Raw genomic sequence first — 52,664 nt, 5'->3', positions numbered from 1 at the left:
GTCGGTGAAGGGGTGTCTAGAGCCACTCTCAAAGAGTCGCAACCCCCTTTTTCAAAGAAAATCACAGATTTGAGAAACTTCCAATAAAACCTCATGAAAACAGAAAGATGACAAACAACACCAAGCAACAAATCACCCCAGGACAAACCCAAAACCAACCGAACCCAGACAACAAAAGGTACCGCTATACCCAATGACCAAAGGGCAGGTCGGAAGATCGGCGCGACGCAACACAACAGTAGGGCGAGTCACGGGGATTCTATCCTTGCCCGGACCCCCGGCAGGCACCACCCGCCCGCAGACGGCCCCCGGTCCGCAGCGCCCCGTCCTCCGCGACACCAGCCGGAAAAGCGGCCCATCGTCATGCTGACGTCAAACTCCCCTGAAAGGATTTGACGGCTGGAAACGCGGGGGCCAAGGTGTCTCCCACGTAAAAATCAGAAAAACCAACGGGGTTCCCTATGACTACTCGCTGCCTTGCCACCTGTTCCGCCGCAGCCATGGCTGCCGTGCTGACCGTGGCACCCGTCTCTGCCGACACGCTGCGCCTTCTGACCTGGAACGGTTACGCGCCCGAGGATGTGATCGAGATGTTCGAGGCCGAAACCGGCCATACGGTCGAGGTCACCAGTTCCAACAACGAGGAAATGATCGCCAAGCTGCGCGCCACGGGCGGCGGCGGCTTCGACCTGGCCCAGCCCAGCCAGGACCGCATTGCCGGACCGCAGCAGGAATTCGGCATCTACAAGCCCATCGACCTGTCCAAGATCGACACCGCGCTGTTCATCCCCTCGATGCTGGAGGCCACCAAGGCCAACACCACTGTGGACGGCGAGGTCTACGGCCTGCCGCACATCTGGGGCACCAGCGGGCTGGTGCTGGACACCGTCAAGGCCGGATCGGTTCAGGACTATACCGACCTGTGCAACGACGATGTGGCCGGCAAGGTCTCTTACCGTCTGAAGCGGCCGACGCTGATCGGCTTTGCCTACGCCATGGGGATGGATCCCTTCGCGGCCTATGGCGACGAGGCGGCCTATACCGAGATCATGGAAAAGGTCGAAGCCAAGCTGATCGAGTGCAAGCCCAATGTGAAGACCTACTGGGGCGGCGGCGACGAGCTGATCGGCCTGGTGAACTCGGGCGAGGTCGTGGCCTCGATGGCCTGGGACACCGGCGGCTGGAAGCTGAATGCCGAAAACCCGGACATCACCTTCGTGGCGCCGGCCTCGGGCGCGCTTGGCTGGATCGACACCTTTGTGCTGCCCGCCAAGGGCAAGGCCGATGACGCCGCCTATGCCTGGATCAACTTCGTGATGCAGCCCGAGATCGCCGCCATGATCACGGCCGCTGCGGGCAACTTCACCGCGTCGCTGGGCGCCGATGCTTTCGCCGACGACACCCTGAAGGCGCAATTCCAGGACAGCTTCCCGCCGGAGGCCATCGACAACATCAAGTGGTATCCGCCGGTGCCCGCCGGTCTGGAAACCATCGAAGGCGGCGTGCTGGACCGCGTCAAGGCCGCCAACTGAACCTGACCTTCGCGGTGCCTGCCTTGTGCGGGCACCGCCCCTCTTGTACCGGCTCCCCATGACCCCTGATCTTGAATGCCTGACCCTGACCAAGCGGTTCGGCGATACTCTGGCCGTGGACGAAGTGTCGTTCGACGTGCCGCGCGGTTCGTTCTTTTCCATCCTCGGGCCATCGGGCTGCGGCAAGACCACGGTCATGCGGATGATCGCGGGGTTTCTCGAACCGACCTCGGGCGATATTCGTATCCGTGGCCGCTCGGTTCTGGACACGCCGCCCAACAAGCGCCCGGTGAACATGGTGTTCCAGCATCTGGCGCTGTTCCCGATGATGAACATCGCCGACAACATCGGCTACGGGTTGCGCCGCGCCGGCCTGCCGCGCGACCAGATCGCCCGCAAGGTGGACGAGGCTCTGGACCGCATCGGCCTGCCCGGCATCGGTCAGCGCAAGGTCGATGAACTCTCTGGCGGCCAGAAACAGCGCGTCGCCATCGCCCGCTGCATGGTGCTGGAGCCCGAGGTGCTGTTGCTTGACGAACCGCTGGGCGCGCTGGACCTGAAACTGCGCGAACGCATGAAGGTCGAGCTGAAATCCCTGCAGGCCGCCTTTGACACCACCTTCGTCTACATCACCCACGACCAGTCCGAGGCGCTGGTGATGTCCGATCATATCGCGGTGATGAACGAAGGCCGCTTCGAACAGGTGGGCAGCGGGCAGGATCTGTACTACCGCCCCGCCACCGCTTTCGTGGCGGGCTTCGTGGGCGACAGCAACCGCTGGCCCGGACAGGTCGAGCGGGTCGAGGGCGACGCCCTGATCCTGCGCACCGACAGCGGGTTGATCCTGCGCGGCGACCGCCATGACCGCGCCCTTTCCCCCGGCGACCGGGCCGAAATCTTCGTCCGTCCCGAGGCCATCCGCATCGCCCCGTCCGCCGAGGATCTGGCCGGGTTCGACAATCGCCTGTCCGGCACCGTCACCTCGCTGCTGTTCAACGGCGCCGACAGCCGGATCCTGGTCAAGGACGCCGGCAGCACCGAAGAGATCGCCGTCAACCTGCCGCAATCGGGCGAATTCGCCCATCTGGCGCGCGGCGCGCAGGTCCATATCGGCTGGGCCGCCGCACAGGGCAATTGCTTTGCGGCGGGGGCCGCCTGATGCGGGCCGAGGCAAAGCTGGGCCTGATCCTGCTGCTGACGCCGCTGCTGCTCTGGCTCAGCCTGCTGATCATCATCCCGCATGTCGACATGGCACTGGTGTCGCTGCGCGAGCGCGTGGGCGTCGGCGAATACCGCTTCAGCTTTGCCAACTACTGGACCTTCCTCAGCGAGCCGCTGTACCTGCGCACCTTCCTGCGCACGGCGGTGATGTCGATCCTGGCCACGGTGCTGACCCTGCTGATCGGCTTTCCGGTGGCCTATTACATCGCCAAGATGGCGCGCGGGCGGATGCGCTCGGCGCTGTTCCTGCTGTGCCTTGTGCCGTTCTGGGTCTCGGAACTGGTGCGCACCTTCGGCTGGATGATCCTGCTGCGCGAAACCGGGCTGATCTCGAACCTGCTGCAATACCTCGGCCTCGTCGATGGCCCGGTCGAGATGCTGTACAACGACGCCGCCATCATGGTCGGGCTGATCTACACCTCGATGCTGTTCATGGTGGTGCCGCTGGTCACCACGCTGGAAACCCTGCCCGACGAGGTGGTCGAGGCGGGCTATGATCTGGGCGGCAACGGCCTGAGTGTCCTGCGCGAGATCATCATTCCCCACGCCACCCCCGGCATCGTCTCGGGCTGCATCGTGGTCTTCATGCTTTCCCTGGGCAACTACCTGACCCCGATCATGCTGGGCGGCAAGGACAGCCTGTGGTTCACCGAGCTGATCTATTCGCAGTTCATCGTCCGCTTCAACTGGGAGCTTGGCGCCGCCTTCGGCTTCCTGCTGCTGGGGCTGTCCTCGCTGATCGTCTGGGGCATGCTCAAGCTGACCGGCCAGTCCCTCGAAAAGACCATGGGATAGGAGGCACGCCATGATCCCTTCCATCCCGCAACCGCGGTTCCTGATCGCCGCCTATACCGCCTATGTGGTGGTTTTCTTCCTGTTCCTCGCGCTGCCGCTGGTGGTTGTGGCGGGGTTTGCCTTCAACGACAGCCAGTTTCCCTCGCTGCCGTGGCGGGGCTTCACCTGGAACTGGTTCTTCGGCGCCGAACGGCCACAGATCGGGGTGTTCCACGAACGCCCGATCCTGCGCGCCATCGGCACCTCGGCCTTCGTGGCGGTCTGCGTGTCGGTGCTGTCGGTGGCGGTGGGGCTGTCCAACGCCTTCCTGTTCAACCGCTACCGCTTTCGCGGCCAGGGGTTTCTCTATGTGCTGATGCTGCTGCCGCTGGTGGTGCCGGGCATCGTGCTGGGCATCTCGATCCTGGTGTTTTCCAGCCGCGTCGCCAACGGGCTGTGGGACGCCGCGCAGTGGGATCTCGAAGCCCTGCGCCCCGGCCTGACGCTGGTGATCCTGGGACAGTTCTCCTTCATCGCCACCATCGCCACGCTGGTCATCGGGGCCCGGCTGCAAAAGTTCGACCGCACGCTGGAAGAAGCGGCGCTGAACCTGGGCGCCACCCGGTTGACGGCGGTGCGCACCATCACCCTGCCCTTCCTGATGCCCGCGCTGATCGGCGCCTTCGTGGTCGCCTTCCTGATGAGCTTCGAGAATTTCAACACCACGCTGATGCTGGTGGGCTCGGACGCGCCGCTGACCATTGCCATGTTCGACCGCCTCAAGGAAGGCTCGACGCCGCTGCTGAACGCGGTGTCGCTGCTGCTGATGCTGGGCTCGTCGCTGCTGGCGCTGGTGATGATCGCCTTCCAGAAACGCGGCTGACGGGGCGTCCTACTTTGGGCGCGCGGCCCAGAAGGTGGCGCGCCATTTCTGCACGAAGATCTCGCGCCGGTGCCGGTCCATGGCCACCAGCAGCGTCGGATCGATGGGAATGTCACGCCGGGCGCTGGCCGGCAGGCTGGTCTCGTCGAAATCGGGCCGCCACATAAGGTTGCTCTCGGCCAGAATGCCCTGCCCGCGCGGCGACAGCAGGAAATCCAGAAGCAGGGCTGCCTCATCGGCCTGTGCCGCGCCGCGCGGGATCATCAGGGCGCGCGACAGGAACAGCGTGTAATCCTCGGGATAGATCACCCCCAGATCCGGGCGCGGCGCGCTGTCCACATAGGACCCCAGCACATTATAGGCGATGGCATAGCGGCCCTCGGACACGCCTTCGATGATCTCCGCCGAACAGCAGGTCGCCACCGCCTCGACGCGGGAAAACCCTTCCATCAGGCCGCCAAAGGTGGTGGCCTCCTGGCTGTCCATGAAGGCAAACAGGAACCCCAGCCCCGAAGCCTCGATGTCATAGGTGGCGATCTTGCCGTGATACTGGGGCGCGTCGCGGCGCATCAGGTCCAGCAGGGCAAAGCGGGTGCGCGGCACCTCTGCCGCCGACACCAGCCGCGTGTTGTACAGGATCACCGCCGCTTCCTGCGTGATGCCCCACAACTCGTCGCGCCAGCGCCGCGCCGGGGCCAGCGCCTCGGTCCGGGCCGACCGGTACGGGCTGGCACAGGCCCGGTTCACCAGATCGACCATCTGGTGCACCCCGGACGAGACCACCACATCGGCCACCGCCTGCGGCCCGGTGCAGGCGGCCAGGCTGTCGGCATAGAGCGGGTTCGAGCCCCATTGCTCATAGGCAATTTCCAGCTCCGGGTGATCCTCGACAAAGGCCTCCAGCACCGGGGCCATGATGGCGATGTCGGTGGTTGAGCGGATCGTCAGCACCGTATCCGCCTGCCCCCCTGTCGCAGCAAAGCGCGCCACCGCCTCCTGCGCCGGGACAGGTCCGGCCAGCAGGCCCAGAACGACAGCCAGCGCCCTAGCCCGCATCGCGCACCCCCACGGCCCCGGCCCGTGGCAGCACCAGCGTCACCCGGAACCCCTGTCCCGCCGGGCCCGCGCCCAGGGTCACCCGCCCGCCGAAAGCCTCGGCCACCGCGCGCACGATGGACAGGCCCAGCCCGGCGCTGTTGCCCTTCGACGCCGCCGACCGCTCGAACCGGCCACCGATGCGGTCCAGAACCTCCGGCGGCGGCCCGTTGCCCGCATCCTCGACCCAGATCTCGGCAGTGTCGCCCGCCCGGCTGACCCCCAGCCGCACCGGCGATTGCCCGTGCCGCAGCGCATTGGCCAGCAGGTTCTTGACCGCCTCGCACAGCGAGATCTCGTCGCCCAGAACCATGATCGCGCGGTCGCCGATGACCAGTTCGACCTCGGCCTCGGGGGCCAGCACCTCGTGATCGCGGCCCTCCAGCACCTGCAGCGCCACGTCGCGCAGGTCCACCGGCTCGGGCGGCGCATTGTCCGCGCGATGGATGACCAGCGCCCGCGCCAGCATCTGGTCCAGCAGGTTGCCCAGCGACCGGGTGCGTTTGACCAGCCGGTCCAGCCGCTGCGGCAGATGTTCGGGGTCATCCTCCAGCGCCAATTCCGCCTGCGCCCGGATCGCCGCCACCGGCGTGCGCAACTGGTGCGCGGTATCCGAGATCAGGTGCTTCATGGCGCCCACCTGCCGATCCAGCCGCCCCATGAACCGGTTCATCGAGCCGACCATCACCGCCACCTCCGCCGGTCCATCGGCGGGCATCGGCGTCAGGTCATAGGGGTCGCGCGCCGACAGTTCGCGGGCCATCCGGTCCAGCGGCCGCATCGCCGAGCGGATCACCAGGAACGCCCCCAGGATCAGCACCAGCCCGATCCCGCTCATCACCAGCACCGCGCCACGGGTCAGCCCCAGCGCCATCTCGTTGCGCGCCCGCAGGGTCTGGCCGACGGTGACATGGACGCTGCCCGAGAAATCGCGTTCCGAAAACCGCCGCACCACGGTGACAAAGCGCGCCGGATCGCCGTGCAGCGGCGCGTCGAAGAACACCGGTGCCGGGCCGACCTCTCCGGCGGCGGCCGGGGCATCGGCGTGGCCGGTCAGCAGGGCACCACCGGCGCCGCGCACCGCGTAGGTGATCCGATCCTCGGAAGCCAGCGCCAGCAGCCCGAAGGCCGACACCGGCATGTTGACCAGCGGCGCGCCCGCGACGATGTTCACCGACCCGGCGATGTCATTGGCCGCCCCCACAAGGATCTGGTCATAGGCCTGCCGCGCCGCGTTGCGGCCATAGGCAAAGGCGGCGAAGGTCACTACCACGCCGCCCACCACCAGCAGCGACAGCACCCCCAGCATGACCCGCGCCAGCAAGCTGCCGCGCCCCGCCGTTTCGAACCCGCCCCTAGCCATCCGCATGGATCCGGTAGCCCAGCCCCCGCTGAGTCTCGATCCCCACACCGGACCCGGCCAGCTTCTTGCGCAGCCGCGCGATGTACAGCTCGATGGCATTGACGCCCACATCGGCATCGTCGAAGGCGAACAGCCCGTCGTACAGGCGCTGCTTGCTCAGCACCTGCCCCCGGTGGCGCAGCAGCAGGCCCAGCAGGGTGGCCTCGCGCCGGGTCAGCTCCAGCGGCGCGCCCGACAGGGTGGCGCTCAGGGCCGCCGGGGCGAAGCTCAGCGGTCCCAGATCCAGCGCGTCGGACTTCTGCTCGGCCTCGCGCCGCACCAGCGCCCGCAGCCGCGCCTCCAACTCGCGCTGGTCGAAGGGTTTCACCAGATAATCGTCGGCCCCAAGGTCCAGCGCGGTGACCCGGTCATCCACCGAAAACAGCGCCGTCAGCATCAGCACCGGGGTGCGGTCGCCGCGCCCGCGCAGATCGGCCAGCAACTCGGTGCCCAGCCCGTCGGGCAGGTTGATGTCCAGCACGATCACGTCATAGCGCTGCACCGCCAGGCAATCCTCGGCGGCTTCGCGGCTGTCGGCGATGTCGCAGGCCATGCCGCTCCGGCCCAGCCGGATCGCCACCGCTTCGGCCACATCGGTGGCGTCTTCGACGATCAGGACACGCATGTTCCCCCCAAAAATTGCCGCCCGGCCCTTGAAATGCGTCCCGCCCGTGACCGGTGACAGGTTGGTGACAGCAAAGGCGCCTATCCCATCCTCAGCCATTCGCGCGACAACCGCAATCATGCGGGCCGCAATGGCTGGCCACCGGGCGGCCGGACAGCCCGGAAAAATTGGACTGTGGAGGACCCAACCCATGATTTTCAAGGCAACCCGCCTTGCGGCCGCGGCCGCACTGCTGAGCGCATCCGCGCTTGGCGTTTCCGCCCAGGGCTTTACCCCGGAAAACCCCGAGTGCATCGCGCCCGCCAACCCCGGCGGCGGCTGGGACTTCACCTGCCGTCAGGTCGGCAAGTCGCTGCAGGATCTCGGCCTGCTGGACAAGACCGTGCAGGTCGTCAACCTCGCCGGCGGCGGCGGTGGCGTGGCCTACGCCGAAGTGGTGAACAAGCGCAATGACGACAACAACCTGATCGTCGCGGCCTCCTCGGCCACCGCCACCCGCCTCGCCCAGGGCGCCTATCCCGGCAACACCATGGACCAGGTGCGCTGGCTGGCCTCGATCGGCGCCGACTACGGTGTCATCGCCGTGGCCAAGGACAGCGAGATCGCCGATCTTCCGGCGCTGCTCGACATGATCAAATCCGACCCGACCTCGATCTCGGTCGCGGGCGGCTCGGCCGTGGGCGGCTGGGACCACCTGAAGGTTCTGATCGCGGCCAACGCCCATGGCATCGACGACGTGCGCTCGGTCAAATACATCGCCTTCGATGGCGGCGGCGAGGCCGTGACCCAGCTTCTGGCCGGATCCGTGCAGGCCTTCACCGGCGACATTTCCGAAGCCAAGGGCTTTGTCGACAGCGGCGACATCCGGGTGATCGCGGTGCTCGCGCCCGAGCGTCTGGACGGCGAATTCGCCGCCTTCCCGACCGCCCGCGAACAGGGTGTGGACGTGATCGGCGCCAACTGGCGCGGTTTCTACGCCCCCGGCGGCATGAGCGACGAAGCCTATGACGCCTGGGTCGCGAAAATCGCCGATCTCTATGCCTCGCCCGAGTGGAAAGAGATCATGGCCGCCAACGGTCTGGCGCCGCTCGATCTGCAAGGCGACGCCTTCCAGACCTTCGTGGCCGAAAGCGTGGCCCAGATCCAGGACATCTCGCGCGAGATCGGCATCATCAAGTGATGCGCCTTCGCGCCTGAATCCCGCCGGGCGCCGTCCGTGACACGGCGCCCGGCCCCCCTGCTGCCCAGCTGCCCCCCATCCTGCCCTGCCCCGAAAAGGAGATCCCCATGAGTGATCGCATCTTCGGCGTGGTCGGCCTGCTTATCGCGATCGGCTTTGCCCTGGCCGCCTTCGCGATCGAAGAGAGCTTTCTGTCCGACGCCGTCGGTCCCAAAGCCTTCCCGCTGATCATCGCCACCGTGCTCGGTCTCAGCTCGATCGTCATCGCGCTGAAGCCCGACCCCGAACCCGAATGGCCCGCCCTGCCCCGCCTGGCCGAAGTTCTGGCCGCCGTCGTCGTCATGATCCTGTACGCCGAACTGCTGCCCGAGATCGGCTTCGTCATCGCCACCGCCTTTGCCGCCACCTATCTGACCTGGCGGCTCGGCTCCGGCCTGATCGCCTCGGTCGTGACCGGAATCGGCACCTCGCTGGGCATCTACGTCATCTTCCATCTGGTGCTCGGCCTGTCGCTGGCCCGCGGCCCGCTGGGGTTCTGAGAGGTACGTCATGGACACACTTGCATCCCTTGCGGACGGTTTTGCCATCGCTCTGACGTGGCAGAACATCCTGCTGGCCCTTCTGGGCTGTTTTCTGGGCACCATCATGGGCGCGCTGCCGGGGCTTGGCCCCTCCAACGGCGTCGCCATCCTGATCCCGCTCGCCTTCACCCTCGGCCTTGGCGCGACGCCCTCGCTGATCCTGCTGACCTCGGTCTATTACGGCGCCATGTACGGCGGCCGGATCTCGTCGATCCTGCTCAACATCCCCGGCGATGAACCGGCAATGATGACCTGTCTGGACGGCCACCCGATGGCCAAGAAGGGCATGGCCGGACAGGCGCTGTCGCTGTCGGGCATCGCGTCCTTCGTCGGTGCCTTCTTCGCCACCTGGGGGCTGATCTTCCTGGCACCGCAGCTGGTGAAAATCGCCCTGCTGTTCGGCCCGGCGGAATATTTCGCCCTGTTCGCGCTGGCCTTCATGACGCTGGGCGGCGTGTCCTCGACCAACCAGGCGAAATCGGCCTTTGCCGCCGCCCTGGGCCTTGGCCTTGCGATGATCGGTGTCGACACCCAGACCGGCGTGCCGCGCTTCACCTTCGGCGAAGTGCACCTGTATGACGGGCTGGATTTCCTGGTGGCCATCGTCGGCCTGTTCGCCCTGTCCGAGGTCTTCATCTTCCTCGAAAGACGCCACGGCGAGGCCGACGCCTCGGCCCCGGTGAAGATCGGCCGTCTGACGCCGCCGATGAGCATGCTCAAGGACACGGCTCCGACCATGGCGCGCTCCACCGTGCTGGGCTTCCTGGCGGGCGTGCTGCCCGGTGCCGGCGCCTCGCTGGGCTCCTTCATCTCCTACTCGCTGGAAAAGCGGCTGGTGGACAAGGACGGCAAGACCTTCGGCAAGGGCGATCCGCGCGGCGTGGCCGCCCCCGAGGCCGGCAACAATGCCGCCGCCGGTGGCGCGCTGGTGCCGATGCTGGCGCTCGGTGTGCCCGGCTCCGGCACCACGGCGGTGCTGCTGGCGGTGCTGCTGGCGCTGAACATCACCCCCGGCCCGCTGCTGTTCACCCAGAACCCGGATGTTGTCTGGGGCCTGATCGCGGCGCTGTTCATCGCCAACTTCATGCTGCTGGCCATGAACATCCCCATGGTGGGCCTGTTCACCCGCGTGCTGATGGTGCCGCCGCGCATCCTGATGCCGGTGGTGGCCATGGTGTCCTTCGTCGGCATCTACGGCATCTCGGGCTCGTCCTTCGACCTGCTGGTGATGATCGGCTTCGGGGTCATGGGATGGGGTCTGCGCAAGCTTGACGTGCCACTGGTGCCGATCATCCTCGGCACCCTTCTGGGCAACTCGATGGAGAACAACCTGCGCCGCGCCATCACCATCGACAACGGCGACTGGTGGACGCTGATCGACAGCCCGCTGTCCATCGGCCTGTGGCTGTTCGCCACCATCGGCTTCATCCTGCCCCTGATCGTGGGCCGCAAGGTGAAATCGAAGATGCACGAGCGCGGCGACGAGGAAGGGTCGATCTCGGACTGATCTTCCGCCCCTGCCCTGCCACGCAGGCCCGGCCGTTTTGCGACGGCCGGGCCTTTTCGTGTCCCGCGCGAGGTCAGGAGCCGTCCGGCCCCGCCTCCAGCAGCCGTTCCGGCAGGCGGAAGCGGGTGCCGAAATAGCGCTCGCCCTCGGCACTGAAATGATCGCCGCTGGACCAGTAGATCACGTCGCAATTCATCAGATCCTCGGGGAAGGAAAACCCGGCCAGCCGGTTCTGCGACAGGTATTCGATCTGCGTTCCCGCCAGCCGCGCCTCGATCTCGGCCTCCAGCCGGTCGAACACCGCGCGCTGGTTGTCGCGCAGCGCATAGGGATAGCTGCAGCCCGCCCGCAGGATCATCCGGGCCGGGAAATGCGGCTCCAGCCGGGGCCCGAACCAGACCAGCCGGGTGCGCGCCGCCACCTGCGCCAGATAGGCGATGTTGCGGTCGATCCAGTCGGTGTTGGGGGTGAACTCCGGCACCGGTGCATCGATGGGCAGATCCGCCAGCATCCCGCGCTGGCCGTGGTCATAGCCTTCGCCCTGCATCAGGTAGAACCCGGCCTGCTCGAAGATCACCAGTTCGAACATCTCCGGCTGCGCCTCCAGCAGCGCCAGAAACTCCTTGAACCGGCAGAAATGGCGCGGCGTGTGCGGACGACAACCGCCCTCGGCGAAACTGGCAACGAAGGGCGCGCCGGTGGTGGTCTCGATGGCGTTGAACAGGTCCATGCCGTGGCTGTCGCCCAGGATCGCCACCCCCGGCCCATGGCGGTCGAAACAGGCCTGCAGGCGCGGATCGGTAGGCTCGGGCCGGGCCACATGGAACAGGCAATCATTGCCATCGCGGTCGGGGGATTCCTTCTCGACGGCTTCGATCAGGCGATAATTGGCCACCATGTCGGGCGGCGACAGCCGCATCCACAGATCGCGCCAGCCGCCCGTTGCCACCCCCGCCTGCCCCGCCAGCAGCAGCCCCGCAAGGCCCAGGGCCGACACCCCGAACAGCCGCGACCGCGCCGCCAGCAGAGGCGCGCCACCATGGCGGAACGGCTGCTCGACAAAGCGCCAGCTCAGCGCCGCCAGCGCTACCGCCAGCAGGCTCAGCCCCAGCATGACACCCATGCCGGGCGGGGTGACGCTTCCGATGCGCGCAAAGGCGAACAGCGGCTGGTGCCACAGATAGGCGCTGTAGCTGATCAGCCCCAGCCCGACCACCGGGCGCAGGCTCAGCAGCCGCACGGCCCCCCCGGCGCCGCCGCCGAACAGGATCACCAGCGCCGTGCCCAGCACCGGCAGCAACGCGTAGACCGAGGGAAACGGCGTCGCCTCGTCAAACAGCGCCACCGCCGCGCCGATCATCGCCAGCCCGACCCAAGGTGCCCAGGGGCTGGCCCGCACCCGCCCGCCCTGCAGGGCGAAGGCGCACAGCGCCCCGATCCCAAGCTCCCAGGCGCGGCTCGGCAGCAGGAAGAAATTGGCCAGCGGAAATCGCGGCGCCATCATCTGGCTCAGCACCAGACTGCCCAGAACCACGACCGTCACAGCCACCACCGCCCAATGCCGGCCCAGCTTCCAGACCAGCCACAAAAACGGCGGGAACAGGATGTAGAACTGCTCCTCCACTGCCAGGCTCCAGGTATGCAGCAGGGGCCGCAATTCGGCGGCGGTGTCGAAGTAGCCGCTGTTCAGCCAGAAATGGACGTTCGAGAAAAACAGCGCCACCGCCCGCAGGCTGGCGCTGAACTCGGCGATCTCCGCCGGCACCATGATTGCCGCGGCCAGCGGCAGGCAGCACAGGCAGACGAACACCAGCGCCGGCAGGATCCGCCGCGCCCGCCGCTCGTAAAACCGCAGGATCGAGAACCGGTCCCGGTCCAGATCTTCCAGCAGGATCGAGGTGATGAGAAAACCCGAGATGACAAAGAACACGTCGACCCCGACATAGCCGCCCGCAAAGCCGGGGATACCGGCGTGGAACAGGATCACCGGCGCAACCGCCACCGCGCGCAGCCCGTCAATGTCCCTGCGATACCGCATCCAGCCCTGCCCGCGACGGTGGCGTCCACATTCATCGGACCGCGCACGACGCCAAATCGAGAATCAAAATACTAATCTTGAATATCATGGTTCGACACGAAAGTGTTTCAAGTCTTTGAACAAGCTTGCCGCACTCACCCGGCGATCACGTCCAGCCGCTGCACATCGCCGAACTCGGCGGCCACCGCCTGCATCAGCTGGCCCTGCAAATGCACCGTCACATAGTCCCGCACGAAGGGATTGGGCGCCATCACCGTGACGATGCCGCGCTCGGCACTGGCCAGCGTCAGCCGGCGGAACCAGTTGGCATAGGCTTCGGGCGCCGCCGTGCGCAACCGCGCCTGCACCCGGCCCCAGCGCCCCTGCCCCGGCACATCTTCCGCGCCAAAGCTGACCTGCACAACCTTGGTTTCTGGTTTGGTCCCGTCCCCCGGCGGATCCTCTCGCGGCCCCTGCCCCGTCACCCCCTGCATCCGGGCTTCGAAATCCGACCCGACCTCGGGCCAGATGGTCCGCGAGTACTCGACGATGCCGGGCCGAGACAGGCGATAGCGGCCAACCCGTCCCCGCACCCCGGCCTTCAGCAGGATCAGCAACCCCATGTCGATCAGCCGTTTGACCTCGCGCTTGGCGGTGCGCAGGGTGACGCCCCAGATCCGGGCCATCTCCTCCTGCCCGCTGCTCAGCTCGTCCCGCACCCAGTTGTAGCGGGCAGTGACCAGCGCCACGAGCCGCAAGACCGAAGTCTGCTCGGTGACCGACCCTCTCAGCGCCGCCGCACTCAGGGCCGTCAACAGGTCATATTTCATCACTCCGGCCCCAGGGCCGGCGATGCGCTTGGCGTCGAACATGCGCTGCCTCTACACTGCCTCGTGGATCAGAGGTCGTTTCTCGCCCCGATTCCATCTGAGACCAGAATAGGCATGAATTCCCGTAATTTGTCAATTCCGCGCGAAATTCGGGATTTCCCGGCAAAACCCTCAAAAGAAAGATTGTTTAGGGTTTATAGGAGAAGGGGGACAGCCTGCCTGTCACCCTATCGGCCCGTTGGTGTCACCATATATTGCCGGATGCCGCCGTGCCTGTCACCAAATCTGTCCAAATTCGGTGCTTGGCCCTGCAAACCCCCTTGGCCTGCGGCATTCTCCTGCAATAATTGATCTGCAAATTCCGGTTTTGCCAAAATCAAAAAATCCCGTTATTCAAGAAACAAGACGAAAAAACACGAGGCAGGCCATATGCGAGACCATTCCGATCTCCAATCCATGAACGAACGCAGCCTTGCGCAGCAATCGGCGGTGCGCAAGGCAACCTTTTCCCCGGGCGAGGTGAAATCCCTCCGCCCCTTCTCGATCTGGGAAATCTCCACCTTCATGTTCAATGTCGCCGCCGACACCCTGCGCAAGAAGCTGGCCGACGATCCCTCGCTGCCGCAGGGCCATACCGAGGAAGATGGACGCCAGCGCTGGTTCACGCTGCACGAGATCAACGAGCTGCGCCGCCGCGTCCGTTTCCGCGGCAAGACCCTGCTGCCCGACCGCCCCAAGGGCCGGGCGATGCGGGTGGCGGTCTCCAACTTCAAGGGCGGGGTCGGCAAGACCGTGGTTGCCCAGCATCTGGCCAATGCCGCCGCCCTGGACGGCTACCGGGTGCTGGTCATCGACTTCGACCCGCAGGCCACGCTGACCCACTCCATGGGGCTGGTCGAGGTCAAGGAATGGAACACGGTCTGGGGCATCATGTGCCGCGACCTGTGCCGCGAGGCCGACCGCATCGCCGCCAGTTACGACGACCCCGACGACTGCCCCTACCCCGCCTCGGACGAGCTGCCCGAGGATGTGCAGTCGATCGGCGCGCAACGGTTCCAGGACTTCATCCAGAAAACCTGCTGGCCGACCATCGACATCATCCCCTCCTGCGCCAACGCCGCCTTCGTGGAATTCGCCTCGGCCCAGTATCGCTCGGTCCACAAGGCGTGGAGCTTCTTCGGATGCGTCGCCCGCTACCTGGACGAACTGCCCGACGACCAATACGACCTGATCCTCTTCGATTGCCCCCCGGCCATCGGCTACCAGTCGCTGAACGCCGCCTTCGCCGCCGACATCCTCTATATCCCCTCGGGCCCCGGCTATTGGGAATACGACAGCACCACCAGCTATCTGGGCCAGCTTGGCGATGCCATGGCCGACATTTCGGAGGGCTTCGGAGACCTGGCCGAGGATGCGGGCATCGCCCTGCCCAAGCGGTTCCGCGACATCCGCCTGTTGATGACCCGCTTCGAGGCCGCCAACCCGTTGCACGTGGCGATGATGGGCGCCTTCCAGAATGTCTTTGGTGCCGATGTCTGCCGCCACCCGATCGAGATGACCCGCGCCGTCGAACAGTCCGGCCGCTTCCAGATGTCGGTCTATGAACAGGACTACCGCATGATGACCCGCGACACCTGGAAACGCGCACGGCAAAGCTTCGACCGGGCCTATGGCGAGTTCAAGGAAAGTCTGCTGGCGGCCTGGCAAGACCAGCCGCAGCCGCAACGGATGCGGGAGGACGCATGATGACCGGCAAGAACAAATTCGGCTTCGGCCCGCTCGACACCGCCCCCTCGCCCCGCCGCGAACGCTCGGTGGGCCCCATGGGCGCGGCGGTGCGCGAAGCCGCCGAAAGCCTGCAGCAATCCACCGAGGCCAAGGTCGAACAGCGCCGCCGCAATGCCGCCGACGCCAAGGCCTTCCGGACAGCACAGGACGAGGGCCGCATCCTGGTGGACCTGCGCACCACCGAGATCGACACCGACGACCTGCCCCGCGACCGTCTGGAACTGGACCAGGTCGCGGTCTCGGAAGAGATGGAGGAACTCAAGGCCTCGATCCGCGCCCGGGGTCAACGCGAACCGATCGAGGTCTATCTCGATGCCCGCGGCCGCTATCAGCTGAAGAAAGGCTGGCGGCGTCTGACCGCCCTGACCCAATTGTTTCAGGAAACCGGCGATACCGCCTTTCTGACCGTCACCGCGCGCATCGAGGGCACCGACGATGGCACAGCCCCGGACCGGGTGTCGCGCTATGTTGACATGGTCGAGGAAAACGTCATCCGCCAGGATCTGACCTTCGCCGAGATGGCGCAGGTGGCGATCAGTGCGGCCCGCGACCCGCTGGTTGACGGCGAGGATGCCGAGGCGATGGTGGGCCGGCTCTATGCCTCGCTGCACAAGATGAAACGCTCCTACATCCGCAGCTTTGTGTTTCTGCTGACAGAACTGGACGGGGCTGTGAAATGGCCCAAGGCGATCTCGCGCAACACCGGGGTGGATCTGGCGCGGATGCTGAAGGCGCAGCCCGAGCGCACCAGCACCCTGCGGCGGATGCTGGAGGCTTGTGTGTCCGAGGATCAGCAGACCGAGGAAATCGCGGGCTTCCTGAGCTACGGCCAGAGACTGCGCAAGGACGGGGCCAAGCCGGCAACGCGTCCGCAGCGGCGCGAGAAGTATGAACTGGCCATCGGGTCTTTGAAGGTCACCGCGCGCGATGGTGAATGCCGGATCGTCAGCAAGCGCGACTTCACCGTCATTCCCCGCGACCGGCTGGAACGGGCCGTGCGGCTGTTTGAAGAGGCGCTGAAGGACACCCCACCGATCGAGCCGCGCATCAAGCCACTGGATGTGGAGTAACCCACGGGTTACCCGAAAATCGACGTAGGTAACCCACGGGTTACGGCCCTGGGAAACACCCCGCTGGACTGGCTCGCGCCTCTGGCGGGGTTTTTCTTTGGGCCGGTGGTGGTGGGAAAAACGGTGGGTCCTGGATCAATCCAGCAGGTCGGTTGCCGGGTTCTCGGTGATGTCCACGTCGTCGTAATAGCGTTGTGCCTGCGAGACCGAGCGGTGCAGCGACAGGCGCATCGCCGCCTGGATCGGGGCGCCGTCCAGTGCGGCCTGTGTCAGGAAACCGGACCGCAGGCCGTGCGGGCTGGCGTGATCGGAGGCATAGCCCGCAGCGACCAGCAGGCGGCGCAGGATATGGGCCACGGCCTCGGGCGCCAGCCCGCGCTTGAGCACCCGGTCGGATTTCGAGATGGCGCGAAACAGCGGCCCATTGGTGATCTTGCCCGCGTCGATCCAGGCCACCAAGGCGCGGGCCGCGCGGCCTTTCAGGACCAGTCGCGGGGTGTCGCCACGGGTGGTGGTCTTGGTCTCGATGAGACGGATCCAGACCACGCCGGATTTCTCGAAGTCGTCCAGGTCGATGTCGGCGCGATGCAGCCCGGTGAGTTCCGACCGGCGCCGGCCGCCCGAAGCCCAGCCGGTCAGCAGCAGCGCCCGGTCGCGCAATCCGCGATGGCCGGGGCCGGATGTGGCAAGCAGGTCTTCCAGCAGGTCGCGGGTGATCGGGCGGGCGGATTTCGGGGCCGGGGGGCGGGCGGCGGCCCGGCGGGCCTTGGTGCGAGCTTGGCGGACCAGCGGCGCTTCGAAGGGGTTGGCGAGGTTGCGCATGCCGTGAAAGGCGCGCCACGAGGCGATGCGGCGATCCAGCGTCGAGGGCGCGGGGCAGGTCAGATGGCGGCGCAGGCCCGCGTCGATCAGCGTCTCGGCGGTGATCCGGGCGGGGTCGGTCAGCGGCGCGTCGGAGAGGTCACGGGCGTGGTCAAGGATGAAGCGCAGGGCCACGTTCTCGGCCTCGGGCCAGTCCAGCGGGGCGTCGAAGGCCGCGGCTTTCCAGGCGGTGACATAGACCAGATCGCGTTCGTAGGCGCGCAGGGTATTGTCCGGCGTGCCGCGCAGATAGAGGTCGTGCAACGCGTCACGGTCGGTCTGCGACAGGTGCTGGGCGGCCTCGGCCAGAAGCAGCGGCGGGGGAGGGGAGGGGCGTGTCATGGGCGGAGTTTGGGGGAAGTGAGGACGGTTCTCAAGGGCTTTGATAATAAGGGATTATCGGCGGTGAACCGGGCGCAATGGATCGCGTCAGGGTGATGCGCAAAAAAATATAATAATGCACATAAGAACTCCATGAATCAGGGAACACGTCGAGACCCGGATCCGCTGTGAAAACAGGAAGTTGGGCGGCGCGGGTGCGGCTCAGGGTACGGGGGCGAGGCGGGCCGACTGGCGTTCGACGAAGCTGGAGGTGCAGGGTTCGGGCGGCGACGGCTGCGGTGCTTGCGGCAGGCACAGGTGTGCGGCGCGGCGACCAAGGGCGCGGGTCGGCAGGGCGACGGTGGTCAGGCTGGGCACGATCTCGCGCGAGATCGGGTAGTCGCCGAACCCGCAGATCGCGATGTCCTGCGGCACGCGGAGGCCCTGACGCTGGGCTTCGAAGAGCGCCCCGGCGGCCAGCAGGTCACCGGCGAAGAACAGGGCGTCGGGGGCCGGGGTTGCGGCGCGCGCCATGGTCAGCAGCTGCGCGCCGCTTTGAAACGAGGTCGCCTGATCGCCGCATTCGAACACCTGCGGCGCGCGGCCGTGTGCGGTCATGGCCTGTTGGTAGCCTTTCAGGCGTTCGGCCTCGACCCGGTAGCCCATGCGGCGGACGGCGAAGCCGATGGTTTTGTAGCCGGCGCCGATCAGGCGCAGGGTCATGTCGCGGGCCAGATCGCTGTGCGACAGGCCGACGTCGATGCCAACGGGGTGGTCGGACTGGGCCCAGGCCTCGACAAAAGGAATTTGCGCGGCGGCGATCTGACGACGGGAGCGGTCCGAGATCGTGTCGCCGATGAAGATGATGCCATCGGGCCGCCAGCTGATCGCGGCCTCGATCCGCTGTTCCTGCAGCGTCAGGTCGAACCGGGTTTCGTGCAGCATCAGTGCTGCGTCGGCCCGGTCGGCGACCTCGGACACGCCTTCGATGATCTCGGGGACATAGGGCAGGGCCAGCGACGGGGTGATGACCGCCAGCAGCGACCGGGTCTTGCCGGCCAGCCGCGCGGCGGTGCTGTCGGCCACATAACCCAGTTGGTCGATGGCGGCGGCGATCTTGTCCCGCGTCGCGGGCGAGACCTTTTCCGGCGTCCGGAAATAGCGCGAGATGGTCATGGTGGTGACCCCGGCGCGGGTTGCAACGTCGTCCAGGGTGATCTGCGGTCTTTGGGATTTCATGCCGGGGAGCCTAGGATGTTGCACGTCTAACATCAATGGTGTTATACGCCTAACATCAGTGCAGGGACACCGCGAATCCGCGGTTACGGAGGATGTCATGGCCGACTGGAAATCCTATGATCTGCGCCCCGAGCGCGATCCCGCGGTAGAGGCGGCGATCGACGACGTGGGCTGGTACACGACGCCGGTGCCGCGCAAGCGGTTGAAGCAGCTGGTGCAGCGCAGCAATGCCAAGGCCGCGCGGCATTTCGGGCTGTGGCTGGCGCTGTTGCTGGGCAGCGGTGTTCTAGCCGGGCTGGCCTGGCCGAGCTGGTGGGCGGTGCCGGCCTTTCTGGTCTATGGCGTCATCTACAATTCGGCCGACAGCAAGTGGCACGAACTGTCCCACGGCACCCCGTTCCGCGCCTTCCGGGTCAACGAGGTTCTGTACAAGCTGGTGTCGCTGATGACCCTGCGCGAACCGGTGCGCTGGCGCTGGAGCCATTCGCGGCATCACACCCACACCATCCTTGTGGGCCATGACCCCGAGATCGCCTCGCCCCGGCCGCCGCATATCGCGCTGGCCATCCTTGGCCTGTGGTACCTTCGCGGGCTGTGGCATGAGCTGCGCAACATCGAGGCGATTTCGCGGGGGCATATTCCCGCCGAAGTGGCTTCCTATGTGCCGGACACCCAGCACGGCGAGATGATCCGCTGGAGCCGCATCTTCGTGCTGTTCCTGATGGCCATCCCTGCGGCCTGCCTGCTGACGGGCAGCCTCCTGCCGGCGCTGTTTGTCGGGCTGCCGCGGATCTATGGCTCGTTCCTGCATTACGCGCAGGCCTTCACCCAGCACGCCGGGCTGGACGAGGATATTCTGGATCACCGGCTGAACGCCCGCACGGTGCGGATGAACCCGGTGTTCTCCTTTCTCTACACCAACATGAACTATCACGTTGAACATCACATGTTCCCGATGGTGCCCTTCTACAACCTGCCGGCGCTGCACGCCGAGATCCGCCACGATTGCCCGGCGCCCTATACCGGGCTGGCCGATGCCTATGGCGAGATCGCACGTACGCTGATCCGGCAGTTGAAGGATCCCTCGCACTACGCCCGCCGGGTGCTGCCCGAGGGCGCCGGGGGGACCGGGGCGGAGCGGATACTGGACACGGATTACAGGAGGGCCGCCTGATGGCGGAGTGGATCGACGTTTGCGCGACGGCGGATATCGAGGAAGAAGACGTGCTGCGCTTTGCGCATGGCGGCGCGGTCTATGTTGCCGTGCGCGACGATGCGGACAACTTCTATGTGGTGGACGGGCTGTGCACCCATGAGCATGTGGAACTGGCCGAGGGGTTCGTCTTCGGCTGCGTGCTGGAATGCCCGCGCCATCAGGGACGATTCAACTTGCGCGACGGGCGGCCCAGTGGCGGGCCGGTGACCGAAGGGCTGCGCAGCTATGAAACCCGCGTGGACAATGGCCGGCTGCTGGCGCGGCTGGACGAAGCGACATGAGGCGCGTCGGCATCATCGGCGCCGGGTTGGCGGGCATGGCCTGCGCCCGGCAGTTGCGCGATCAGGGCTTCGACGGCGAGATCTGCGTGTTCAACGGCGAGCCGGACGCGCCCTATGAAAAGCCGGGGCTCAGCAAGGGCCGCATCGGCTGTGATCTGCCGACCGCGATCCCGCTGCCCGAGGTCACGATGACCGGGGCGGCGCTGTCGGTGGATGCCGGGGCGCGGCGGATCGACAGCGTCAGCGGCCCGAGCGCGCCCTTCGATGCCATCCTGTTGGCGCCCGGACGGGTGCCGGTGCTGGTGCCGGGGCTGGAGGGGGCGCTGACCTGCCGCACGCGCGCCGACGTGCGCGCCCTGCGCGCCCGGCTGACGCCAAAGGCGCAGGTGGTGATCGTCGGCGCCGGGCTGATCGGCATGGAACTGGCCGCGGCCCTTGCGCCCGAGGTCGCGCAGGTAACGGTGGTCGAGGCCGGGTCGCGCGCCATGGCGCGGGTGGTTCCGGAGGCGATCGCGGCCGTCATGGTGGCGCGGCTGGAGGCGGCGGGCGTTGCGTTGCGCTTTGGCGAGACGCTGGACAGCCTGTCGGACGGGCAGGGGGGGATGCGGTCGGGCGCGCGCCTGCCCGCCGACATCGTGATCCTGGCCATCGGGGCGGCGCCCGATCTGCGGCTGGCCCGCGCCGCCGGGCTGGTAACACGCCGCGAGGGGATCGTGGTCGGGCCGGACATGCGCGCCTCGGCCGCCGGTATTCTGGCGGCGGGCGATGCGGCCTGTGTGGAGGATCGCGGGCAGGTGCTGGCTTGCCAGAATTACGCGGCGGCGCGCGCTATGGGGATCGCCGCTGCCGAGACCATGCTGGGCCGCCCGTCCCGGTGGAAGCCCGACAGTTGGTTCTGGTCGGATCAGGGCGACGTGACGCTGGAAGGCGTGGGCTCGCCCGAAGGTCAGGCCGAGGTCACGACGCATCCCGACGGCGGCCTGTCGGTGGCGGTGACGCAGGCGGACCGTCTGGTCGGCCAGTTCGCCGCCGGATCGCGCAAGGCCCTGCGCAGCGTCCGCAAGGCCCGCGCCACGCTGGATGCGCCACTGCCGGAAGGGGCGCCCGCATGAGCCGGATGACGGTCGCCGATCTGCTGGCCTGCAAGGGAAAGCGCAAGCTGACCAAGGTGACCCTTCAGGACGTGGTGCTGGCGCGTGCCGCCGAGGCCGCCGGGATCGAGGTGGCCACCGCGCGGCTGGCACCGGGCATCGACCAGATCCGGGCCGCAGCACCCTCGCTGTTTCTGGTGTTCGGGCTGCGTCACGGCGAGTCCCATTCGAAGAAGGCCGAACTGGCCCGCGCCTTTGACGCGATGGAGCGCGGTGCCGATGCCGTCTATTGCCCGATGCGCAAGAAGGTCGTGCGGCGGCTGGCAGATGAGGGCGTGCCGGTGGTCGGCCATGTGGGGCTGATCCCGCGCCGCGCCACCTGGACCGGCGGGATGAAACCGGTGGGCAAGACCGTGGCGCAAGCCGAAAAGGTCTGGGACGCGGTGCGCCGCTATGAGGATGCCGGGGCGATTGCCGTCGAGATGGAACTGGTGCCCGAACGGGTCGCTACCGAGATCGCGCGCCGCACCTCGATGATCGTGTTCTCGATGGGCTCGGGCGGCGGCTGCGACGGCGACTTCCTGTTCACCTCGGACATCACCGGCGAGACCGAGGGCCGCATCCCGCGCCATGCCCGCGTTTATGCGGATCTGGCCGCCGAACAGGCGCGGCTGCACCGGATGCGGGTCGCGGCCCTGCGCGCGTTCCGGGAGGAGTGCGACAGCGGGGCGTTCCCGTCGGCGCGCGAAACCGTCGCCATCGAAGACGAGGAATTCGCCGCCTTCCTTGACCGTCTGGACCGTCCCGCGTCCTAATAGGCGGGTTTCTCGGGGAACCAGCCGGGCCGGGCGGGGTTCAGATAGGCGCCGCGGATGTCGGGCACGCGGTAGCGTTCCAGCGCCTCTTCATCCACCGAGACGCCCAGCCCCGGCCCTTCGGGCAGGGCAAAGGCGCCGTCGCGGATGGCGGGCGCGTCGGGCGAAATGTCGTCGGACAGATAGGCGCTTTCGGTGTCGATGGCGATGGCGGCATTGGGGGTGGCTGCGGCCAGATGCAGATAGGCGGCCTGCGAGGGTCCAAGCTCGGCCCCCGAATGCAGCCCCACCGGCAATCCGGCCGATTCGGCCACGCCCGCCGCTTTGCGCGCCTGCCACAGCCCGCCGGCCTGATGCGGGTCGAGCAGCAGCACATCGGCGGCCTGCGCGCGGAGGATGTTGCCCGCGTCGGCCAGCGTATAAGCGCTTTCGTCCAGCGCAATTGGCACCGGCGACCACGCCCGCAGCGCGGCAGTTCCCGCCAGATCGTCCAGTTCCAGCGGCTGTTCCACATAGGCCGGGTCGAGCGGCGCCAGCTTGCGCAACTGCCGCTTGGCGGTGCCCGGTGTCCAGGCGCCGTTCACATCCAGCCGCAGATCGTGGGGGCCGATCACCTTGCGCGCGGTTTCGGCCAGAGTGATATCGCTGGCGGCGTCGAAGCCGATCTTGACCTTGAAGGTGGTATAGCCCGCATCGAGAAACCCTTGCAGGCGGTCGCGCAATTGCGCCGGATCGCGCGAGAACAGATAGGCCGCGGCCTCGATCCGTGTGCGATAGGCGCCGCCCCAGAAGGCCGAGACCGGCAGGCGCGCATGTTTGCCAAGCGCGTCCCACATGGCCATTTCCATCGCTGCGGCAGCCATGACGGCGGCGCGCTTGTGGTGGTAATACCCAGCGCCCTGCACGTTGCGCCAGAACCGTTCCACCTGGCTGATGTCATAGCCGATGGCCATGGGGGCCACGATTTTCTCGAACACTGCGGGCACGGCGTCGATCAGGCACAGGGTCTCGCCCCAGCCGATGATCCCGGTGTCGGTTTCGATCTTGCAGACCAGCCGCGTGGTGCCGATCCGGGTGCCCGATCCCCATTCGATGGTTTCGCGGAAGGGCACGCGCACCATGGCGTGATGGCAGCTTCGGATTTTCATTTCTGACCTCGCAGGGCAATTGGCGCGTTGACTTGGAACTGAGTTTCAAATTATACAGACGGCGAGATTTGGCAATGGGAAAACCCGTTGCGACGGACCAGGGGAGGGTCGGCTCGGGTGGACGGAAATCCGGACAAGCGTGGAAAAACCGACGGGGCGCAGCCCGGCATGCAGGCGTTGACGCGCGGGCTGGCGGTGATCGAAATGGTGGCGGCTTCGGACAAGCCGCAGCGGTTCACGTCGCTGCTGGAGGCCTCGGGCCTGCCCAAGGGCACGCTGCACCGGATCCTGCAGACGCTGGTGGACGAACGCTATCTGGCGCTGGATGCGCAGGTGCAGACTTACCGTCTGGGCTCGCGCCCGTTCGAGCTGGCGCACCGGGTCTGGGACCAGTTCGACCTGCGCGGCGCCGCCGAGCCCGAATTGGTGCGGATGCGCGACCTGACCGGCGAAACCGTGCGGCTGGGGGTGCTGAGCGAGGGCGAGGTTCTGTACATCGACCAGCGCGAGAAGCCGCAGCCGATCCGCATCGCCAATGGCGTCGGCAGCCGCGCCGCCCTGCACGCCAGCGCCATGGGCAAGGCCATCGCCGCGCATCTGGGCATGGCCGAGCGGCACCGGCTGGCCGAGGCCGAATTCCTGACCGCCTTTACCGACCGCACCGTGGTGACCGGCGGCGATCTGGACCAGCAGTTGAACATCATCAAGGCGCGCGGCTATGCGATCAGCGTCGAAGAGTTGCACGAGGGCATCAGCGGCGTCGCCGCCGCGATCCTGGACCACAACGCCGAGCCGCTGGGCGCGGTGGGCATCGTCGGCCCGTCCTTCCGCCTGAGCGAAGAGCGGCTGCATGCCCTGGGCCGCGAGGTGATCGAGGCGGCACGGCGGATCTCGGGCAACATCGGGGAACTGGCCATGTCGATCAACGTCAATCCGCGCCCCAGCGGGACCGGCGAACAGAATGTGCATGTGGCGGTGCCGGGCATGGATTTCCTGGCCGAGGGGCCGCATTGGTCCGAGGCCGAGGGCCGGTTGCACTGGGTCGATATCCTGGCGCCCAGCGTCGTCACCGGCGACCCGGCGCGCGGCACCCGACAGCAGGTGGAACTGCCCGAACTGGTGGGTTGCGTGGTGCCGCGCGTGTCGGGCGGCTTCGTGGTGGCTACCGAAACCGGGGTCAAGCTGATGGATGCCGACGGCGCGCTGCGGCTGCTGGCCGAACCCGAGGCGGATATTCCCGGCAACCGCTTCAACGACGGCAAATGCGACCGGCAGGGCCGGTTCTGGGTCGGGTCGCTGGCGATCAACACCGCGCCGGGCCATGGCAACTTGTGGCGCATCGATGCCGACGGCAGCAGCCACCGCATGGACAGCGGCATCCATATCTCGAACGGCCTGGGCTGGAGCCCGGACGACCGCACCATGTATTTCACCGACAGCGGCAGCCGCGAGATCTTTGCCTATGATTTCGACGCCGCGCGCGGCACCATCGCCAACCGCCGGGTGTTCGTGCGGCTGGACGAAAGCTTTGGCGTGCCCGACGGGCTGACCGTCGATGCCGAGGGCCACGTCTGGACCGCCTGCTGGGATGGCTGGGCCGTGGTGCGCTTCGATCCGCAGGGCAAGGTGGACCGGGTGATCGACGTGCCGGTGCCACGGCCCACCAGCTGCACCTTCGGCGGGCCGGACCTGTCGACGCTTTTCATCACCACCGCGCGCATCCGTCTGTCGTCGCAGGTCCTCGCCGAGGCGCCCCTGTCGGGCAGCCTTCTGTCGGTTGACACCGGGGTGCGGGGCCAGCCCGAAACCCGGTTCGCAGGATAATCAGGGAAGAACTCATGACCGAACTCCACATCCGCAATCTTTCCAAGCGCTACGGCGAGGTCGAGGTCCTCAAGGACATTAACCTGCATGTGAACACCGGCGAATTCACCGTGTTCGTCGGCCCCTCGGGCTGCGGCAAGTCCACCTTGCTGCGCATGATCTGCGGCCTCGACGAGGTCAGCGGCGGCGAGATCGCCATCGACGGGGAACTGGTCAACGCGGTGCCGCCGTCCAAGCGCGGCATCGCCATGGTGTTCCAATCCTACGCGCTGTACCCGCATATGACCGTGGCCGAGAACATGGGCTATGCCCTGCGGCTTGCTGGCGAGACCAAGGAGCTGATCAACCAGCGGGTCGCCCGCGCCTCGGAAATCCTGAAGATCGACAGCTATCTGGACCGCAAGCCCCGGCAGTTGTCGGGCGGTCAGCGCCAGCGCGTCGCCATCGGCCGGGCCATCGTGCGCGAGCCAAAGATCTTCCTGTTCGACGAACCGCTGTCGAACCTCGACGCGGCGCTGCGGGTGGACATGCGGATGGAGTTCGCCCGGCTGAAGGACCGGCTGGGCACCACGATGATCTATGTCACCCACGACCAGGTCGAGGCGATGACGCTGGCCGACAAGATCGTGGTCATGCGCGCCGGGCGGATCGAGCAGATCGGCAGCCCGCTGGACCTGTACCGCGCCCCGGACAACCGCTTTGTCGCGGGCTTCATCGGCAGCCCGAAGATGAACTTCCTGCCGGTGATCGGGCAAAGCGGCGACCGGCTGTCGGTGCCCGGCGGCAGTGTTGCAGCACCCATGTCCGGTACCCCGACCGAGATCGGCGTGCGGCCCGAGCACATGGAGATCACCGAGGCCGGGGCGAACACGCTGACCGGCACGGTGATGGCCTCGGAACATCTGGGCAGCGACACCTTTGCCTATGTGTCGATCGCCGGAGTCGAACGGCCGATCCTGGTGCGGCTGCACGGCGAATATGCCATCAACCCTGGCGCCGCGGTGTCGGTGGGCTTCGAGGATCGGAGCCTCCATTATTTCGATGCGGAGGGGCTGAGCATTGCCCGCGCCGAGGTGCCAGCGGCCGCATGAGCGATCTTTACGACAGCCATCCCGAACTGCGCCCGGTCGCGGTCGAGGCCGCGCGCTACCCGTCTCTGAAGGGGCGCGGGGTGCTGATTACGGGGGGCGGTTCCGGCATCGGCGCGGGTCTTGTGGAGGCCTTCTGCGATCAGGGTGCGCGCGTAGGCTTCATCGACCTGTCCGCCGCAGGGGCCGAGGCCACCGCCGGGGCGGTGGCGCAGGCCACCGGCACCCGTCCGGAGTTTGCCGTGGCCGACCTGCGCGACATTGCGGCGTTGCAGGCGGCTGTGGACGATCTGCGCGGTCGGATCGGCCCGGTCACCGTGCTGGTCAACAATGCCGGCAATGACGACCGTCTGCCCGCACAAGAGGTGACGCCCGACTATTGGGACGAACGCTTTCACACCAACATCCGGCACCAGTTTTTTGCCGCGCAGGCGGTCTGTGCCGACATGAAGGCGCAGGGCGGCGGTGCCATCGTCAACATGGGATCGAACAGCTGGATGCAGGGCGCGCCGGGGCTGATCGCCTATACCACCGCCAAATCGGCGGTGCAGGGGATGACCAAATCCCTGGCTCGCGAATGGGGCGTCCACGGCATCCGCGTCAACAGCATCGTACCGGGCTGGATCCTGACCGAACGGCAGGTGGTGCGCGCCAAGGCGATCTATCAGGACAAGTTCGACGACTACCTGACGCGGCAATGCCTGAAGGAATTTCTGCTGCCGCCGGATGTGGCGCGCATGGCGCTGTGGCTGGCGGCAGACGACAGCCGTCTGGTGACCTCGCAAAGTTTCATCGTCGATGGAGGCGTGGTGTGACCCAACCCAACATCCTGTTCCTGCTGCCCGACCAGCTGCGCCCGGATTTCCTGGGCTGCTACGGCGCGGATTTCCTGGCGACCCCGGCCATCGACGCGCTGGCCGGGCAGGGGGTGCGGCATGACATGGCGATCTCGCCCAGCCCGATCTGCGTGCCGGCGCGGGCCTCGATGCTGACCGGGCAGAGTGCGGCCAGCAACGGGGTCGTCGACAACCTGTCGTGGCTGCGTCCGGACAGGCAGGCGATGGGCGTGCGCACATGGCCCGAGATCCTGTCGGAGGGCGGCTATCACACCGCCGCCATCGGCAAGATGCATTTCTACCCGTGGGATATTTCAGAGGGGTTCGAGACCCGGATCATCGCCGAGGACAAGCGCCACATCCACGTGCAGGACGATTATGCCGACTGGCTGGCGGCGCGCGGGCTGGCCAAGCACCACGGCAACGACCAGCGCGGGTATCAGGCGCACAAGGGCGCCTCGCTCAGCGACCTGCCCGATGAAGCGCAGGTGGACCGCTGGGTCGCGGGGCAGGCGGCCGACTGGCTGCGCGCCTATGACGACCCGCGCCCCTTTGCGCTGATGGTGGGCTTTCCCGGCCCGCATTGCCCCTATGATCCGCCGCCCGAGGCGCTGGACCGCATCGACCCGGACGGGCTGCCCGCGCCGATCCAGGCCACGGCCGAAAGCGACAGCCACCGGGACGAGTTCATCGCCAGCTACAAGCGCGGCTGGGCCGATCTGGACTACAGCACGCTGGACGCGGATCAGATCCGGCGCATCCGGCACCACTATGCCGCGCTGGTGGAGCGTCTGGACGAAGATGTCGCCAAGGTGCTGGCGGCGCTGGAGGCTTCGGGGCGGCTGGACAACACCATCGTCGTCTTTGCCTCGGACCACGGCGATTACCTGGGCGACTATGGCCTGATGGGAAAGACTTTTTTCCACGAATCGTCGGTACATGTGCCGCTGATCGTGACCGATTTCCGCGCCCCCTGTGCCGCCCGCGACGCCGCCCCGCGCAGCCTGCTGGACCTGTTTCCCAGCTTTCTGGACTGGGCCGGGCTGGACCCGGCGACGCAGGCACAAGGCCAACCGCTGGGTGCGCCCGCCGATGCAGGCCGGGTGATCTGCGGCATGACAAGCCTTGGCGTGATGGCGCGCTCGGCGCGGCACAAGCTGGTGCGGTATGGCAACGGGGCGCAGGCCCTGTTCGATCTGGAGACCGATCCCATGGAGCAGGACAATCGTCTGACCGACCCCGATCTGGCCCCGGTGCGCGAGGCGCTGGAGATCGAATTGCTGCGCGAGATGCTGGACGCCACCCTGGCGGGCCATGTGGACAAGCGGGTGCCCGGCGCCCGGTCGCAGCCGCCGCACGGGTTTTTCCACAGGGGCTGGTCACGGCCATACCCCTCCGACGGGCAATAACTGAAACCAAGTTTCAAAGAACTTGCTTCAGGGCCGCTTGCGCGCTAGTGATAAGTTGGAACTAAGTTTCAAAAGACACCAAGGGAGGAACCAGGTGAAACATCTTGTGCAGAAAATCGCAGGCGCGACGGTCGCTGTCGCCCTGTCGCTGTCCGCCGCATCGGCGGATGAGGTCGAATTCATGAACTGGCTGGGGGCCGAGGAGACCGGCAAGGACAAGCTGGCCGATATGGCCGCGGGTTTCGAGGCCACGGGCAACACCGTCGACATTCAGGCCTATGCCTGGGGCGATCTGCCCAAGAACCTGTTCCTGCGGGCGCGGTCGAACACGCTGCCGGACGTCAGCCAGATCCAGGGCCGGATGCTGCCGACCTTTTCGGGCATCGACGCGCTGGTCGATCTGAACGAGGTCATCGGCAAGGACAAGCTGGAAGAAATGTTCCCGGCCAGCTTCCTGGCCATGGGCGATATCGACGGCAAGCAACTGGCGCTGCCGTGGATCGGCGGCACCATCGGCTGGGTCGCCAATACCGAGGTGCTCGAGGCCGCCGGCGTCACCGAGATCCCGACCACGGTCGAGGAATTCACCGCCGCCCTGATTGCGGTGCGGGACAATGTGCCCAACTCGGTGCCCTATGCGCTGGCCACCAAGAACAACAACTCAATCCTGCTGGACTATCTGATCTGGAGCTGGACCTTCGGGTCGGACGTGATCGTCGATGGCAAGCCAGTGGTCAACTCGCCCGAAGGCAAGGCGGCGCTGGCCTATCTGACCATGCTGGTGGCCGAACGCCTGGCCGCGCCGGAAATCGACCGCCCCGATTCGCGCCGCCTGTTCGCACAGGGCGCCACGGCCTTCTATCTGGATGCCCCGGTGGCGCGCGCCTTTGCCCGCACTTTCTCGGGCCGGGACGAAGAAATCGACGCGGCGGTCAAGCCGATCATGGGGCCGGTGCTGGCCGAGGGTGACACCCCGCAGTCGATCCAGTGGGGCCATGTCATCGCCCTGTTCGGGGACGACAACGCCACCTCCGACAGTGCCGCGCTGGCCTTCGTGATGCATCTTCTGTCGGATGAGGTTCTGGTGGATTACGCCGCCGACCAGGGCGTGCTGCCGACCACCAAGGCCGGGCTGGCTTCGGAGCGGATCACCGGGGACCAATACCTGAAGGACTGGGCCGAGGCCTCGGTCGCGCCGCGCCGCAACACCATCGCCTCGCTCGACAACGGCGGCGAAGTGGCCGGCATCATCGGCGAAGAGGTGCAGGCTGCGATCCTGGGCCAGAAATCGCCCGAGCAGGCCGCCGACGACATGCAGGCCCGCCTGGAAACGGCGATGGCCGACTGACCGACCTTGCGACCGGTTCCGCCACGGCGCGGGATCGGCCTCTCGGCGGCCCGCAGTGGCCGGGCCGCCGGACATCTTCCAATCAAACCCCCCCCGGAATCCGATGCCAACAGACATCACACATACCGCAGACGCGCCCGCCTTTCGGCCCTCGCCCCACGCCAAGCGCGGCGGGTTGCGCGCCGGACAGGCCCGCTTCGGTATCCTGCTGCTGCTGCCCGCGCTGGTGGCCTTCTGCCTGATCGTCCTGTCGCCCTTCGTGCAGGCGCTGGCGCTGTCGCTGTACAAATACACGATCTCGACGCCCGAGCCGATCTTCGTGGGGTTCAGCAATTTCACCAAGCTGCTGAGCGATCCGACGGTGCGGGGATCTTTTGTCACCACCGCCATTTACGTCTTCTTCACCACCTTCTTCTCGATCACCCTGGGGCTGGCCTGGGCGATCATCCTGAACGAGCCGTTCCGGGGCCGCAGCGCCCTGCGGGGGATCTCGCTTTTGCCGTGGATCATGCCGGCGACGGTGTCGGCCTTCATCTTCGGATGGATCTTCAACTCGCGCTATGGGGTTCTGAACGCCGTCGCGCTCGAGATGGGGCTGATCGAGTATCCGGTGGCCTGGCTATCGACCACCTCGGGCGCGATGATGGCGGTGGTGATGACTAAGGTCTGGCTGTCGATCCCGTTGTTCATGTCGTTCTTCCTGGCCGGACTGGCCAGCATGGACCGCGAACAGATCGAGGCCGCCCGCGTCGATGGCGCCGGCAACTACCGCGTGCTGAAGGATCACATCCTGCCGCACCTGCGCCCGGTGCTGCTGGTAGTGATCGTGCTGGGCATGATCGGCAACCTGCAACAGTTCGACTCGATCTACGCCCTGACCGGCGGCGGCCCGGTGCGCGCCACCTCGGTGCTGTCGGTCGAGGTCTACCGCCGCGCCTTCGAACAATGGGACATCGGCATGGCCGCCACCATCGGCGTGCTTTGGGTCGCGACCATCCTGCCGCCCGCCTATTTCTACCTGCGCCAGCTCATGAAAGGGGCCGAATGATGCTCGACCTCAGCACCCGCTCCGCCAAGATCGTGTTCTTCGGCGTGGCCGCGATCATCGGGTTCTTCCTGTTCTTCCCGGTCTACTGGACGGTGATCTCGGCCCTGAAGACCGATCAGGAGTTGTACCAGATCATTCCCACCGCCTATCCGCACAAGCCGACGCTGAGCCATTTCTGGACCGCGCTGACCGATGGCCAACTGCCGAAGCTGCTGGGCAATTCGCTGTTCGTCTCGCTCAGCTCGGCGGCGTTCAATGCAACGCTGGCCACCTATGCGGGCTACAGCTTTGCCAAGTACCGCTATTTCGGCCGCAAGCCGGTGATGATGTTCATGCTGTCGGCGCAGATGTTTCCCTTCGGCCTGCTGCTGATCACCATCTACCCGATGTATGTCGAATGGGGGCTGCTGGATACGCGGCTGGGGCTGATCCTGTCCTATATCGTCTTCGCGCTGCCGGTCGCCACCTACATGATCTACAGCTACTTCAGCCAGGTCCCGAACGAGCTGATCGAGGCCGCCCGCGCCGATGGTGCCAGCGACCTGCGGATCTTCCACACCATCGTGCTGCCGATCTCGATCCCGCCGATCATCACGGTGTTTCTGTATTCCTTCATGTGGAGCTGGAACGACCTGCTGTATTCGCTGACCCTGATCGTGTCGGACGAAAAGCGCACCGTCGCGCCGGGGCTGCTGCTGACCTATCTCAACGAAACCAACGCCGACTGGGGCGGTGCGATGGCCGCGAGCCTGATGGCGGCGACGCCGGTGATCCTGGGGTTCATGTTCCTGCAACGCTATTTCATCCAGGGCGTCACCGCCGGAGCCGTCAAATGAACCCCCTGTCCGGAACCTTCCCCGTCCTGTGCACGCCGTTCAACGCCGATGGCAGCGTCAACACCGATGATTTCCTGCGGCTGGTTGAGTTCGTCATCGACTGCGGCGCCGACGGCTGCGTCTTTCCCGGCGTCGCGTCCGAGGTCGACACCCTGACCGGCGACGAGCGCGCCGAACTGACCGGGCTGCTGGGCCGGGCCCTGAACGGGCGCATCCCCTTCATCTGCGGCGCCTCGGCCGCCACCCCGGCCGAGGTCGTGGCCTTCGCGCGCGCCGGACATGCGGCCGGAGCTTCGGCCGCGATGGTCATGGCGCCCGGCGCGCTTGGCCGCGATCTGGCGGCGCAGAAGGCGTTCTTCGCCGAGGTCTGCGCGCAAACCCCGATCCCGATCCTGTTGCAGAACGCGCCGGTGCCCATCGGGGCCGGGCTGGCGCCCGAGGACACTGCTGCCCTGGCGGCCTCGCAGCAGGCGATCCGCTATGTCAAGGAAGAGACCATGCCGTGCGGCCAGAACCTGACGCGCATCCTGGCGGCGGCGGGCGACAGCATCGAAGGCGTCTTCGGTGGCGCCGGCGGGCGCTATATCACCGACGAGCTGGCTCGTGGCAGCCTGGGCACCATGCCCGCCGCCGAGTTCACCGATCTGCACGTCCGGCTGGTCAACGCCTGGCGCGCGGGCGACATCGCCGAGGCGCGGCGGCTGTTCATGGTCTCGATGCCGCTGCTGAGCTTCCAGGCCATTTTTCGCATGCATATGACCAAGGCTACCCTGCAACGGCGCGGGGTGCTGACCACCACCTTCGTGCGCGGGGCCGGGCCGAAGATGGACGACGGCGACCGGCGCGAATTGCACGCGCTGCTGGACCTGATCGCCCCCGAACTTTCGCAATTCGACCTGCAGCCGCTTGCGGCCAACTAAGGACAGACCATGCCACGCGACCCCCTGGATTCGATCGCCAAGATCGAAAGCTTCATCATCTCGATCCCGCGCGACACCCCCTATCTGGGGCCGCTGCGCGAGGGCGAGTTCATCAACGAGAAGGGCTATCTGATCCGCAACGGCAACCGGTCGATCTATCCGTCGTCGGACCTGTCGGTGATCATCAAGGTCACCGCCGAAAGCGGCAAGGTGGGCTGGGGCGAGACCTATGGCATCGCCGCCCCCGAGGCGGTCAAGGCGATCATCGACAACCTGCTTGCGCCGACGCTGATCGGCAAACCGGTGGGCCAGCCGGCGGTGATGTTCGAAGACATGTACGACATGATGCGGGTGCGCGGCTTCTTCGGCGGCTACTATGTGGATGCCATCGCCGGGATCGACATCGCGCTGTGGGACCTGTTCGGCAAATGCACGAACCTGTCGATCTCTGAACTGCTGGGCGGGCGCCGGCATCATACCTTGCCGGCCTATGTCTCGGGCCTGCCGCGCGCGACGCTGCAGGAGCGCTGCGACATGGCGCAGGACTGGGTGGCCAAGGGTTATCGCGCCATCAAGTTCGCCGCCGCCGTGTCGGACGACGGCATCGTCACCGAAATGGCGGCCCTGCGCGAGGCGGTGGGGCCGGGGGTCGATCTGATGGTCGACCTGCACTGGAAATTCGAGGCCAGCGAGGCGATCCGCCTGATCCGCCGCCTGGAAGAGCACAACCTGTATTTCGCCGAAGCCCCCTGCCAGCCTGAGGACATCGAGGGCCAGGCCCGCGTGGCGCGCGGCATCGGGGTGCCGCTGGCCCTGGGCGAGGAATGGCGCACCGTCTATGAGGTGCGCCCGCGCCTGACCGCGGCCACCTGCGGCATCATCCAGCCCGAGATCGGCCACACCGGCATCACCTCGTTCCAGCAGATCGGCCACATGGCGCAGGCGTTCCACATCAAGATCATCCCGCATGCCTCGATCTCGGTGGGGATCTTCATGGCGGCCAGCCTGCAGGCCACGGCGGCGCTGCAGCGGGTGCCCTACCACGAATACCAGCATTCGATCTTCGACCGGAACCTGCGCTTCGTGACCGGCGACATGGCCTGCGCCGAGGGGCATTACACCATCCCCACCGGGCCGGGGCTGGGGGTCGAGCCCACCGAGGAACTGTTCCAATACGTCGTGGCGGAGTAATCAGATGCAGAAAGACTACAAGGGGATCTACCCGGTCCTTTACGCCTTCTTCGACAAGAACGACCGGCTGGACCGCGATGCCATGGCCGCCCAGGTCGAACACTGCCTGGCCGCCGGCGCCCATGGCATCACCGTGCTGGGGCTGGTCACCGAGGTGCACAAGATGGACGTCAACGAACGTCTGTATCTGGTGGAATTGGTCGGCGATCTGATCGGCGGACGGGTGCCCTATGCAGTGACCGTGGGCGAGCCGGGCCAACGCGGACAGGTGGAATTTTCCAAGGCGGCGGCGCGGGCCGGGGCCGATTGGGTGATCCTGCAGCCGCCGGCGATCAAGGGCACCTCCGAGGCCGACCTGATCCGCTTCTTCGGCGCCGTCGCGCAGGCGGTGGACATCGACGTGGCGGTGCAGAACAACCCGGTGAACCTGGATGTATCGCTGTCCATCGGCGGGCTGGTGGAGTTGAACCGCCAGCATCCCAACATCTCGCTGCTCAAGGGCGAGGGTTATTCCGTCGATATCGCGCGGGCCATCGAGCAGTCGAACGGTGCGTTCCGGGTCTTCGGCGGTCATGGCGGCATCGAGTTCCTGTCGCTGCTGCGCGCGGGCGGCGTCGGGCTGATCCCGGCGCCGGATTTCATCGCGCCGCAGGTGCGCTTGTTCAACCTGTGGCAAAGCGGTACCGCCGCCGACCGCGCCGAGGCCGAGCGCATCCACCGCGAGCTTCTGCCCGCCATCGCCTTCATGTCACGTTCGGTGCCCGGCATGCTGTGCTATGGCAAGCGGCTGCTGGCGCAACAGGCGGGGATCGACGCGGTGCACGACCGCCAACCGGCGCTGCGTCCGACCGACTTTGGCCTGTCCGAGGTCGCCGGGTTCGCCCGCGATATTGCCGCCGCCTGCGACCGGGCTGCGGCCTTCGCCGCCGAATAGACCGCTTCGACTCTCACGCCTGATGGGCCGTGCCTGACCGGGCGCGGCCCGTTCTTTTGATCCGTTGCTCGTGCCGTGGCACGGGCTTGCACCGGTTTCATTGCTGACCAAATTCTGAGCCACCCGCCGCCGGGACCCGCAGGACTGCCGAAAAACCGTGCACCTGCAGCATGGACACGGATTTCCCCAGTCCTTTGCCTGCGGGAAACTTGAAACGCCCCCGCCGATCTTCCTATCCGGGAGGGGAGAGGCGGGCCCACCCCCGCCGACCGCCGCAACGGCGCGGCAGTTCCAATACATCAGCCCCCCACGGGGCGCGCGGCAACGACGCTGCTTTTCTGTTCCGACACGGGTCGGAGCGAGGGGTTGCGACATGCCGATTTGCCGGCCCCCCCTTCACGAAAAGCAGCCGTCCTCAGCCGCAGCAGTTTGAGACGGAGACGCAGATGCGCAGGCAACGGCTTGTAATCATTGGCAACGGAATGGCGCCCGGACGGATGCTGGAGCATCTGTTCGCCAGCGCGCCCGAGGCTTTCGAGGTCACGATCTTCGACGCCGAACCGCGCGTGAACTATGACCGCATCATGCTGTCGCCGGTTCTGTCGGGCGAGAAGACTTTCGACGACATCGTGATCCATGACGACGCCTGGTACGCCGCCCATGGCGTCACCCTGCATCGCGGAGAAAGGGTCGTGCAGATCGACCGCACCGCGAAGACCGTGACCTCGGACGGCGGGATCACGGTGGGCTATGACAAGCTGGTCATCGCCACCGGCTCCACCCCCTTCATTATCCCGGTGCCGGGCCACGATCTACCCGGTGTGCTGGCCTACCGCGATCTGGACGATGTGGAAAAGATGCAGGCCGCCGCAAAGGCCGGGGGCCGCGCCGTGGTGATCGGCGGTGGGCTGCTGGGGCTGGAAGCGGCCGCCGGGCTGAAAGCGCAGGGCATGGACGTCTCCGTTCTGCACCTGATGCCCAGCCTGCTGGAACGCCAGCTGGACCCGGCGGCGGGCTATCTGCTGCAGAAGGAACTGGAAGGCCGGGGCATCGAGGTGCGTTGCGGCGCCAACACCAGGGCCATCCACGGCGACGGCAAGGTCGAGATGGTGGAGCTGGACGACGGCACACGGATCGACGCGGCGCTCGTGGTCATGGCGGTGGGCATCCGCCCCAACACCGCGCTGGCTGCCGAGGCCGGGTTGCAGGTCGGGCGCGGGATCGTCACCGATGCGAGCCTGCGGACCTCGGACCCCGATATCTATGCGGTCGGCGAATGCACCGAGGTTGACGGGCGGGTCTATGGTCTGGTGGCGCCGCTCTACCAGATGGCCAAGGTGGCCGCCGCGCATCTGGCCGGGACGGGGGCGGAGGGTTTTGCCCATGCCGAGACGCCGACCAAGCTGAAGGTCACCGGCATCAACCTGTATTCCGTGGGCGATTTCGGCGATGGTCCGGACCGCGAGGATATCGTCCTGCGCGACGCCGCGCGCGGCACCTATCGCCGGGTGATCCTGAAGGACAACACGGTGATCGGCGCGGTGCTGTACGGCGATGTCGCCGACGGCATGTGGTACAACGAGCTGCTGAAGTCCGGCGAGGATGTTTCCGATATCCGCGACACGCTGATCTTCGGGCAGGCGCTGCAGGGCGGGGCGGCCGCCGATCCGCTGGCCGCCGTCGCCAATCTGGCCGATGACGCCGAGATCTGCGGCTGCAACGGCATCTGCAAAGGCGCCATCGTCAACGCGATCACCGACAAGGGGCTGACCTCGCTGGCCGAGGTGCGGGCCCATACCAAGGCCTCGGCCTCCTGCGGGACGTGTTCCGGGCTGGTCGAGGGCGTCATCGCCCTGACCCTGGGCGACGACTTCGAGCAGGCGGCCGAAGGCATGTGCGGCTGCACCGATCTTGGCCACGGCGAAGTGCGCCGTCTGATCAAGTCCAAGGGGCTGAAGTCGATCCCGGCGGTGATGCAGGAGCTGGAGTGGAAGACCTCCGGCGGCTGCGCCAAATGCCGCCCGGCGCTGAACTACTACCTGCTGAGCGACTGGCCGGGCGAATATGTTGATGACCAGCAGAGCCGGTTCATCAACGAACGCGTCCACGCCAACATCCAGAAAGACGGCACCTATTCGGTGGTGCCGCGCATGTGGGGCGGCATGACCAGCTCGGACGAATTGCGCGCCATTGCCGATGTGGTCGATAAATTCGCCATTCCCGACGTGAAGGTCACCGGCGGTCAGCGCATCGACCTGCTGGGCGTGAAGAAGGAAGACCTGCCCGGCGTCTGGGCCGATCTGAACAAGGCCGGGATGGTCTCGGGCCACGCCTATTCCAAGGGGCTGCGCACGGTGAAGACCTGTGTCGGCTCGACCTGGTGCCGCTTCGGGACGCAAGATTCCACCGGGCTGGGCATCCGGCTTGAGAAATTCCTCTGGGGGTCGTGGACCCCGGCCAAGCTGAAACTGGCGGTCACCGGTTGTCCGCGCAACTGCGCCGAGGCGACCTGCAAGGACATCGGCGTGATCTGCGTCGAGAGCGGCTATCAGATTGTCTGTGGCGGCGCCGCCGGGCTGCACATTCAGGGCACCAGCGAATTGGGCACGGTGGCCACCGAGGAAGAGGTGATCGAGGTCATCGCCGCCCTGACCCAGATGTACCGCGAGCAGGGGTTCTATCTGGAACGCATCTACAAATGGGCCGACCGGGTTGGGTACGACACCGTCCGGGCCGCGATCCTTGAGGATCGCGACAGCCGCCGCGCCTATTTCGACCGCTTCGTCTTCTCGCAGAGCTTCGTGCAGACCGACCCCTGGTCCGAGCGTGTCTCGGGCGTGGACAAGCATGAATTCAACCCGCTGGCCGTGTTCGGCACCGAAACGATGGAGGCCGCGGAATGAACGCCCCGCTCTCGCCCGAGGCGCTGGACTGGCGTCTGATCGGCACCCTTGACGACATTCCCCAACAGGGCGCGCGCTGCGTGAAGAACGGCGCCATGACGATCGCGGTGTTTCGCACCGCCGATGACCGGGTGTTCGCGCTGGAAGACAGATGCCCGCACAAGAACGGGCCGCTGAGCCAGGGCATCGTGCACGACGGCTGTGTCACCTGCCCGCTGCACAACTGGGTGATCTCGCTGGAAACCGGCGCCGCGCAGGGCGCCGACGACGGCCAGACCGCCCGCTTTCCCACCCGCGTCGAAGGGCGCGACGTCTTTCTGAAACTGATCCCGAGCGTCTGAAACAGGGCGCCGCTTCCCCACTGAAAGGAACCCCAAGCATGTCATATGTCCAACCCAAGGAATTCGCGGCCAAGATGGTCGACGCCGGTGAATCCAAGATTTTCATGGCCACCAAGGACACGCTGATCCGTGCCTTCATGGCGGGCGCGATCCTGGCGCTGGCCGCGGCCTTCGCGGTGACCATCGCGGTCAACACCGGCAACTTCCTGGTCGCCTCGCTGCTGTTCCCGGTGGGCTTCTGCACCCTGTACCTGCTGGGCTTCGACCTGCTGACCGGCGTCTTCACCCTGGCGCCGCTGGCGGTTCTGGCCAAGCGTCCGGGCTGCACCTGGAAGGGCGTGTTCCGCAACTGGGGGCTGGTGTTCTGCGGCAACTTCGCGGGTGCCATGACCACCGCCGTGCTGATGGCCGTTGTTTTCACCATGGGCTTTTCGCAAGAGCCAAATGCCGTCGGCCAGAAGATCGGCCAGATCGGCGAGGCCCGGACGCTGGGCTATGCCGCCGCCGGCGGGTCCGGTCTGCTGACCGTCTTTGTCCGCGCGGTGCTGTGCAACTGGATGGTGTCGACCGGTGTGGTCGCGGCGATGATGTCGACCTCGGTCTCGGGCAAGATCCTGGCCATGTGGATGCCGATCATCGTGTTCTTCTACCTCGGCTTCGAACACTCGATCGTCAACATGTTCCTGTTCCCGAGCGGCATCATGCTGGGCGGCGAGTTCACCTGGGCGGATTACTTCATCTACAACGAGATCCCGGTGGTTCTGGGCAACCTTGTCGGCGGCCTGACCTTCGTCGGCGGTATGATCTATGCCACGCATTTCCGTGAAAGCCCCAAGCGCAACACCGTGGCGCGCAACGACGACGCTGCCGTTACCCCGGCGGAATAAACCCTTCCCGACGGACCCCGCTTCGGTGGGGCCCGTTTTTTCGGTTTCGGAGCCTGCCCATGCCCAAGGATATCAACGCCCCGGCGACGCTGCGCGTTACCATCGGCCAGTATTCCGCGGCCGGACGGAAGCCCGAGAACCAGGATTTCCACGGCGCCCTGATCCCCGAGGGCGATGTGCTGACCCACAAGGGCATCACGCTGGCGGTGGCCGATGGCATTTCGTCCAGCCGGGTCAGCTGCGAAGCCGCCGAAATGGCGGTCAAGGGGCTGCTGAGCGACTATTACGCGACGCCGGGCACATGGACGGTCAAGACCTCGGCCACCCGCGTGATCGCGGCCACCAACGCCTGGTTGCACGGTCAGAATTCCGGGGTCGAGGATGTGAACGCAGGAAGGGTCTGCACCCTGAGCGCGCTGATCCTGAAAGGCCGCGCGGGCCATGTGCTGCACGTCGGCGACAGCCGGGTGTCGCGCCTGTCCGGGGCCAGCCTTGAGCCGCTGACCACCGATCACCGCCGGGTTCTGTCGGCCGAGGAAAGCTATCTGGGCCGGGCGCTTGGCGTCGAACATGATGTCGAGATCGACTATGCCCGCGTGACCCTGCACGAGGGCGACGTGTTTCTTCTGACCACCGACGGGGTGCATGAACATCTGCCCCCCGGCGCGGTGCGGGCGGCGCTGGCCGTGCCCGATCTGGACACCGCCGCCGCCCGGGTCGCCGAGGCGGCGCTGGCGGCGGGCAGCGACGACAACCTGACGGTGCAGATCCTGCGTATCGACGGGCTGCCTGCGGGCGGTGCGGATCTGGAAGTCGATGCCTTGCGCCTGCCGGTGCCGCCCTTGCCCAAGGCGGGCGACTCGATCGACGGCTTCCGCATCCTGCGCCCGCTGCACGCCACTGCCCGCAGCCATGTGTATCTGGCCACCGATCCGGCGGGATACCGCGTCGCCCTGAAGGTGCCGGCCACCGAGATGGCCGCCGATGCGGATTACCTGCGCCGCTTCGTGCTGGAAGAATGGATTGCGCGGCGGCTGTCCTCGGCGCATGTGCTGCGCCCGGCGCGGGCGCCGGAAAAGCGCACCGCGCTGTATGTGGTCACCGAGTACGTCGAGGGCATCACCTTGCGCCAGTGGATGACCGACCATCCCGAACCGGATCTGGACGCGGTGCGGGACATCGTCTCGCAGATCGCCACCGGGCTGCGGGCCTTCCATCGCCGCGAGATGATCCATCAGGATATTCGCCCCGAGAACATCATGATCGATCCCGATGGGACCGTGAAGATCATCGATCTGGGTTCGACCTTCGTGGCCGGGGTGGAGGAGGCCGCGCCGGGAATGCTGGGCCAGATGCCCGGCACCTTCCAGTTCACCGCGCCGGAATACTTGTCTGGCGATGCGGTCAGCTGGCGGTCGGATCAATACGCGCTTGGCGTCATCGCCTACGAGATGCTGACCGGGCGGCTGCCCTATGGCGCGGCGGTGTCGCGGGTGCGCACGCGGCGCGACCAGATGCGGCTGTTCTACAAGCCCGCCCGCGACGACGACAGCCTCGTGCCCGCCTGGATGGATGCGGCGCTGCGCCGGGCCACCCATCCCGATCCGCTGCGCCGCTATGATGCGCTGACCGAATTCGTCGCCGATCTGAAGGCGCCCGGCAGCACGTGGCGCGAAGGCCGCCACGTGCCGCTGGCGCAGCGCAATCCCGTCCGTTTCTGGCAGGGCGTCTCCGCGATCCTCGCGGCGCTGTGCCTTATTCTTGCCGCCCAGCTGGGCGGTTGACTTCGCAACCGAGGAGAACGACCGATGAAAGACCTTTCGCTGACCGACATGCTGGACAAGGAAGATGTCACCGCAATGATCATCGTGGCCAAGAAGAAGGCCGGGCTGACATGGGCGGGCATTGCCGAAAGCATCGGCATGTCGCCGGTCTGGACCCATTCGGCCTGCATGGGCATGAACGCCTTTTCCGCCGAGAAGGCGGCGGCACTGGTGGCGCTGCTGGACCTGCCCGCCGAGGCGGCGGCGGTGCTGGAGGAAAGCCCCACCAAGGTCTGGGAGCAGACCGTGCCCACCGATCCCTGCATCTATCGCCTCTACGAGATCGTCGGCGTCTATGGCCCGACCATCAAGGCGCTGATTCACGAAGAATTCGGCGACGGCATCATGTCGGCCATCGACTTCGACATGTCCGTGACCCGCGTGCCCAGTGAAAAGGGCGACCGGGTGAAGGTCGAAATGTCTGGGAAATACCTGGCCTATAACGCCTGGTGATCCGCGCCGGGGGCGCTGGCGGGCACCCGTTGGCGACCTCGCACCGCAGAACCGATCCTGAAAGAGGGTGATCTGGTGCCGCTTCGGACCTTTCCGGGGCGGCGTCGGAGGGTTTGGACACTGTGTGGGGCGGTCTGCCGGAATTGGGGGGTGACCGCTGCCGCGCGCCGTGGGACACTTCGCCGGTGCAGGTAGACGGAGATAACGATTTGACCAGAACCGACGCCGGGTTGACCCAGAACCCCCATGCGGTGCGCGACACCCGCGAGAAAAACCTCGAGGTCGCCATCGGCCGCCAGGTGCGCGCCCTGCGCAAGCATCACCGCATGACGGGCGCGGATCTGGCGGCGAAATCCGGGGTCTCGGTCGGCATGTTGTCGAAGATCGAAAACGGGGTGATCTCGCCGTCGCTGGGCACCATCCAGACGCTGGCCCATGCGCTTCAGGTGCCGCTGGTGCGGTTGTTCTCGGGCTATGAAGAGGCGCGCGGCTGCATCCAGGTCAAGGCGGGCGAGGGGGTCGAGACCGACCGGGCCGGCACCCGCGCCGGGCATCAGTACAATCTACTAGGGCATCTGGGATCGAATGCCACCGGCGTGGTCAATGAACCCTACCTGATCACCCTGACCGACCGCAGCGACACCTTCCCGACCTTCCAGCACGAGGGCATGGAGTTTCTCTACATGCTGGAGGGCTGCATCGAGTATCGCCACGGCGACCGGCTGTTCCTGATGGAACCCGGCGACTCGCTGCTGTTCGATTCCGACGCGCCGCATGGCCCGGAAAACCTGCTGGAGCTTCCGGCCCGCTATCTGTCGATCATCACCTATCCGCAGAAGGATTGATCCCGTTCCCGAACCGCCCGAATTGCGGGCGTTCGGGGCGTGGGCCGGGGCGGTGTGCCTGAAAATCGGGCAGGCGCGGCGGGGGCGCGATAATTCGCACCACAGGAAAATAACTTTCTTGCAGTGAAGATTGCGGATCCGCTAGGCACGTCCCGAAGCCGGCCATCGGCGTGAGACGGAGAATCCTATGTGTGGCATTGTTGGCCTGTTCCTGAAACAGGATGCGCTGCGCCCCCGGCTGGGGGACATGCTGACCGATATGTTGATCACCATGACCGACCGCGGCCCGGACAGCGCCGGGATCGCGATCTACGGCGATGACAGTGACGGGGTGAAGATCACCGTGCAATCGGACAGCCCCGACACTGCCTTTGCCGGGCTGGAGGAGGCTCTGGCCGGGGACCTGAACGCACATGTCACCGTCAAACCTGTCGATACCCATGCCGTGCTGACGGTCCCGGCCGCGCAGCAGGCCGCCGCGATTGCCGCGCTGGAAGCGCGCGGGTTGCGGATCATGGGGACGGGTGCCGCGATGGAGATCTACAAGGAAGTGGGTCTGCCCGAAGACGTGGCCGCCCGTTTCGACCTGCGCGCCATGGGCGGCAGCCACGGCATCGGCCATACCCGCATGGCCACGGAATCGGCGGTGACGACGCTGGGCGCGCATCCGTTCTCGACCGCCGATGACCAGTGCCTTGTGCACAATGGCTCGCTGTCCAACCACAATGACATGCGCCGCAAGCTGGCCCGCAAGGGCGTGATGACCCGGACCGAGAACGACACCGAGGTCGGTGCCGCCTATATTTCGTCCCGCATCGCCGAGGGAGCTTCGCTGAAGGAGGCGCTGGAAGGCACGCTGGAGGATCTGGACGGGTTCTTCACCTTTGTCACCGGCACCCGTAGCGGCTTTGGCGTGGTGCGCGACCCGATCGCCTGCAAACCGGCGGTGATGGCGGAGACTGACGACTATGTCGCCTTCGCCAGCGAATACCGCGCCTTTGCCGACCTGCCGGGCATTGAGGCTGCCCGCATCTGGGAACCCGAACCCGCAACCGTCTATTTCTGGGAACGCTGAGCATGACCACTCTGGATATGGCGCAGGTCGATCTGCGCGACGTGAACAGCACGCTGCAGGCGGCGGCAACCGGTGGCGGCGGGGCTTTCGAAATCGTCAATCCGCGCGGCTCCCATGCGGTTGCCGTGGGGCTGGACGGGCCGATTGAGGTCACGGTGAAAGGCTCCACCGGCTATTACTGTGCGGGCATGAACAAGGCCGCCCGGATCACCGTCGAAGGCTCGGCCGGGCCGGGGGTGGCCGAAAACATGATGTCGGGCGAAGTCACCATCACCGGCGATGCCAGCCAATACGCCGGGGCCACCGGCCATGGCGGGCTGCTGAACATCCGGGGCAATGCCTCGTCGCGCTGCGGGATATCGATGAAGGGCATCGACATCGTGGTTCATGGCAACATCGGCCATATGTCCGCCTTCATGGCGCAGAAGGGAAACCTTGTGGTGCTGGGTGATGCGGGCGACGCATTGGGAGATTCGCTCTATGAGGCGCGGCTGTTCGTGCGCGGGACGGTGAAATCGCTGGGCACCGATTGCATCGAGAAAGAGATGCGCCCCGAGCATCTGGCGCTGCTGGCCGACCTGCTGAAGCGCGCCGGAGCCGAGGCCGACCCGAGCGAGTTCAGGCGCTATGGCTCGGCCCGCAAGCTCTACAATTTCAACATCGATCACGCGGGCGAGTACTGAGCATGGACAAGACCCCCAAGACCGAACCCCGCCAGAGCTGGACCTTCTCGCGCGAGGTGAACGCCGAGATCCGCCGCGCCGCCGACACCGGCATCTACGACATTCGCGGCGGCGGGGCCAAGCGCCGAGTGCCGCATTTCGATGACCTGCTGTTTCTGGGTGCCTCGGTCAGCCGCTACCCGTTGGAAGGCTACCGCGAGAAATGCGAGACCTCGGTAACGCTGGGCACGCGGTTTGCCAAGAAACCTATCGAGTTGAAGATCCCGATCACCATTGCGGGCATGTCTTTCGGCTCGCTCTCGGGTCCGGCGAAAGAGGCTTTGGGCCGGGGCGCGTCGCTGGCGGGCACTTCGACCACAACCGGCGACGGCGGCATGACCGAAGAGGAACGCGGCCATTCGCAGATGCTGGTCTATCAGTACCTGCCCAGCCGCTATGGCATGAACCCCGACGATCTGCGCCGCGCCGATGCCATCGAAGTGGTGGTGGGGCAGGGGGCCAAGCCCGGCGGCGGCGGCATGTTGCTGGGCCAGAAAATCACCGAGCGTGTCGCCGGGATGCGCGACCTGCCCGTCGGCATCGACCAGCGGTCAGCCTGCCGTCACCCCGATTGGACCGGGCCGGATGATCTGGAAATCAAGATCCTGGAACTGCGCGAGATCACCAACTGGGAAAAGCCGATCTACATCAAGGTCGGCGGCGCGCGCCCCTATTACGACACCGCGCTGGCGGTGAAGGCCGGGGCCGATGTGATCGTGCTGGACGGGATGCAGGGCGGCACCGCCGCCACGCAGGATGTGTTCATCGAACATGTCGGCCAGCCGACGCTGGCCTGTATCCGCCCGGCCGTGCAGGCGCTTCAGGATCTGGGGCTGCACCGCGAGGTTCAACTGGTGGTGTCGGGCGGCATTCGCACTGGGGCCGATGTAGCCAAGGCGCTGGCGCTGGGGGCCGATGCGGTGTCTGTCGGCACGGCGGCGCTGGTGGCGATTGGCGACAATGATCCCAAATGGGAAGATGAGTACCAGAAGCTGGGCACAACCCACGGCGCCTATGACGACTGGCACGAGGGGCGCGATCCGGCGGGCATCACCACGCAGGATCCAGAATTGATGGCGCGGTTTGATCCGGTCGAGGGTGGCCGGCGGCTGCGCAACTATCTGAACGTGATGACGTTGGAATGCCAGACGCTCGCCCGCGCCTGCGGCAAGAGCCACGTCCACAATCTGGAGCCCGAGGATCTGTGCGCCCTGACCATGGAGGCCGCCGCCATGGCGCAGGTGCCGCTGGCGGGCACCAACTGGTATCCGGGCAAGCCGGGGTTCTGAGCCGGGCGGGGCACGTCTGGCACATATTGACGATCATTCGAGAAAAGGACAGGCCATGACCACGGATCTTGCAGCCTTCGCCGCCGAAAAAGGCGTCAAATACTTCATGATTTCCTTCACCGACCTGTTCGGCGGGCAGCGGGCCAAACTGGTGCCGGCGCAGGCCATCGGTGACATGGCCGAAGAGGGTGCAGGCTTTGCCGGGTTTGCCACCTGGCTGGACATGACCCCGGCGCATCCCGATATGCTGGCGGTGCCGGACCCGTCCACCGTGATCCAATTGCCGTGGAAGCCGGAAGTCGCCTGGGTCGCTGCCAACCCGATCATGGAGGGGTCCGAGGTCGAACAGGCCCCGCGCAACGTGCTGCGCAAGCTGGTCGCCGAAGCCGAAGCCGAGGGCCTGCGCGTCAAGACCGGGATCGAGGCGGAGTTCTTCCTGCTGACCCCGGATGGCATGCAGATCTCGGACCCCGCCGACACCGCCGAAAAACCCTGCTACGACCAGCAGGCGGTGATGCGCCGCTACGACGTGATTGCCGAGGTTTGCGATTACATGCTGGATCTGGGCTGGGGCCCGTATCAGAACGACCACGAGGACGCCAACGGCCAGTTCGAGATGAACTGGGATTTTGCCGACGCGCTGGTCACCGCCGACCGCCATTCCTTCTTCAAGTTCATGGTCAAATCGGTGGCCGAGAAACACGGGCTGCGCGCCACCTTCATGCCCAAGCCCATCGAAGGGCTGACCGGCAACGGCTGTCATGCCCATGTCTCGGTCTGGGATCTGGCGGGCACCACCAACGCCTTTGCCGATGACAGCAAGGAGCTGGGCCTGTCCGATCAGGGCCGCAGCTTTCTGGGCGGCATCATGCAGCACGCGGTTGCGCTGGCGGCGATCACAAATCCCACGGTGAACAGCTACAAGCGGATCAATGCGCCGCGCACCGTGTCGGGGGCCACATGGGCGCCCAACACCGTGACATGGACCGGCAACAACCGCACCCATATGGTGCGGGTGCCGGGGCCGGGCCGGTTCGAATTGCGCCTGCCCGATGGCGCGGCCAACCCCTATCTGTTGCAGGCGGTGATCATCGCCGCCGGGCTGTCCGGCGTGCGCACGAACGCCGATCCCGGCCCGCGCTATGACATCGACATGTATGCCGAGGGTCATACCGTCACCGATGCGCCGAAACTGCCGCTGAACCTTCTCGACGCCCTGCGCGCCTTCGAGGCTGACGAGGCGCTGCAGGCGATGATGGGAACCGGCTTTGCCGGCTCCTACGTCAAGATGAAGACCCAGGAGTGGAATGCCTTCGTCTCGCATTTCTCGACCTGGGAACGCGACAACACCCTGGACGTCTAGGCCGGTCCCTCCGCGCCCTTTCCAAGCGAGCACGCCCATGCGCTTTTCCGGTTTCCGTGTGATCCAGCAGGCCCTGACCGGCCACAAGGGCTGGGGGCCGCTGTGGCGCAACCCCGAACCGCAGCCCGCCTATGATTTCGTCATCGTGGGCGGCGGCGGTCACGGGCTGGCCACGGCGTTTTACCTCGCCCGCGAGTTCGGCAAGGCGCGCATCGCGGTGCTGGAAAAGGGCTGGATCGGCTCGGGCAACATCGGGCGCAACACCACGATCATCCGGTCGAACTATCTGCTGCCGGGCAACCAGCCGTTCTATGAATTCTCGATGAAACTGTGGGAGCGGCTGGAGCAGGAGACCAATTTCAATGCGATGGTCAGCCAGCGCGGCATCGTCAACCTGTTCCACAGCGACGCGCAGCGCGATGCCTACCGGCGGCGCGGCAACGCCATGAAGCTGAGCGGCGCCGATGCCCGTCTGGTCGGGCAGGACACGCTGCGCGAGATGCTGCCGTATCTGAACTTCGACAACGCGCGCTTCCCGATCAAGGGCGCGCTGATCCAGGATCGCGCCGGCACCGCACGCCACGACGGGGTGGCCTGGGGCTATGCCCGCGCCGCCGACCGGCTGGGCGTGGACATCCTCCAGAACTGCGAGGTCACCGGTTTCCGCAGGGAGCAGGGCCGTGTCACCGGGGTCGAGACCACGCGCGGCCCTATCGGCGCGGGCAGGGTCGGCGTTGCGGTGGCGGGATCCTCCAGCCGGGTCATGGGGCTGGCCGGGCTGCGCCTGCCGCTTGAATCCCACGTCCTGCAGGCGTTTGTCAGCGAAGGGCTGAAGCCGGTTCTGGACAATGTCGTGACCTTTGGCGCGGGACATTTCTATGTCAGCCAGTCGGACAAGGGCGGGCTGGTCTTCGGCGGCGATCTGGACGGCTACAACTCCTATGCGCAGCGCGGCAACCTGCCCACGGTCGAAGACGTGGCCGAATGCGGCATGGCCCTGATGCCGATGATCGGCAAGGCGCGGTTGCTGCGGTCGTGGGGCGGGATCATGGACATGTCCATGGATGGCTCGCCGATCATCGACCGCACGCCGGTCGAAGGGCTCTACCTGAACGGCGGATGGTGCTACGGCGGCTTCAAGGCCACGCCCGCCAGCGGCTTTGCCTTCGCGCATCTGCTGGCCACGGACACCCCGCACCCCACCTCCGCCGCCTACCGGCTGGACCGCTTCGCGCGCGGGGCGGTGATCGACGAAAAGGGCGTGGGCGCCCAACCCAACCTGCACTGAGACCTGCCATGCTGATCCCCCATCCCCTACTCGGCCCGCGTGACGCGCAGGAGTTTACCTATCTCGGGGATGCCCGTCTGCTGGACCGTCCCGACCCGGATGCCCCGAATGCTGAAGCAGCTTTCTGCGACCACGTCTTTCTGCGCGACAACCCGGCCGGCGTGCACCGCGAGTTGTGGTTCCACGAATACGGCGACCGGTCGTGGCTGGTGGTGACGCGTAACACCGTCACCCACGAGATCCTGTCCGCCGAACTGGCCCGCGACGTGGCGAGGCGCCCGTGATGACCCGCATTGCCGGTGGCCTGATCGACCGCACCCGCACCCTTGGCTTCACCTTCAACGGCACGCGCTATCGCGGCCATCCCGGCGATACGCTGGCCTCGGCCCTGCTGGGCAACGGTGTGCAACTGGTGGGCCGCAGCTTCAAGTATCACCGCCCGCGCGGGGTTTTGGCAGCAGGCTCGGAAGAGCCGAACGCGCTGGTGACCTTGGGCGGCGGTGCAGGCCGCACCTCCAACATGCGCGCCACCATGGTCGTGCTGACCGAGGGGTTGGAGGCCCACAGTCAGAACCATCTTGGGTCGTTGGAGCGTGACCTGCTGGCCATCAACGATCTGGCCGCGCCCTTCTTCGCGGCGGGGTTCTACTACAAGACCTTCATGTGGCCGCGCAGCTTTTGGGAAAAGCTCTACGAGCCCCTGATCCGCCGCGCTGCCGGGCTGGGCGCGCTGTCGCACCTGCCGGATCCGGATGCCTATGACCGGGGGTTTCTACACCCCGACCTTCTGGTGATCGGCAGCGGGGCGGCGGGGCTGGTGGCGGCACTGGCCGCGGGCCGCGCTGGGGCACAGGTGGTTCTGGCCGAGGAAGACAGCCGCCTGGGCGGGCGGCTTCTGGCCGAGGGCGGCCTGCTGGACGGGGCACCGGCGCCCGACTGGGTGGCGGCGGTGACGGCGGAACTGGCCGCCCTGCCCAACGTGCGGGTGATGCCGCGCACGGTGGTGTTCGGGGCCTATGATCACGGCATCTATGGTGCTGTGGAACAGGCCGCGCCGGACGCAAGCCAGGGCCCGCACCAGACCCTGTGGCGGATCACCGCCCGGCGCGCCATCCTTGCCGCGGGTGCCACCGAGCGCCATATCCCCTTCCGCGACAACGACCGCCCCGGCGTGATGCTGGCCGGGGCCTTGCGCGCCTATGCCAACCGCTGGGCGGTGACCGGGCAGGCGAGGGCGGGCGATCCGGTGGCGGTGTTCACCAACAACGACGACGGCCATCGCAGTGCTGCACAACTGGCGGCCAAGGGGGTGCCCGTAATGGGCGTCATCGATCCGCGCCCCGAGGCGGTGTCGCTGGGCGATTATCCCATTTTCGCCGGGGCCACAGTCACCGGCACGCGGGGCCGCCGCAGTTTGCAGGCCATCCAGGTGACACGCAACGGCCGCTCCGACTGGCTGGAGTGCGGCGTGCTGGGGGTGTCGGGTGGCTGGAACCCGAACGTACATCTGGCCTCGCACCATCGCGGGCGCCCGCTGTGGGATGCGGATCGGCTGGCTTTCCTGCCGCCCGCCGATGGGCCGCAGGGGCTGATCTCCGCCGGGGCCGCGGCCGGGCAGGGCAGCACTGCGGCGGCGCTGGCCGACGGGCTGCGCGCGGCGCGGCAGGTGCTGGACGATCTGGGCCGCGCCCTGCCGCCCGTGCGGCTTCCCTCCGCCGCTGCCGAGCCTGACGGGCAGGCGGCCTTCTGGCACGTCCCGGGCAAAGGCCGGGCCTGGGTCGACTTCCAGAACGATGTGACGGTCAAGGACATCGCCCTGGCGCATCAGGAAAACATGCGGTCGGTGGAGCATCTGAAGCGCTGGACCACGCTGGGCATGGCCACCGACCAGGGCAAGACCGCCAATGTCACGGCCCTTGCGATCATGGCCGACCTGACCGGCAAGCCGATCCCCGAAACCGGCACCACCGTGTTTCGCCCGCCCTATTCCCCGATCACTCTGGGGGTGCTGGGCGGTGGTAACACCGGTGCCGAATTTCGCCCGCGCCGCCTGACCCCGACGCACCATTGGGCCGAAGCCCGTGGCGCGGTCTTCACCGAGGCCGGGCCATGGATGCGGGCGCAATACTATCCGCAGCCCGGGGAAACCCACTGGCGGCAAACGGTGGACCGCGAGGCGCGGGCGGTGCGCGCCGGGGTCGGCCTGTGCGATGTCACCACGTTGGGCAAGATCGACCTGCAGGGCCGCGATGCCTGTGCGTTCCTGAACCGCATCTACTGTAACCAGATGGGCACGCTGCCGCCGGGCAAGGTGCGCTATGGGCTGATGCTGCGCGAGGATGGCCATGCCTTCGACGACGGCACCTGCGCGCGGCTCTCCGAGACCCACTACGTGGTGACCACCACCACCGCCAACGCCGGTCCGGTCTATCGTCACATGGAGTTTGCGCGGCAATGCCTGTGGCCCGATCTGGACGTGCATCTGATCTCGACCACCGACGCCTGGGCGCAGATCGCCGTGGCGGGACCGAAGTCGCGTACGCTTCTGGACCGGATCGTCGACGGGGTTGACCTGTCGAACGCCGCCTTCCCCTTCATGGCCTGCACCGAACTGACGGTCTGCGGCGGCCTGCGGGCGCGGTTGTTCCGCATCAGCTTTTCGGGCGAACTGGCCTATGAGATCGCAGTGCCCGCCCGCTATGGCGCGGCCCTGATGGCGCGATTGATGGCGGCTGGCGAGGATCTGGGCGTGACCCCCTATGGCACCGAGGCGCTTGGCCTACTGCGCATCGAGAAGGGTCATGCCGCCGGGGCCGAGCTGAACGGCCAGACCACGGCGCAGATGCTGGGGCTGGGCCGCATGGTGTCCGCCAAGAAGGACTCGATCGGCGCGGTGATGTCCCGGCGCGGCGCTCTTGCCGAGGATCGCCGTCGCCTGGTCGGTCTGGCGCCGGTCGATCCGGCGCAGCCGGTGGTGCCGGGCAGCCATCTGTTTGCCCCCGGTGTCGTGCAGTCACTGGACAGCGACGCGGGCTGGATCACATCGGCCTGCCACAGCCCGCATCTGGGCCATGCCATCGGGCTGGGATACCTGCTGGACGGCGACGCGCGTCTGGGTCAAGAGGTGATCGCGGCCAATCCGCTGGAAGGCCAGAGCGTGCAGTTGCAAGTGGTGTCGCCGCATTTCATCGATCCGGAAGGAGCGCGTCTTCGTGACTGATCTTGCCCCCGCAACCGCCTTCGGCGTGGCCGAACCGCGCGAGCAGAGTTTCGGAACGCTGTCCTTGCGCGAGCGTCCCGATCTGGCGCTGGCCTCGCTGGCGCTGGCGGAGGATCCGGCGCCCTTGCCGCAGCCATTTGGTGTGACCCTGCCGGAGCCGGGGCGGATGGCCCTTGGCGACGGCGGGCTTGCGGCCGTCTGGATGGCACCGCGCCAATGGATGCTGCTGGGCGAAGGGGCCGCTGACGACGACTTCGCGGCCTGCGTCGTCACGGCGGTGCCGGAGGCCTGTGTCACCGAGCAGACCGATGGCTGGGTGGCCATAGACCTGCAGTCGGATGACGGTGCTGCCCCATTGGCCCGGCTTCTGGAACGGATGGTCAACCTGCGCCCCGAGGCGCTGACCGCCGGGTGCGCCACACGGACCCTGCTGGCGCACCAAAGCGTGTTTGTCCTGCGCCGGGCCGAGGATCTGGTCACGTTTCTGGGGCCGCGCTCTGCCGCCGGGTCGCTGTGGCACGCGGTGGCCACCGCCGCGCAACGGCTTCAGGGTTAGGCATCGTTCCGACCCCTTATCTTCCGCCTTCTGACGAGAGTTTCCCATGACCCAGTATTGCCTGACCGTCGCCTGCACCTCGACCCGTGGGATCGTGGCGGCCATCGCCACCTTCCTTGCCGAAAACGGCTGCAACATCACCGACAGTTCCCAGTTCGACGATCTGGAAACCGGCCAGTTCTTCATGCGGATCAGCTTTCTGTCGGAAACCGGCAGGAATATCGCCACGCTGACCGAAGCCTTCGGTAGCGTCGCCCAGGGCTTCGACATGCAATTCGCCTTCCACGACGAAAGCGAGAAGATGAAAGTGGTCATCATGGTCAGCCGCTTTGGCCATTGTCTGAACGATCTGCTCTATCGCTGGCGCATCGGCGCGCTGCCCATCGACATCGTGGCGGTGATCTCGAACCACATGGAATACCAGAAGGTGGTGGTGAACCATGACATCCCCTTCCACTGCATCCGCGTGACAAAAGAAAACAAGCCGCAGGCCGAGGCGCAGATCATGGCGGTGGTCGAGGACACCGGGGCCGAGCTGATCGTGCTGGCCCGCTACATGCAGATCCTCAGCGACGAGATGTGCCAGAAGATGTCGGGCCGGATCATCAACATCCACCATTCGTTCCTGCCCAGCTTCAAGGGCGCCAACCCCTACAAGCAGGCGTTCCAGCGCGGGGTGAAGCTGATCGGGGCGACCTCGCACTACGTGACAGCGGACCTGGACGAAGGCCCGATCATCGAACAGGACACCGTGCGGGTCACCCATGCCCAAAGCCCCAACGACTATGTCAGCCTGGGCCGCGACGTGGAAAGTCAGGTGCTGGCCCGCGCCATCCACGCCCATATCCACCGCCGCGTGTTCCTGAACGGCAACAAGACCGTGGTGTTCCCGGCCTCGCCCGGATCCTACGCCTCCGAACGCATGGGGTGAGCGCGGGCACGCTGATCCGAAACCCGTCCAAATTCACCTTCGGTGCGGTCCGTCTGA

The 52,664-nt window shown here is 66.5% G+C and carries 46 protein-coding genes; 38 read left to right on the top strand and 8 right to left on the bottom strand.

Going from position 1 to position 52,664, the window contains the following annotated elements:
* The first annotated feature begins 461 nt into the window (after nt 1-461).
* The 4 genes from AB0T83_RS16110 to AB0T83_RS16095 are packed head-to-tail and all read left to right on the top strand — an operon-like array spanning nt 462 to nt 4,410.
* Complete coding sequence (locus AB0T83_RS16110; protein WP_435891184.1) at nt 462-1,532, top strand: extracellular solute-binding protein; 1,071 nt, start codon at nt 462-464, stop codon at nt 1,530-1,532.
* Nucleotides 1,533-1,590: 58 nt separating this feature from the next.
* Nucleotides 1,591-2,691, top strand: a complete 1,101-nt coding sequence (locus AB0T83_RS16105; RefSeq protein ID WP_366194246.1) for an ABC transporter ATP-binding protein — start codon at nt 1,591-1,593, stop codon at nt 2,689-2,691.
* Nucleotides 2,691-3,548, top strand: a complete 858-nt coding sequence (locus AB0T83_RS16100; RefSeq protein ID WP_366194245.1) for an ABC transporter permease — start codon at nt 2,691-2,693, stop codon at nt 3,546-3,548. The genes AB0T83_RS16105 and AB0T83_RS16100 overlap by 1 nt, the downstream gene beginning before the upstream one ends.
* Before the next feature lie 10 nt (nt 3,549-3,558).
* Nucleotides 3,559-4,410: an ABC transporter permease gene (locus tag AB0T83_RS16095; protein WP_366194244.1), complete on the top strand. Its 852-nt coding sequence runs from the start codon at nt 3,559-3,561 to the stop codon at nt 4,408-4,410.
* 9 nt (nt 4,411-4,419) lie between these two features.
* Here the strand turns inward: AB0T83_RS16095 and AB0T83_RS16090 are convergent, their stop codons facing one another.
* The 3 genes from AB0T83_RS16090 to AB0T83_RS16080 are packed head-to-tail and all read right to left on the bottom strand — an operon-like array spanning nt 4,420 to nt 7,532.
* Complete coding sequence (locus AB0T83_RS16090) at nt 4,420-5,466, bottom strand: ABC transporter substrate-binding protein (RefSeq protein ID WP_366194243.1); 1,047 nt, start codon at nt 5,464-5,466, stop codon at nt 4,420-4,422.
* Nucleotides 5,456-6,874, bottom strand: a complete 1,419-nt coding sequence (locus tag AB0T83_RS16085; protein WP_366194242.1) for a sensor histidine kinase — start codon at nt 6,872-6,874, stop codon at nt 5,456-5,458. Before AB0T83_RS16085 ends, AB0T83_RS16090 begins: the two co-directional genes overlap by 11 nt.
* On the bottom strand, nt 6,861-7,532 hold the full coding sequence (locus tag AB0T83_RS16080) for a response regulator (RefSeq protein ID WP_366194241.1): 672 nt from the start codon (nt 7,530-7,532) through the stop codon (nt 6,861-6,863). The genes AB0T83_RS16085 and AB0T83_RS16080 overlap by 14 nt, the downstream gene beginning before the upstream one ends.
* Nucleotides 7,533-7,722: 190 nt before the next feature.
* Here AB0T83_RS16080 and AB0T83_RS16075 point away from each other — a divergent pair, with 190 nt between their 5' ends.
* The 3 genes from AB0T83_RS16075 (at nt 7,723) to AB0T83_RS16065 (ending at nt 10,800) form a co-directional block, all read left to right on the top strand.
* Entirely contained in the window at nt 7,723-8,712 is a 990-nt protein-coding gene (locus AB0T83_RS16075; protein WP_366194240.1) for a Bug family tripartite tricarboxylate transporter substrate binding protein, read from the top strand.
* A 107-nt stretch (nt 8,713-8,819) separates the two neighbouring features.
* Nucleotides 8,820-9,251 (top strand): tripartite tricarboxylate transporter TctB family protein, encoded by a 432-nt coding sequence (locus tag AB0T83_RS16070; protein WP_366194239.1) that lies wholly within the window; start codon nt 8,820-8,822, stop codon nt 9,249-9,251.
* Between the two features lie 10 nt (nt 9,252-9,261).
* On the top strand, nt 9,262-10,800 hold the full coding sequence (locus tag AB0T83_RS16065; RefSeq protein ID WP_366194238.1) for a tripartite tricarboxylate transporter permease: 1,539 nt from the start codon (nt 9,262-9,264) through the stop codon (nt 10,798-10,800).
* Nucleotides 10,801-10,873: 73 nt separating this feature from the next.
* Here AB0T83_RS16065 and AB0T83_RS16060 read toward each other — a convergent pair whose 3' ends face one another.
* Nucleotides 10,874-12,838, bottom strand: a complete 1,965-nt coding sequence (locus AB0T83_RS16060; RefSeq protein ID WP_366194237.1) for an acyltransferase family protein — start codon at nt 12,836-12,838, stop codon at nt 10,874-10,876.
* 134 nt (nt 12,839-12,972) lie between these two features.
* Complete coding sequence (locus tag AB0T83_RS16055; protein ID WP_366194236.1) at nt 12,973-13,689, bottom strand: DnaA N-terminal domain-containing protein; 717 nt, start codon at nt 13,687-13,689, stop codon at nt 12,973-12,975.
* A gap of 387 nt (nt 13,690-14,076) precedes the next feature.
* Between AB0T83_RS16055 and AB0T83_RS16050 the strand changes: the two genes are divergently transcribed.
* Both AB0T83_RS16050 and AB0T83_RS16045 read left to right on the top strand, forming a co-directional pair.
* Complete coding sequence (locus AB0T83_RS16050) at nt 14,077-15,393, top strand: AAA family ATPase (RefSeq protein WP_366194235.1); 1,317 nt, start codon at nt 14,077-14,079, stop codon at nt 15,391-15,393.
* Nucleotides 15,393-16,505, top strand: a complete 1,113-nt coding sequence (locus AB0T83_RS16045; protein WP_366194234.1) for a ParB/RepB/Spo0J family partition protein — start codon at nt 15,393-15,395, stop codon at nt 16,503-16,505. Before AB0T83_RS16050 ends, AB0T83_RS16045 begins: the two co-directional genes overlap by 1 nt.
* Nucleotides 16,506-16,640: 135 nt before the next feature.
* On the opposite strand, the gene AB0T83_RS16040 is transcribed toward AB0T83_RS16045, so the two are convergent.
* Nucleotides 16,641-17,708: a tyrosine-type recombinase/integrase gene (locus tag AB0T83_RS16040; RefSeq protein ID WP_366194233.1), complete on the bottom strand. Its 1,068-nt coding sequence runs from the start codon at nt 17,706-17,708 to the stop codon at nt 16,641-16,643.
* A gap of 201 nt (nt 17,709-17,909) precedes the next feature.
* Nucleotides 17,910-18,926: a LacI family DNA-binding transcriptional regulator gene (locus tag AB0T83_RS16035; RefSeq protein ID WP_366194232.1), complete on the bottom strand. Its 1,017-nt coding sequence runs from the start codon at nt 18,924-18,926 to the stop codon at nt 17,910-17,912.
* A gap of 97 nt (nt 18,927-19,023) precedes the next feature.
* On the opposite strand from AB0T83_RS16035, the gene AB0T83_RS16030 reads away from it, so the two are divergent.
* The 4 genes from AB0T83_RS16030 to AB0T83_RS16015 are packed head-to-tail and all read left to right on the top strand — an operon-like array spanning nt 19,024 to nt 22,329.
* Nucleotides 19,024-20,100, top strand: a complete 1,077-nt coding sequence (locus tag AB0T83_RS16030) for a fatty acid desaturase (RefSeq protein ID WP_366194231.1) — start codon at nt 19,024-19,026, stop codon at nt 20,098-20,100.
* On the top strand, nt 20,100-20,423 hold the full coding sequence (locus tag AB0T83_RS16025; protein ID WP_366194230.1) for a non-heme iron oxygenase ferredoxin subunit: 324 nt from the start codon (nt 20,100-20,102) through the stop codon (nt 20,421-20,423). The genes AB0T83_RS16030 and AB0T83_RS16025 overlap by 1 nt, the downstream gene beginning before the upstream one ends.
* Entirely contained in the window at nt 20,420-21,535 is a 1,116-nt protein-coding gene (locus AB0T83_RS16020; protein ID WP_366194229.1) for an NAD(P)/FAD-dependent oxidoreductase, read from the top strand. Before AB0T83_RS16025 ends, AB0T83_RS16020 begins: the two co-directional genes overlap by 4 nt.
* Nucleotides 21,532-22,329, top strand: a complete 798-nt coding sequence (locus AB0T83_RS16015; RefSeq protein ID WP_366194228.1) for a 3-methyl-2-oxobutanoate hydroxymethyltransferase — start codon at nt 21,532-21,534, stop codon at nt 22,327-22,329. The genes AB0T83_RS16020 and AB0T83_RS16015 overlap by 4 nt, the downstream gene beginning before the upstream one ends.
* Here AB0T83_RS16015 and AB0T83_RS16010 read toward each other — a convergent pair.
* A complete protein-coding gene (locus tag AB0T83_RS16010; RefSeq protein ID WP_366194227.1) occupies nt 22,326-23,477 on the bottom strand; it encodes a mandelate racemase/muconate lactonizing enzyme family protein in 1,152 nt (383 codons plus the stop codon). The two genes, AB0T83_RS16015 and AB0T83_RS16010, sit on opposite strands and share 4 nt — an antisense overlap.
* Nucleotides 23,478-23,594: 117 nt before the next feature.
* On the opposite strand from AB0T83_RS16010, the gene AB0T83_RS16005 reads away from it, so the two are divergent.
* From AB0T83_RS16005 to purU, 25 genes are all read left to right on the top strand, one after another.
* Nucleotides 23,595-25,301, top strand: coding sequence for an SMP-30/gluconolactonase/LRE family protein (locus tag AB0T83_RS16005; protein ID WP_366194226.1), 1,707 nt, complete (start codon nt 23,595-23,597; stop codon nt 25,299-25,301).
* Nucleotides 25,302-25,315: 14 nt separating this feature from the next.
* Nucleotides 25,316-26,392: an ABC transporter ATP-binding protein gene (locus AB0T83_RS16000; protein ID WP_366194225.1), complete on the top strand. Its 1,077-nt coding sequence runs from the start codon at nt 25,316-25,318 to the stop codon at nt 26,390-26,392.
* Nucleotides 26,389-27,204, top strand: a complete 816-nt coding sequence (locus AB0T83_RS15995; RefSeq protein ID WP_366194224.1) for an SDR family NAD(P)-dependent oxidoreductase — start codon at nt 26,389-26,391, stop codon at nt 27,202-27,204. Before AB0T83_RS16000 ends, AB0T83_RS15995 begins: the two co-directional genes overlap by 4 nt.
* The gene (locus AB0T83_RS15990) at nt 27,201-28,634 is read left to right on the top strand and encodes a sulfatase family protein (protein WP_366194223.1); all 1,434 of its coding nucleotides are present in this window, start codon (nt 27,201-27,203) and stop codon (nt 28,632-28,634) included. The genes AB0T83_RS15995 and AB0T83_RS15990 overlap by 4 nt, the downstream gene beginning before the upstream one ends.
* 94 nt (nt 28,635-28,728) lie before the next feature.
* Nucleotides 28,729-29,982 (top strand): ABC transporter substrate-binding protein, encoded by a 1,254-nt coding sequence (locus tag AB0T83_RS15985; RefSeq protein ID WP_366194222.1) that lies wholly within the window; start codon nt 28,729-28,731, stop codon nt 29,980-29,982.
* A gap of 103 nt (nt 29,983-30,085) precedes the next feature.
* Nucleotides 30,086-31,030, top strand: coding sequence for a carbohydrate ABC transporter permease (locus AB0T83_RS15980; RefSeq protein WP_366194221.1), 945 nt, complete (start codon nt 30,086-30,088; stop codon nt 31,028-31,030).
* Nucleotides 31,030-31,866, top strand: a complete 837-nt coding sequence (locus AB0T83_RS15975) for a carbohydrate ABC transporter permease (RefSeq protein ID WP_366194220.1) — start codon at nt 31,030-31,032, stop codon at nt 31,864-31,866. Before AB0T83_RS15980 ends, AB0T83_RS15975 begins: the two co-directional genes overlap by 1 nt.
* Nucleotides 31,863-32,786, top strand: coding sequence for a dihydrodipicolinate synthase family protein (locus AB0T83_RS15970; protein WP_366194219.1), 924 nt, complete (start codon nt 31,863-31,865; stop codon nt 32,784-32,786). Before AB0T83_RS15975 ends, AB0T83_RS15970 begins: the two co-directional genes overlap by 4 nt.
* A 9-nt stretch (nt 32,787-32,795) precedes the next feature.
* The gene (locus tag AB0T83_RS15965) at nt 32,796-33,977 is read left to right on the top strand and encodes a mandelate racemase/muconate lactonizing enzyme family protein (protein WP_366194218.1); all 1,182 of its coding nucleotides are present in this window, start codon (nt 32,796-32,798) and stop codon (nt 33,975-33,977) included.
* A gap of 4 nt (nt 33,978-33,981) precedes the next feature.
* Nucleotides 33,982-34,911 (top strand): dihydrodipicolinate synthase family protein, encoded by a 930-nt coding sequence (locus AB0T83_RS15960; RefSeq protein WP_366194217.1) that lies wholly within the window; start codon nt 33,982-33,984, stop codon nt 34,909-34,911.
* 446 nt (nt 34,912-35,357) lie between these two features.
* Complete coding sequence (gene nirB / locus AB0T83_RS15955) at nt 35,358-37,814, top strand: nitrite reductase large subunit NirB (protein WP_366194216.1); 2,457 nt, start codon at nt 35,358-35,360, stop codon at nt 37,812-37,814.
* Entirely contained in the window at nt 37,811-38,155 is a 345-nt protein-coding gene (nirD, locus tag AB0T83_RS15950; RefSeq protein ID WP_366194215.1) for a nitrite reductase small subunit NirD, read from the top strand. The genes nirB and nirD overlap by 4 nt, the downstream gene beginning before the upstream one ends.
* 38 nt (nt 38,156-38,193) lie before the next feature.
* Nucleotides 38,194-39,042, top strand: coding sequence for a formate/nitrite transporter family protein (locus tag AB0T83_RS15945; protein ID WP_366194214.1), 849 nt, complete (start codon nt 38,194-38,196; stop codon nt 39,040-39,042).
* A 59-nt stretch (nt 39,043-39,101) separates the two neighbouring features.
* The gene (locus tag AB0T83_RS15940; RefSeq protein ID WP_366194213.1) at nt 39,102-40,826 is read left to right on the top strand and encodes a bifunctional protein-serine/threonine kinase/phosphatase; all 1,725 of its coding nucleotides are present in this window, start codon (nt 39,102-39,104) and stop codon (nt 40,824-40,826) included.
* 24 nt (nt 40,827-40,850) lie between these two features.
* A complete protein-coding gene (cynS, locus tag AB0T83_RS15935; protein ID WP_366194212.1) occupies nt 40,851-41,318 on the top strand; it encodes a cyanase in 468 nt (155 codons plus the stop codon).
* A gap of 209 nt (nt 41,319-41,527) precedes the next feature.
* The gene (locus AB0T83_RS15930; RefSeq protein WP_366194211.1) at nt 41,528-42,163 is read left to right on the top strand and encodes a helix-turn-helix domain-containing protein; all 636 of its coding nucleotides are present in this window, start codon (nt 41,528-41,530) and stop codon (nt 42,161-42,163) included.
* Between the two features lie 187 nt (nt 42,164-42,350).
* On the top strand, nt 42,351-43,238 hold the full coding sequence (locus AB0T83_RS15925; RefSeq protein ID WP_366194210.1) for a class II glutamine amidotransferase: 888 nt from the start codon (nt 42,351-42,353) through the stop codon (nt 43,236-43,238).
* A gap of 2 nt (nt 43,239-43,240) precedes the next feature.
* Nucleotides 43,241-43,921: a GltB/FmdC/FwdC-like GXGXG domain-containing protein gene (locus AB0T83_RS15920; RefSeq protein WP_366194209.1), complete on the top strand. Its 681-nt coding sequence runs from the start codon at nt 43,241-43,243 to the stop codon at nt 43,919-43,921.
* A gap of 2 nt (nt 43,922-43,923) precedes the next feature.
* On the top strand, nt 43,924-45,249 hold the full coding sequence (locus AB0T83_RS15915) for an FMN-binding glutamate synthase family protein (RefSeq protein ID WP_366194208.1): 1,326 nt from the start codon (nt 43,924-43,926) through the stop codon (nt 45,247-45,249).
* 55 nt (nt 45,250-45,304) lie between these two features.
* Nucleotides 45,305-46,612, top strand: a complete 1,308-nt coding sequence (gene glnT / locus AB0T83_RS15910; protein ID WP_366194207.1) for a type III glutamate--ammonia ligase — start codon at nt 45,305-45,307, stop codon at nt 46,610-46,612.
* A gap of 37 nt (nt 46,613-46,649) precedes the next feature.
* Nucleotides 46,650-47,900: a sarcosine oxidase subunit beta family protein gene (locus tag AB0T83_RS15905; RefSeq protein ID WP_366194206.1), complete on the top strand. Its 1,251-nt coding sequence runs from the start codon at nt 46,650-46,652 to the stop codon at nt 47,898-47,900.
* Between the two features lie 8 nt (nt 47,901-47,908).
* Entirely contained in the window at nt 47,909-48,184 is a 276-nt protein-coding gene (locus AB0T83_RS15900) for a sarcosine oxidase subunit delta (RefSeq protein ID WP_366194205.1), read from the top strand.
* Nucleotides 48,184-51,120 (top strand): sarcosine oxidase subunit alpha family protein, encoded by a 2,937-nt coding sequence (locus tag AB0T83_RS15895; protein WP_366194204.1) that lies wholly within the window; start codon nt 48,184-48,186, stop codon nt 51,118-51,120. The genes AB0T83_RS15900 and AB0T83_RS15895 overlap by 1 nt, the downstream gene beginning before the upstream one ends.
* A complete protein-coding gene (locus tag AB0T83_RS15890) occupies nt 51,113-51,676 on the top strand; it encodes a sarcosine oxidase subunit gamma (protein ID WP_366194203.1) in 564 nt (187 codons plus the stop codon). The genes AB0T83_RS15895 and AB0T83_RS15890 overlap by 8 nt, the downstream gene beginning before the upstream one ends.
* 46 nt (nt 51,677-51,722) lie before the next feature.
* Entirely contained in the window at nt 51,723-52,607 is an 885-nt protein-coding gene (gene purU, locus AB0T83_RS15885; protein WP_366194202.1) for a formyltetrahydrofolate deformylase, read from the top strand.
* Nucleotides 52,608-52,664: the final 57 nt, after the last annotated feature.

It is taken from the genome of Meridianimarinicoccus marinus, from assembly GCF_040689105.1.
GTDB lineage: Bacteria > Pseudomonadota > Alphaproteobacteria > Rhodobacterales > Rhodobacteraceae > Meridianimarinicoccus > Meridianimarinicoccus marinus.
This window is presented reverse-complemented; position numbering and strand designations above follow the sequence as displayed.

Excerpts from the sequence above, each read along its gene's own strand:
- AB0T83_RS16110 (WP_435891184.1), top strand. The coding sequence starts at position 462 with ATGACTACTCGCTGCCTTGCCACCTGTTCCGCCGCAGCCATGGCTGCC.
- AB0T83_RS16105 (WP_366194246.1), top strand. The coding sequence starts at position 1,591 with ATGACCCCTGATCTTGAATGCCTGACCCTGACCAAGCGGTTCGGCGAT.
- AB0T83_RS16100 (WP_366194245.1), top strand. The coding sequence starts at position 2,691 with ATGCGGGCCGAGGCAAAGCTGGGCCTGATCCTGCTGCTGACGCCGCTG.
- AB0T83_RS16095 (WP_366194244.1), top strand. The coding sequence starts at position 3,559 with ATGATCCCTTCCATCCCGCAACCGCGGTTCCTGATCGCCGCCTATACC.
- AB0T83_RS16090 (WP_366194243.1), bottom strand. The coding sequence starts at position 5,466 with ATGCGGGCTAGGGCGCTGGCTGTCGTTCTGGGCCTGCTGGCCGGACCT.
- AB0T83_RS16085 (WP_366194242.1), bottom strand. The coding sequence starts at position 6,874 with ATGCGGATGGCTAGGGGCGGGTTCGAAACGGCGGGGCGCGGCAGCTTG.
- AB0T83_RS16080 (WP_366194241.1), bottom strand. The coding sequence starts at position 7,532 with ATGCGTGTCCTGATCGTCGAAGACGCCACCGATGTGGCCGAAGCGGTG.
- AB0T83_RS16075 (WP_366194240.1), top strand. The coding sequence starts at position 7,723 with ATGATTTTCAAGGCAACCCGCCTTGCGGCCGCGGCCGCACTGCTGAGC.
- AB0T83_RS16070 (WP_366194239.1), top strand. The coding sequence starts at position 8,820 with ATGAGTGATCGCATCTTCGGCGTGGTCGGCCTGCTTATCGCGATCGGC.
- AB0T83_RS16065 (WP_366194238.1), top strand. The coding sequence starts at position 9,262 with ATGGACACACTTGCATCCCTTGCGGACGGTTTTGCCATCGCTCTGACG.
- AB0T83_RS16060 (WP_366194237.1), bottom strand. The coding sequence starts at position 12,838 with ATGCGGTATCGCAGGGACATTGACGGGCTGCGCGCGGTGGCGGTTGCG.
- AB0T83_RS16055 (WP_366194236.1), bottom strand. The coding sequence starts at position 13,689 with ATGTTCGACGCCAAGCGCATCGCCGGCCCTGGGGCCGGAGTGATGAAA.
- AB0T83_RS16050 (WP_366194235.1), top strand. The coding sequence starts at position 14,077 with ATGCGAGACCATTCCGATCTCCAATCCATGAACGAACGCAGCCTTGCG.
- AB0T83_RS16045 (WP_366194234.1), top strand. The coding sequence starts at position 15,393 with ATGACCGGCAAGAACAAATTCGGCTTCGGCCCGCTCGACACCGCCCCC.
- AB0T83_RS16040 (WP_366194233.1), bottom strand. The coding sequence starts at position 17,708 with ATGACACGCCCCTCCCCTCCCCCGCCGCTGCTTCTGGCCGAGGCCGCC.
- AB0T83_RS16035 (WP_366194232.1), bottom strand. The coding sequence starts at position 18,926 with ATGAAATCCCAAAGACCGCAGATCACCCTGGACGACGTTGCAACCCGC.
- AB0T83_RS16030 (WP_366194231.1), top strand. The coding sequence starts at position 19,024 with ATGGCCGACTGGAAATCCTATGATCTGCGCCCCGAGCGCGATCCCGCG.
- AB0T83_RS16025 (WP_366194230.1), top strand. The coding sequence starts at position 20,100 with ATGGCGGAGTGGATCGACGTTTGCGCGACGGCGGATATCGAGGAAGAA.
- AB0T83_RS16020 (WP_366194229.1), top strand. The coding sequence starts at position 20,420 with ATGAGGCGCGTCGGCATCATCGGCGCCGGGTTGGCGGGCATGGCCTGC.
- AB0T83_RS16015 (WP_366194228.1), top strand. The coding sequence starts at position 21,532 with ATGAGCCGGATGACGGTCGCCGATCTGCTGGCCTGCAAGGGAAAGCGC.
- AB0T83_RS16010 (WP_366194227.1), bottom strand. The coding sequence starts at position 23,477 with ATGAAAATCCGAAGCTGCCATCACGCCATGGTGCGCGTGCCCTTCCGC.
- AB0T83_RS16000 (WP_366194225.1), top strand. The coding sequence starts at position 25,316 with ATGACCGAACTCCACATCCGCAATCTTTCCAAGCGCTACGGCGAGGTC.
- AB0T83_RS15995 (WP_366194224.1), top strand. The coding sequence starts at position 26,389 with ATGAGCGATCTTTACGACAGCCATCCCGAACTGCGCCCGGTCGCGGTC.
- AB0T83_RS15980 (WP_366194221.1), top strand. The coding sequence starts at position 30,086 with ATGCCAACAGACATCACACATACCGCAGACGCGCCCGCCTTTCGGCCC.
- AB0T83_RS15975 (WP_366194220.1), top strand. The coding sequence starts at position 31,030 with ATGCTCGACCTCAGCACCCGCTCCGCCAAGATCGTGTTCTTCGGCGTG.
- AB0T83_RS15970 (WP_366194219.1), top strand. The coding sequence starts at position 31,863 with ATGAACCCCCTGTCCGGAACCTTCCCCGTCCTGTGCACGCCGTTCAAC.
- AB0T83_RS15965 (WP_366194218.1), top strand. The coding sequence starts at position 32,796 with ATGCCACGCGACCCCCTGGATTCGATCGCCAAGATCGAAAGCTTCATC.
- AB0T83_RS15960 (WP_366194217.1), top strand. The coding sequence starts at position 33,982 with ATGCAGAAAGACTACAAGGGGATCTACCCGGTCCTTTACGCCTTCTTC.
- nirB (WP_366194216.1), top strand. The coding sequence starts at position 35,358 with ATGCGCAGGCAACGGCTTGTAATCATTGGCAACGGAATGGCGCCCGGA.
- nirD (WP_366194215.1), top strand. The coding sequence starts at position 37,811 with ATGAACGCCCCGCTCTCGCCCGAGGCGCTGGACTGGCGTCTGATCGGC.
- AB0T83_RS15945 (WP_366194214.1), top strand. The coding sequence starts at position 38,194 with ATGTCATATGTCCAACCCAAGGAATTCGCGGCCAAGATGGTCGACGCC.
- AB0T83_RS15940 (WP_366194213.1), top strand. The coding sequence starts at position 39,102 with ATGCCCAAGGATATCAACGCCCCGGCGACGCTGCGCGTTACCATCGGC.
- cynS (WP_366194212.1), top strand. The coding sequence starts at position 40,851 with ATGAAAGACCTTTCGCTGACCGACATGCTGGACAAGGAAGATGTCACC.
- AB0T83_RS15925 (WP_366194210.1), top strand. The coding sequence starts at position 42,351 with ATGTGTGGCATTGTTGGCCTGTTCCTGAAACAGGATGCGCTGCGCCCC.
- AB0T83_RS15920 (WP_366194209.1), top strand. The coding sequence starts at position 43,241 with ATGACCACTCTGGATATGGCGCAGGTCGATCTGCGCGACGTGAACAGC.
- AB0T83_RS15915 (WP_366194208.1), top strand. The coding sequence starts at position 43,924 with ATGGACAAGACCCCCAAGACCGAACCCCGCCAGAGCTGGACCTTCTCG.
- glnT (WP_366194207.1), top strand. The coding sequence starts at position 45,305 with ATGACCACGGATCTTGCAGCCTTCGCCGCCGAAAAAGGCGTCAAATAC.
- AB0T83_RS15905 (WP_366194206.1), top strand. The coding sequence starts at position 46,650 with ATGCGCTTTTCCGGTTTCCGTGTGATCCAGCAGGCCCTGACCGGCCAC.
- AB0T83_RS15900 (WP_366194205.1), top strand. The coding sequence starts at position 47,909 with ATGCTGATCCCCCATCCCCTACTCGGCCCGCGTGACGCGCAGGAGTTT.
- AB0T83_RS15895 (WP_366194204.1), top strand. The coding sequence starts at position 48,184 with ATGACCCGCATTGCCGGTGGCCTGATCGACCGCACCCGCACCCTTGGC.
- purU (WP_366194202.1), top strand. The coding sequence starts at position 51,723 with ATGACCCAGTATTGCCTGACCGTCGCCTGCACCTCGACCCGTGGGATC.